Below are 57,671 nucleotides of genomic sequence, written 5' to 3' on the forward strand. Positions count from 1 at the left end.
TTATTAGCTGCCAGTGCACTGGAATCAACATAGGTCCATTCCAGGTCGTACTCATCTGCACCAGTTAGCGCTGGCCAGCTAACGGTCAGTTCATCGGTAGAATCAGTATTTGCAGTGGCAGTAGCAGAAATCGACTGTACAGCATCGTCCGTACAATTTAATGCATACGTCACCTGTACATCCATCTCATTGTCCAACAGCAATGAATTTATCACTTTATCATTATCATTGGAAATATTCAGACTCAGTAACTTCAAGGTCACCTGGTGTGTATTGTTAAACACAAAACTACTGCGGCTCGTATAGGCAACATTCTTAGAATAATTAATGTGGAGTGATTGGTCTACCGAATCCATCACACTGTCCGGGCGTTTATAAATAACCCGTACATTAGCTACGGCACTAAACGTATCAGGCAATACCCTGCCTGAATATTCATTGATATGGAAAACGATAATATTCTTAGCGGCATACGGTGTTTTCAATTTAGTATTCCCTGAGAAAAACGCCGAGTCTTTCACTTCAATACTCGCATTAGCCAATAATTCACCCTTACTACCATCCAGGCTTTTTTTCAGGACGGTGATCCTTTGGGCATGACTACTTAGCGCCACAAAAAGGCATAGGGATAAAGTCAGCCATTTATAAAATTCTTTCATAATCATTTCAGGTTAGGGATACCCAATAATATTTTGTAATCTCCTGCAACCAACATAGCGAGTGTGAATATTAATAAGAGACGTTTCATTTATTTAATATCTTTTAATAATCATTCAACAACGCACTTCTTGACTCTGTGATAGTCATCACCCCTCTCTCCGTCTCCTTCTTCAAACGGATCAAACTACCATCATCATCATACTCATAAAACGCCGCATAGTTATTCTCATCCAGTTCCGCCATCAGTCGAAGCGTTTCTGCATCGTATACATAAGATTTCATGTTCGCATTGTATGGATGAATGCGCAGGTCATCGAAGTAGACGGTATTACTACCCGTATTCTGCATGTTCACGGTCAGTGCAGTTGCATCGGTTGCCACATCCACCACTACTTCATAGCGTTCCCAGCCTTCGATAATGTTGCCGGAAGGTGTTGCCACTGTACTAATATTACCAGTGGCACGACCCACTACTATGCTTACCTGGTTACCGGTATAAGATGTACCATCACACTGCCCGGATTCTTTTACCCATACACTTACCACCATACGTTTGCCGGCTATCGGAGAGAATGAAGGGAGTAACGCATCCGATCCAGCTACGATTCTCTTCAAAACGGTACTACCATCGGTACTACAGGTATTCGCCGTTGTAGTATACCCTAATTCGAATGTATTATCGTCAGCAGCAGCGACCGTAGCTGTAATGCCCGCACTACTTCCTGCATTCACACGGAGACTGTAACGACCAGTATGTGCTTCGGTCGTATCAAACGCATTCTTGTAAGCAGAGAAATCAAAATTCCTTGGTACCGCACACACACTATCGCAGGTACTGCCTATATAGTCATAATCTTCAAACCCTTCATAACCGATCTCACGGAAACGGGCATTCTGTACCACTGCTGTTGCCAATGCATCCTGGTAACCATATATTGCGGCATTATACCTGCCTAAAGGATCTTTGTTCTCCATCTCTGCGCCTTTTCGGTTAAACAAGGTGCTCTCACTATTCCATACCCACCTGGACACAGCGGTATCCTGTGCCTGCCAGGTACTATCTGTCGTCATCTTCCAGAAACCAGCATAATTCAGGAATGTACCATCGGTACGAATATGGGTACTGTCTGTCGGGTCTGATTCTTTTCTGGCCCCATAGTAGGCAAAAGACCTGTAGGGTTGCCAGTTGCCGGTCAGACCATAAGTATATGGGTTCACACTGGTATCTGTGATGGCACTGTAACAAAAACCGGATGAAACATCCGTACAAGTATAGCAGCTGTCAATATACAATTGGGCAACTATACCCGTATCTGTTGCAAATGTCCATGTGATATCCAGGTAAGGGCGTTTTGTTGCATCAGCATTTCTTTGTGAACAAAATGTAGCATACAAGGTATATTCATCTGTAAATTGAGTAGGGAGGGTCTTCATGTTCTTCAGCAGAATGCCTTTGTCCAATAAGCGTTTTGAATTTTTCAAACCACTGGCCAGGTCAAAGCTGAAGTTCTGAAAATGATCATCCGCAACCACTACATCACCAGAGGTAGTTCCTCCAAGGACCTGGATGAGTACAGGATCGGTCTTGTACGTCCAGGGATCAGAAGAAAAGCACAGCGTACCTACAGACTGGTACCCCGTTTCTGACCTGAGCACATGAGCGTTTGTATATGTAGCAGGATAAAATCCCGCAGGATCAGCAAACAGGTTTAAGGTAGCTGAAAGAATAATCGCATCATCCGGAATATTTACAGCACTGTCAATTGCCATCACGGTCGTCAGCTGGTATGTACCCGTATTGTTTGACGAAAATCCTACCCGCATGTTGGTCGCTGCTGTATCCATTCCATACCTTGTAAAGCTGGTCACCGCAGGGAAGATATCACTGGTTGCAGATACCATATAGGCATTCACGGAACGGGTCACCATGTACTTTTTATGTATCGGCTTTCCATAGTTGAAAGATACTTTACCAGAGTTATCACAGTCCGTGCTGGCCAGTTTTGTGAAATTCACAGTGCCATTGTTGACCGCAGTCAATATGACAGCACAATCTCCTAACCGCGCCTTGTACTGACTGCCGGAAGTAGCTGTAGTAAGGGCATAGAAATAGTTATTAATATTACTCGTCAGGATCGAACAGCCTGAATAAGACACCGAATAACCGGCAGCATTTGCATCGTTTATCAGCGTGGATAGCAGGATATGATCTGACTCTTTAATGTAAAGCCGGTTGGATGCGATCAGGTAATCGAACAAGGGCTTCAGGCAGGTACAGGCGCAGGTGCCTGTTGCCCCCTGGCCGGAGCTCCTAAGACCTGTTATAACTATTATGAGTGTCAGAAAAAAATATTTCCGCATATATAAGATTATTGTAAATACAGTAAAATGGTGATCGTACTTCCGGTGACGGTCCATGTTTGTGTGCCGGAATAAACATTCTTAGCAGTACCATTTACAGAAGCATAACCCGCCGACATTGCGGCGATGGTAACGACAAATGTAGTTGCAGTAGTACTGTACGTTTTTGAAGCACCATTTGCGATCAGCAGGTCAGTTCCATCATAACTACCACTCGTAATTGTTGTCCCGGAAGATGTCTTTACAGTAATAGTACCATGGGCCGTATTGGCAGTGTGTCCTGATGGAGACGGATTAATAGTGACAGTGACGGTTTGCGCTGTACATGTTCCGTTCGTATTGGCATAGGTCTGGCCATTTGCTAATGTATCCGCTGCTGCTTTTGCATTTGCATCGGCATAGCTCACCGTAGAGGTATATTTACCCGCAGCCACGCTATAAGTAACTGAACTGCCTATATATCCCGTTCCACAATTGTTCCTCGTATAGGTGCGGCTCATCGCATCGTTCGTATAGGTACAGGTGCCATTCGTATTTGCATAGGTCTGGGCGTTGGCTGTCAGATCCGCACTTGCCAGGCTATCTGCACTCGCCTGGCTGACTGTACTGCTATACTTGCTGGCGGCTACGGTGTAGGTCACGGAAGAACCCGTTCCATTAGTACCACAGTTGTTCCGTGTCTTGGTAGACGATACGGCAGTATTATAGAAGGTACAGGTACCATTTGTATTGGCATAGGTCTGGCCATTGGCTGTCAGATCGGCATTCGCCAAACTATCTGCTTTCGCCTGGCTTACTGTACTACTATATTTACCAGCCGCTACACTATAGGTCACGGAAGAACCGGTTCCGCCGGTTGCACAGTTGTTACGGGTTTTTGTAACGCTAACCGCTGTGTTATAGAAGGTACAGGTACCATTTGTATTCGCATAGGTCTGGGCATTGGCTGTCAGATCAGCATTCGCCAAACTATCCGCTTTCGCCTGGCTTACTGTACTACTATACTTACCAGCCGCTACTGTGTAGGTTACGGAAGAACCGGTTCCACCTGTCGCACAGTTGTTACGGGTTTTCGTAACGCTTACCGCTGTGTTATAGAAGGTACAGGTACCATTTGTATTAGCATAATTTTGTGCATTCACGGTTAGATCCGCATTTGCCAAACTATCTGCATTCGCCTGACTTACTGTACTGCTGTATTTACCAGCCGCTACTGTGTAGGTCACGGAAGAACCTGTACCGCCGGTTGCACAGTTGTTTTTAGTTTTTGTAATGCTTACCGCTGTATTATAGAAGGTACAGGTACCATTTGTATTGGCATAGGTCTGGCCATTGGCTGTCAGATCGGCATTCGCCAAACTATCTGCTTTCGCCTGACTCACTGTACTGCTCCATTTACCTGCTGCTACCGTGTAGGTCACGGAAGACCCCGTGCCGCCTGTTGCACAGTTATTCCTGTTTTTAGTAACGCTCACCAGTGTATTATAGAAGGTACAGGTACCATTTGCATTGGCATTCGCCTGTCCCAGTGATGCCAGTCTGATTTTCGCCAGTGAATCGGCAGCTGTCTGACTAACTGATGAAGAATCTGTACCCGCTGCAAGGGAATAACTCACTGATCCTCCTGTACCACCCGAAGCACAGTTGTTCTTTGTATAGCTACCACTCTGTGCAACGCTATAATAATAACAGGTGGAATTATTTGCCTGCGATTGCGCCTCAGAAAGTGCCCATGCATAAGCGGTTGAATCAGCTGCAGCCTGGCTTACATAAGAATGAGAAAACCCTGCTCCTACTGTATAAGAAGCAGTAGCACCCTTGGACCCCGCAGCACAATTGTTCTTACTTGTTGTAGCCGTTTGTGCCGTACTTGTATAATAAGCGATACATACGCCATGTGCATTGGCGTACAACTGTCCGCTATCGATCATTAGTTTTTGCGCCATAGAGTCTGCTGCGGCCTGGCTCACAGTTGACGAGAATTTATTGGCAGGCACCACATAAGAAACGGCATACTTGCCTATATATCCGCTGGAACAATTATTAACAATGTAAGACCTGCTCAGCAGACGGTTACCATAAGTCGCCTGTATCACCCCGCAATTCGCAGCATCCCCCCCTGCGTACTTTGCATAAGCTTCAGGAACACAAGTAGTCACTGTACCGGACTTTCTGCTATCAGGTACTTTCCAGGATGATTTATATTGTACTGCAGCGGCAGCAATTACTTTTGACGTACTATCAATCACCAGCTTGTAACCAGCACTGGTTCGTACAAGCGGGTTTTTCAATAATGATACACTACTGATCGATGCACCTATATTCTTTCTCCCAGACTTCACCACCTTCAGGGTAATATCATTCCCTGAAAAAGGTTGTCCATTCTCATCTACAAAATAGATATCAGGATTCCCTCCACTCTGCTCATTCGCATCCACTGTATACATCAGCCCTGTAGCAGGGAAGGTGGCCACATGAGGCGCACAATCTTCCCCGCCTGTTTTAGGTTTACTGTAGATCAAAACCTTATCACCCCCTGCAAAGTAATCTGTTACTTTAGCTGTTGCAGGCAACCCACTTGTAATACGGCCCTGCCTGATATAGATATTTTTCAGTATCACCCCGGTATTCTTATAGGCCCCACTCATACCATCGTAGGCCCAACCGGCCGGCATGGTGAAATTATATATAGGATCGTTGAACTCATTTTGTGTGCTGGTCAGGAGTATATTACCCGTTTCACTGTCGTACAGCAGATTGCGGGTACTGATCTTACTATCCTTATCCGTTACCACCACACTATCCAATATACCATGACGGTAGATCACTTTGGATACTGCCGCTGAATGATACATGGTCTCTTCTTTATTATACACACTCAACCCTACTGGTATAAACATGATCGGAGGCCAGGGGAAGGTGAACATGTCTCCATTCACCTGCACAGTTAAAGCGGTAGATACAGAGCGTTCTTCGCGCATATCCGTCATCAGCTCAATATCTTTACCAATTACGGCAGTTGTGTCAATCACCCCTTTAGAGGTAATGGCCATCACTGTATTATTAAGATGCTTAGTCGTTGCCTGCTGATCATCTACCCGGTAATAATTAGTGGTAGAGGCAACGGGAGTAGTTGTATTTGTTTCACTATAAGAAGCCTGTGATTTCAATCGACCATTCATATCATTCAACTCCACTTTGAAACCCTGACTGACTGCGATGTAATGTTTTGCATTAATGCGCAGCAGATTGCTCAATGCCGGTTTGTAACGTTTCTTGTTATCTGCCAACAGGGTCATATCAGTTAATGTAGGAAAGTCATAACTGGTATAATAACAGTTTTCTCCATAACCATTAGCAGAGCGTATTTTATTTGCATGAATGGTTCTCACACGCACTTTACTATAACCTACACTTGGCGAAGGGAAGAAGGATTCCCCCAATGGCAGCTCTGTATAACCATTTACAATAGGTGCCAGTGCTGCAACCTGCTGGTTATACTCCAATGGCGTTCTCCATGGGTTTTCATCAGCACCAATCATTGGCTCGTAGGTAGCCACCCCACTGCTGATGGTATCGGTTTTACCATTGATATCTTTGATAGTGGTATAAAGATATTCCTGACCGTATACAGATTCTTTCTGTTTGGTCATCTCATTCCAGTTGTCAAATATCCTGATGCGTTTTACACGAATACCACCACCATACTTTTTATAGTAAGGGTTATTGAGGCGAATATAACTGCGGCTCAGGTCTACTGACCTCGCCCAGTTCTTGATCCTGGCAGCATTGTCGAATGTAGCTAACATCTGCACGATATTACTTGCCTGACTGGCCAGTATCTTAATCACATCCACAGCCGATACATCATCCCCTGTCTCAGAACCCGGATATGCCTTGGATGGAAGGTTCATTCTCAGGTAAGAGAAGGCAGCCTTTGTCAACGGGCTATAGACACTGTTAGCCATGTCTATTTCACCATTTGTGCTGATAGCCTTCACACGGATATAGATGGTTTTACCTCCGTTAAAAAAACCATATTTGCTTTGATCCAGCGTTGCATAGACTGGTACATATTCACTGCCGCTGCCGTATTTATCAGCAGGCATCTTCACATACAGGCGGAAATAGACTTTTTCCATTCCTTCCAGGTAACGGGTATACACTTCTGCGTTGTTGCTTACCGCTTTGGGAACATTGATTGATACATACTGATTATCATACAGGCCATTGTAGAGATTACTTTGCAAATCGTCCGCTGAGTTTGGTGCACCTAAAGAGAACCCAGCAATGGTATACATCTGAGCAGCTCTCTTATTCTGTACATAGGCATAATCATCACTTTCATAATCCACTTTTATACGCCCTCCTGCGGGCAGCTGGATAGAATCCAGTGTCCATGCAGCAGCGTTTTGTGCAGCCAGTGTACTATCCTGCAATGAATACGGATAATCATTGTTATTGACCTTGGCTGGATTTTGACTAGATGATTTGTAACTACCCCAGCGATCTACATCATTACTGTTATAACCCGGATTCAAGCCATTATAATAAAATACATAAGGATGACGCTTCCCTTTCTGGTTATTATTATAAGTGAACCAGATTTTCTTCAGGGTCAGTTTACCTTCGGCGTTGATCCTACCGTTGGCTCCTTTACATAGATCATAGCTGTATTCAAAGTGAACCGTTTTAACAGGCTTTGGATTTGCCTTCATCAGTTCAGACTTTGTATACAAATTGATCTCTTCCAGCTTACGGCCATAATTACCTTTCTGTCTTTCACCATTCTCATCGATGGCAGGCAGGTCATCACGACTGGCCAGTTTAAAGATGGCCACCATGTTCTTTGACTCAATAGAATGCAGGTACCACAGCTCCTTTTGACCATACACATAGCTCCCCTTGTCATCGCGGTTATCCGTACGCTGACCCTGGTGCAGGGATGCCTGGTTCGGGACAGCAGGTGCCGGTGAACGCCAATTGTATGGGTTATTGATTCCCGCTATCTTGGTGTAGTTAAATTTGATTGCATCACCTTTATCATCTGCTGTAATACCATTGCCTGTTAAATCCTGGTAATCGGGAGACAACAGGGCGGTCAACAGAAAGGTATGTGCATAGGCTGGCATAAGTTCACTGGAATAATAATGGTCATTACCATTACTATTCCCTGTTGAGTTCTCAGAACCTGGTGTATATTTTACAAGACCACTGTCTACATTCCCTTTAGAAGCATCTACAGAGAAGGTGGCTTCTTTTTGTTGCAGGTTATAGACAGGCAGGCCATAGATGTATCGTTTACCATCGGCATTGGTCACGTCAATTTCAGAAATGTGGTTTTTCTGCCGGAAGGAATTTACGCGTTTCTCTATGGAAATACTATCCACCATCAATGTATCTTTTGTTGATGTCAGATAAAGGTTTTCTGTCGGCACACGGATACGATCCTGGGAAGGGTATTTCCATTCCAGCGTAGCACGCATACCTCCTTTATTATTATTGTAATCCATTCTTATCTTATAGTACTGACCTGCTACCAGGTTTACTTTGGCCGAGTCGGTAGTAGCCACTATTCCAAAGCGGTCTACAAGACTGGTATCATTCAGGAATAAACGGACACCATCGTCATGGTCTAAATAAAAAGTGTAATCGCCGGTAACAGGCGCTTTGATACGACCTGTCCATCTTGCTGACCATCTTGTATTTAGTGGTGTAACTGTAGCTGGACGGTCGTAGTTAAAGACCGTCTGGTTGGGCATATATATAACAGTGTCTACTTTCTCGTAAAGCTGCTTTTCAAAATTTCTATGGATATAATATTGTCCCCGTAATCCGACACCATCTCCATCTACATCATCTGAAATAACAGCAGGACAAGGGGTAAGACTATAAAAATTCTCTGAATAGTTCTCAATAAATCGAGGAAAACCTGCCACACTGGCTTCATCAGCTGTGAGGTAAGAGATGACCTGGTTTCTTTTCTCACGCCTTGTTCTCATCGAACTAAGGGTATCCATTGCCTCATCAGCTACCCATTTTTTATTTTGGTACCTGCTCAGGTATTTGGTCGCCTGCAGGGTTGAGCTACTGATACTGGATTGATTTAATTTTACAGTCACCACATCATCGCCACCCAGCTTTGTATAATACTCCTTATCATTCACCGTCATCTCAGCAGGGTTCCTGAAGTATGAGCCTTCGTAGGTACCCAGAGAGCTGGTAAATGGAGTTTGGGAATAAAACGTATTATCTTTCAGCCAGGCACCATTTTCAGTATAAGCATAGGTAAGACCTATTGTAGCACCGGCATGCACCAGCCCACCGGCAGAGAGGTCAGCTCCTGCTGTACCTGATACAAATTTAGTTTTGTTATAGTGATCAAATACATGACCGATATCGCTCCGGTAAGCCCTGAAACTACCTCCTGTGCCTTCACCTGACATCGCGAACACATCGTAGGTATAAGATGGAATACCGATATTAGGTACGGCGGGTTTCTCACGGTAAGGAATATCTTTTTCCCTGTTATAATCCATCAATACACTCGTATTATTACCGGCACCCTGGTAGTTCAGATAGCCATAAGCCGGTAGTGATCTACGCTGATCGGCTTCCTTTATTTCCTGTTTTGCATAGTAACCTTCAAACGCAAGCGTAGAAGAGCTTACCATGGCATCGGATCCTACTTTCAAGGTAAATGTAAGGTTGGTATTTGTATATGGAAGGGTGACTGCAGGGGAATAAGAAGGATAGGCAAAGGACATGATTGTACGACTTGCACCTGGGGAGCTACCCCATTGATTGGTGGTAGTGGTCATTGTCTTACCGTCACTTCCGGTTTGATTTTTTGTTGAACTACGGGTCATGTTTGTACCCAATCCCAAGGTCAGTGCTTTCATGCCACTTCTGGAATTAAATCCTGTGCTAAGGCCAACACTGCCACCCATGGTTCCGGTTTCCTTCGTTCTTTCCCAGTTCTTTCTATAATCAAGGCTGGTACCGACGGTAAATCCGTCTGTAGAGCTATTGGTGAGAGACAACCCTGCAGTCAATTTACCCATGGAGGCAGCACCTACATTGATACTAGGACTAAGACCAGTTTCTACACCCCAGCCTTTGTAGTTATTAAAATTAATGCCGACACTCGCCGTAAGGGATAAAGAGAGACTCGCTGAATCGCTACCGGTGAGCTTATTCAACGGAAGGCCCAACAGCTCTTCTGACAATGCTACAGAAACACCTGTACTAACATTAGGTTTCATAGCAGAAACCTGTTGAATCGTATCTGTGCCATTGAAATCATCAGGTAAGCCTCTCAGGTTTCTTGTGATGGAACCCGGGTTCAGGTTCCAGCCAAGACCTACCCAGCTTGCATCCTGGTCCATGCCTACCCCACTGTTATAACCCAATGCCAGCGGATAACCACCTACATCCAGCAATGGAATTGAATAAGAGAAGTCGCCGGAGAACAGGTCGACCATGTTATCATTGTTCACAGAGTGGAAGTCCTGACTTTCGGGTTGTGTAGGCCCACCGATAAATGCTTTGGATGTGGAAGTAAAGCCAGCTGGGATGCTTTTCCAAGTCGGTAGTACCGTTCTATTGTCCCTTACAGGCAATGGGACTGTTGTTGTTGTTACGCTTACAGGAATTACCACAGGAGCGCCGAATGCATAATTCGGCAGCACCGTTTCAAGATACATCACAACAAGCATCAGAGAAGCAATCAAACGCTTGCTTCCTGCGACATGTTTTAATATCATTTACGCTTTATTTATTGTTGTAGATAAATTTTGCATTCCAGTATTCCTTCCTGTTGTTTTGCAGTCGGAATAGATAATATTGGTCATTGGTAAGTCCTTTCAGTACGACCTTTAACTGGTTCTGGCCACGGGTTAACGATAATTTTCCCGACTGTATCACACCTCCACCTGCACCAAGCGACAGGATTTCGTAATTCACGGTCGTATCGCCGGCATCATTACTATACCCTACCTGTAAGGGACCCGAGCAGGTGAACTGCGTAGCATCCAGCTCTTTTTTTAGCAGGATGTATGCGGCCGTTTCATTCACCATTTTTTCAGCCGCTGCACCTTTGATCCTGAACGTCCAGGTTTCAGTTTGTGCTGCGAATGTGCTCCCATTTTTAGCGGTGACCGTCCACGCATATTTCTTTGCAGTATCCAGTGCTAGGGCAGAGACAGGGTAGTTCACAAACAGGTTCTTATTATGTACAGATTTATACACAGGGATATTCTGCTGAATGGCTTCTGCGGTTGACTGACCATTTCTCAATTCTACGATCACAAAATCATAATTCAAATCACTAAAAATAGAAAGTGGTGCCGGGGGTATCCAGCTAAACTGAGGTAGGTTACCGTCTACAATACTTTGATCTTCAGGGCTGTTCAGCAAGGGAGGACTCACGGGTTCTACAGCGAAAGCCAAACAGTCTTCGGCCAGCAGTGACAATGCGTCACCTGACAACAAAAACACACTATAACAGGCAATGTAATTACCGGCTGTAAGCAAACCATTTTGCGTTCTGTCTGCCGCAGTAGAAAGGTATTCATAGGTAACAGGTGTTACATCACCGGCTTGAATTTGCCTTACACCTTTATTTAAGGTGATCGTTCTGGAAAACCCTGTCAGAATGGGTTGATTGGTTGCTACATCTTTCATTCTCATTTCTATCTTTACGAGGATAGGTGAAGACGATGTACTTACCAACAGCATGTTCCAGAGCTGGGCCATCTGTAATACTCCTGTAGGCGGCAATTGAACCGTCATGCTTACCTGTGCAACAGCGCTAAGAGATAGCAATATTAGTGCTATCAGGGATAACCATCTCATTTAGAATTTTTTGGTATAGGTATAGCATCTCATTCCATGTGGTAGGTATTGCTTCCTGAATGGGTTATAGAAGAATATCTATTTGGTGGATAGGGATATTTATATGTATGTTTTGTCCCTTAAACAATTATACATGACACAGCACCTCCAGTTAGGGAGAATAATATCAATTATCTTACTAACAATCGGGTAAAATCGTACTTCTGTAGGTATTCTTTAAATACTACAATAAGGGTTAATAATTTGCTTGGTTTTGTTTTAAAAATTATTGTCCTTAATCGGCAACGTATACAGTCGGTTAAATGGTATAGGCATAATACGGTGGGTCGGTATAGGCAACAACGTACTTGTCAGGGCAAAAATATATAATAAAACGTGATTTCCAAATGTAAGTACAAAATATTCTCTCAATGATTAAAAAATGTCTGCGTCTCAATCTTTGACCCAGCCTTTTTTTATTATCGCACCTCCTTCAGATTCACCTGGCCTTTGCCTCCATCCTTTCTGATGACCACTTTCATTCCTTATTTCTGTCGTTGCATCCTGAAGCTACATTGGCTTATATTTAAACACTTGAAGATAATTCAGCTCTACCTTGGTCCATTAAATATCCTTGTACCAGCATAATAATTGCATGAAAATGTGTGAGTATATCCAAAACTGTAAGCAGGATATACTCCCCCCGGCATCACACTGTCCTTCAGTTGCATATAGGCTTTGTTGATATCCAACACTGTAAAAGTACAGCCGTCTTTATTAAATACTACTATTTAAACATTGTGTACCGCCTGACAAAATCCATTTCATCACTTTCTGTACTGACCACGACATTCAAAACTATTACCGGATTATGGTCGTCATAAATATTCATTAACCTTTTATCAGAATCCAATATAACGGCATCTCCTTCTTTAATAGATGGCGGAACGTATCCATAAAACTCCGCAAATGCTCCTTTTATTTTATACGGAAATAATCGCTGGCTTGAAGTATCGGCAAATTCTTTTGTATTTGTATCCTGTAGTATAATGCCAATGATACCAAAGGCGTGGTAATTTGATACTTTATATGAAACTACCCTTCCGGAAAATCGCACATGATTTGTCAACAATTGATCCAGCCTATCATGTTCTTTTGACATCATCCTAAACCAGGTAATACCTACTATAGCTGCAATCGATAAAAATATTATCCTAAACTTTGTTACCATAACAGTTACTTTCCCGTTAATCCAAACGCCTGTATTTATCGGGCCTAACCTTCCAAAGGTGGCTCATTAAAGCTTTGAATATTTCTTATTCAGTTTCTTCTTCCAATACCTTTCTATCCGCTGTACATCTCCCGGTGCTATACTATACTTTTTATCCACCACATCATATCGCCATTTTAATCTATTGTACGTATAGTTTATCCCAACCACCGAATCATGCCTATACACATATTCTCCGCCTATAACACCACTCTCCGGCTCAAAAGTCTTTGATAAGATCATATGTATTGCCACAGTCTTACTCTCATTTGAGATTTGGGACAACAGCGCCCTTACTATCTTTTTCTCACCGGCTGGTACCAGCCTTTCAGCATCCCTGCATAAAACAAGTGCAGTCACGTAGTTCGTTTTTAAATACAGCGATTCCCAGCTCAGGGTTTTAATGTAATAATCAACAGAATCCCGGGGAATTTTTTGTGCAAAAGCAATATTTGCCTTGCACATCAACATTGTAATTATTATAACCAGGATCTTTTTCATATAACTTATGAAACAGTAGTGATAGCTTTATTATTTCCCGTTACATTAGTAACGTTTCCATTAGTAAAGGTTACCGTGGCCGTTTGCTGACTGGTACCCGACCATTGTCTCCTACCAGCACCAGAGTACGGGAGTTTACATTTACTCATTGGGGCTAATTCTCAATATTATCATAAAAGTATTAAACGAACACAACACCAGCAGTAACACTTAGGTAGTACATGGGCTGATCCTGGTATCCAAAAACATTTCAAACAAAAAATCTGAAACGCTGAACAAAGTCAGCATATCTCCCCTGCCTAATATTGTCAAAAAAAGATGGAACTGGGCCGGGAACCACAAGGACCTGATCTACTTCATAAAGAAGCATTATATCTTTAATATACCACTTGAAAAATTTATCTCCCTCACCGGCACAAGTCTGACCACTTCTCACAAAGAGTTTTAAAAAAACGCCCCCGGCAACCGCTCACAAGAAAACCCCGGCAACCAGCGCTTCACCAGCTCAGTGAAAAAAATCGAAAACCAGCGGACATCTACCTTGAATCAGGCTTTGATGCCCCCTCTCATTTCCCCTTTACCTTCAAAAAGCAGTATGGATACTCACCAAAAAAAATTGTTCAACAATCTTAAATCATTTAAATTAAAGTAACCTTAACTTTGAATTAACAACAAATTCCAGAAAGCGCACTATCATTACACCCTGTTTTCAAAAGGTAGTGCCAATGAGAAATTGAGTATTTGAAAAAAATCACCTTTGCGTTCTGATTGTGGTATTTCCAAATGGGGATTACTCTGCTGTGTATCGTTTTGTAGCATACCCGCTTTACGCATTTTTTACAGCCTGATAAAAATCAATTCTGCCCATGGGGGCCAGGACTTACTATGTCTTTTAACATCAAGCATAATAGCAGATTGCAATGAACAATCATTTACTTTTAATGCTAGCCGTATGGCTTTCGGCCGCAAGCCCTGTCATGGCAGCTACGGGCACCCACAGTATCTATGAACAGGCCACCCGACAAACGCCTGTAAAGGGGATCGTAGTTGGAGCAGACGGCACTCCTCTACCCGGTGTATCTATTAAATCTGTGGCTTCCAACAAAGGCACAACAACCAATGATCGTGGAGAATTCACTATCGATGCCGCTCCCGGTGAGCAACTCGTGTTCACCTTTATCGGCTACACACAACAGACTATTGCTGCTACCAGCGGCACTATGAAAGTAACTTTGACCAGCAGCAACAGTCAGCTGGGCGAAGTGGTAGTAGTAGGTTATGGTAGTCAGACGAAAGCTGACGTAACTGGTGCTGTAACCCAGTTGAAAGCTGATAATATCAGGCAGGGTGCTCCTATCTCTGTAGACAATATGCTGCAGGGTAAAGTATCCGGTGTACGCATCGCACAATCCAGCGGCGAGCCCGGTGCAGGTGTGGATGTATTTATCCGTGGTGTGGGTTCTATCCGCAGCGGTAGTACACCCCTCTTCGTGGTAGACGGTGTTCCCCTGAGTAATGATAACGTGAGTGCAGGTGGCCCTGACTTCGGTCTGGGTTCTTCTGAACCCAAGAACCCGCTGAACTTCCTGAACACCAGCGATATCGAAACCATGACCATCCTGAAAGACGCTTCTGCCGCCGCTATCTACGGTGCCAGAGGTTCTAACGGGGTTGTCCTGATCACTACCAAGCATGGTAGCAAAGGTGCACCTACCCTTACTTACGACATGTATGTAGGCAACTCCCAACTGATCAAAAAACTGGATGTTCTGAATGCGGCTGAATACCGCAAAGCACTGGTAGATCCGGCTTATGATCACAAAGGTAACACCGATTGGCAGGATGTCATTTTCCGTAATGGCTTCCTTCAGAATCATAACGTATCTTTTGGTAAAACTACCAACACAGGCAGCTACCTCGCTTCCCTGTCACGTATGAACCAGGATGGTATCGTTGAAAAAAGCAGCTTCAAGAGAACCACTGCAAGACTGAATGCAGAAGAGTCTTTCCTGGATGACAAACGTCTGACTGTAAAGATGAACCTGACTGCAAGTGATATCAATGAAACCGGTATTCCTAACGGTAACACCGCAGGTTCAGATGGTCAGCTCATCATTCACGCACTGATGGCTAATCCTACCCGTTCCCTGCGCGACTCCACAGGAGCATATACCAACTTCAACATGAACGCGCACTACAACCCGGCATACCTGCTGAGCATCTGGGATGACCACACCAATACCTTCCGTGTACTGGGTAACATCGAAGCTGCTTTCAGAATCCTGCCAGGTTTGAACTACCGCTTTAACTATGGTGTAGATAAATCTACTTCTGAACGTAATACCACTATATACCCTAACTATACCGACAGGCAACCAAGTGGTGCTTATCAGCAAAACAACCTGAAATCACTGACCACCCTGATTGAGCACTACCTGACTTATAACAAGTCATTCAACAAACACAACCTGGAATTGCTGGGTGGTTTCTCTTACCAGAAATTCTCTTTCTCCGGTACGACTTATGGTCTGCAGGGCATCGCTGCACAGGGTGTAGGTGTGGCACCTGAATACAATCCTGGTTACTCAGGTACCTCTACCACCCCCAGTGGTTATGCACAGGAGAATGAATTGCAGTCAGGCTTCGGTCGTATCAACTATAACTACGACAGCCGTTATATGCTCACAGCCTCTTTACGTGCAGATGGTTCTACCCGTTTTGGTAACAACAACAAATACGGTTACTTCCCGTCATTCGCATTAGGATGGACCATCTCCCAGGAAGGTTTCATGAAAGACATCAGCCAGGTACAGGATCTGAAACTCCGCGCCAGCTGGGGTCAGACAGGTAACCAGGAAGTAACGAACAAGATCACACAGGCGAGTTATTCCCTCTCTTCTGCATCCGGTTACTACCTGTACAGCGACCTGAACCTCGTAAATGGGGTGACCGTAAACCGTACTGCCAACCCGGATCTGAAATGGGAAATGGTGGAACAACTGAACGTGGGCCTGGACTTCACCCTCTTCAAAGGTAAACTCTACGGTTCATTGGAATATTATAACAAGACTACGAAAGATCCGATCCTGAACATTCCTTCAGGCCCGCTCTCCCCTACTACTACTGTATGGAAAAACGTAGATGCCAGTATCGTAAACAAAGGTTTTGAATTCAACCTGGGTACTCCCCTGGTACGAACCAAAGATTTCAGCTGGACGATGGATGTAAATGGTTCTACCCTGAGCAACACCATCAAGGATCTGCCTGTATCCGAGCTCTACTCCGGTAGCATCTCCGGTCCTGGCCTGTCTGGTGTAAATGCCAACATCTATAAGAACGGTTATGAAGCTGGCTCCTTCTATATGCTGAAACACCTGGGTTATGACAAAGATGGTAAAGACATTTTCGAAGACAGGAATAAGGATGGTGTGATCAACTCTGACGACAGGGAAATCTTCCAGGGGGCACTGCCTAACTTCAACTTTGGTCTGAACAGTAACCTGCGTTACAAGGCGTTTGACCTGGGCTTCAACTTCATTGGTCAGACCGGTGGTTTGTTAGTCAACAATACTGCCCTGGATCTAAACATCAACAGCCTTGCTTCTGACCGAAACGTACTGAGAAAGTTCTATGATGCTGGTGCAAGTACAACCAATGCAGTGCAGCTGTCCAGCCTGTACCTGGAGAAATCCGACTTTGTTCGCCTGGCAAACCTTCGCCTGGGATACACCCTCACTATTCCTCACCAGGATTGGCTGAAATCAATCAACCTCTATGTAAGTGCACAGAACCTGTGGACCATCAGCGGTTATTCCGGTTACGATCCTTTGGTGAATACAACGAAGACCGTAGGTGGCAATCAGTCTTTAGGTATCGATTATACTACTTATCCTGCTGCCAAAACATACCTGTTAGGTACAACTGTTAAATTCTAAGAAACATGAGAAAGAAATCTTTATATACATATTTAGGTATTGCACTTACTGTAGCCATGGTAAGCTGTACTGACCTGAAAGAAAAAGTGATCGATGAGGTATTGGGCTCGAACAACTCCAATCCTGAGAATGCAATAGCGGCTGCTTATGGCCAGCTGGGTAGTGCGACCTTTGTAGACCATAACAACGTATGGGGTTTACAGGAATATCCCACGAACGAAGCCCTGCTGCCTACCCGTGGTAGTGACTGGGGCGATGGTGGTATCTATCGTGCTATTCACGAGTTCACCTGGGGACCAGACAACTCGCTCGTAGCAAATGGCTGGAATAACCTGAACAGTGGGATTACCAAGTCGCTGACCGCGGTAACCAGTGCTTACCAGGCAAATGGTAATGCTAATCAGAAATTGTTCCTCGCTGAAGCAAGAGGCTTGCTGGCTTTCTATACTTTCCATACCCTGGATCTGTATGGACAGGCTCCTTACAGAAACCCATATGTCAACAATGCGCCTCTGGAAGTAAAAAGTGCAGATACAGCGATCGATGGTCTGATCAGAGAAGTAGAAGCCATCATTCCTGACCTCGCTAACCTGAAAGAACAAAATACACATAATGGCCGTTTCACCAAACAGGCTGCTTATGCACTGCTGGCTGATATGTACATGAACCGTGCTGTATTTAAGAACCGTTATGGTTCCAGCTTTAACTTCACTGAAGCAGCCCTGGATGGTAATGGTACTGATATGGACAAGGTGATCTATTATACCACGCAATTGATCGATAATACACAGTTCTACCTGGAAACAAACTACTTCAGGAACTTTGATATCGACAACAATGGCAGACCGGAGCTGATCTTCGTGGTTTCGCAGGATATCAATACATCCCGTAGCAGCAGTAACAGCATCGCCTATATGCCGATGGAAAGAAATCAGAAACCTTCTGCCAACAACAGGGGTACGAATGCAACATGTACCACTCCTTCGTTCTATGCAACCTGGGATGGCAATCATGATGACCCTCGTTTCTCCCGTAAGTACCAGTATAGCGATGGTACCTGGTTCAAGAATGATGGTACTGATGTGAGTGTGCCTGCTACGAGCATTGTGGCTAACAGTTCGCTGCCATGGTTCCACTTTAACCGTGGTTTCCTGGCAGGTCAGCAGTATGGACCGATCCTGGCCTCCGGCGGTCTGAAAATGACCAGCGATAACAGGATTGCGGTAGAGAAACTGTATTGTGAAAAGAATACATCACTGCCGGTGGATTTTACACCTGAGCTGAACTTTGACAATCCTGCACAGTCTGTATTTACACAGGCACAGATCAACCGTGGGGTGCGCATCTTCAAGTTTGAGTTTGACCCTGAGAAGGATAACGGCTCCAGCAATGTAGATATGCCATTGTATCGCCTGGGTGGTATGTATTGTATGCGTGCAGAGGCTTATTTCCGTAGTGGTCAGACTACTTTGGCGCTGGCGGATATCAATAAGCTGCGTACGACAAGAACACGCGAAGAATATTATAACAGCACGCCAGGTACCGCGATTGCATCCCTGACTGCCGACATCCTGTACAATGAAATTGCTTTTGAAATGTACTGGGAGCAGTGGAGGAGAAAAGAGGCGATCCGCTTTGGAAAGTTTGAAGATGCGGATCCGGGATCTGCGAAGCCGGCATCTCAGCCTTTCAGAAGAGTGTATCCTATACCTCAGTCTGCAATGGATGCAAGTGATGCATTTACCCAAAACCAGGGTTATTAATTTACTGGTTTAGTCGTTCATAAAATGGCCCACCAAATATGGTGGGCTTTTTTTTAAGAATTATTTTGTGAAACCGATTGGTTTCATATATATTTGCAACCATATGGTTTCATAAACACATAAGCTCATGAGAAGAGACATATTCCAGGCCATTGCAGACCCGACCAGGAGAGCGATTATAGGACTATTGGCTATGCAGGCAATGACACCAAATGGTATTGCGGAGCACTTTCAGACTACACGTCAGGCAGTGTCGAAGCACCTGCGGGTATTGACAGAATGCGAGGTAGTAAAACAGGAGTACCAGGGCCGGGAGATTTACTATCACCTTGAAATCGAAAGAATGAAAGAAATTGACAAATGGCTCGAACAGTTCCGCAAGCTATGGGAGACGCGTTTTGAGCAACTAGATAACCTATTAGCAAACCTCAAAAAAAATAAAAAATGAACAAGGCAATCCTCTTTAACTTCGATGTAGATAAGGCTAACAAGAAGATCAAGGTTGAAAGGTCCTTCAACGCGCCCCTGGACCTGGTTTGGGCCGCATGGACTGAAGCCGATATCCTGGACCAGTGGTGGGCCCCAAAACCTTATCATGTAGAGACAAAATCGATGGATTTCAGGGAAGGTGGCAGATGGTTTTATGCCATGGTAAGCCCTGAAAATGAAAAGCACTGGTGTATCTTTGATTATGAGACCATCCAGGTAGAAAAAATGTTTGCCGGTAAGGATGCTTTTTGTGATGAAAACGGCGTGATCAATACTTCTTTCCCTAGTACAAACTGGACGAACAATTTCAATGCAACGGATGCAGATGCTACTACCGTAACCTGTGAGCTGCAATTCAAAGCATTGGAAGACCTGGAGACCCTGGTGAAGATGGGCTTCAAAGAAGGCTTTACTGCCGGATTACAGAACCTGGATGCGTATATCAGTGCACAGTTTTACCTGCGTAAACAAAAGAAACCGGACAACCGTGCAAGGGTATCTTACTATGTGAATTTCCCGGGTAATACAGAAGAGGCTTTTAACTTTTATAAATCTGTTTTCAGGACTGAATTCGTAAATGGTATACAGCGTTTGGGAGAGGCCCCTGGCCAGGAAGGATTGAGTGAAGCTGTTAAGAAAATGGTGCTGCATGTGGAATTGCCGTTGCTGGGCGGGCACATTTTGATGGGTACCGATGCCCCGAAAGAAATGGGATTTACCCTGACACAGGGAAATAATATGCATATCAATGTGGAGCCTTCCACAAGAGAAGAGGCGGAGAGAATATTCAATGAATTGTCCGCCGGCGGAGAGGTAACCATGCCTTTGCAGGATATGTTCTTCGGGGCTTACTATGGTAGCTTTACGGACAAATATGGCATCAACTGGATGATAAATCACCAAAATATATGAAGAAAATAATCCTTAACATTCTGTCTGTACTGTTCGGGCTTTTGCTCCTCAATGGCGGTTTCGCCAAGTTTTTCCACTATATGCCTGAACCAAAAGATTTACCTCCTGCTTTGATGGCTGACAATGCAGCCTTTATGGAGATTGCCTGGCTGATGCCCCTGGTAGCGGTAGCTGAAATCCTGGGTGGGATCCTGATTATCATTCCTAAGACAAGGGCTTTGGGTGCAGTTGTTATTTTCCCGGTGATGGTAGGAGTAGCTCTTACTCATGCTACCGTGGCACCGAGTGGCTTGCCGATGGTATTTGTAATCTGGGCGATTTTGTTGTGGATCATTTTTGAGAACAGGAAGAAGTATTTGCCAATGATCAGTTAGAATATGCGCAGGTTGTATCGGAAGTAATCTGAAGCGATTGAGGAAATTACTTTTGATAGAACCGCCGTATCTTTACACCATGTTAGTGAACTATAAGGAACGGAAACTTACTTCAATTCCCGAAGAAATACTTGGCAACAAGCTTATCACAAACCTGAACCTGGAAGACAATCAAATCACTTACCTGCCTGTCTGGTTCACTTCCCTGACAGGGTTAAAGGTGCTATACCTGAGCAATAACCAGATCAGCGATATTTCCTTGTTGGCCAAAATGCCCTCTCTTGAGCTCATTTATATGAATCATAATAAGATCAGGAAACTGCCTGAAGATATCGGTAACCTGAAGCAGCTACGACGATTGTACCTGGGGCATAATCAACTGGAATACCTGCCTGACAGCTTTTATGAACTGACAGAGTTAAGGATGCTGATCCTGAAAGCGAATAAATTGACTTCACTCGATGATAAGATCGGTCAACTAAAGCACCTGGTCAACCTGGATGCAGGTAAAAATCAGCTCAGTGAATTACCGGCCGGTATTGGGCAGTGCAGAGAGTTAAAACAACTTAAGGTCAACAGAAACAAGCTGGCTTCTTTGCCCTGGCAAATGAAAGACCTGGATGCGCTGGAAGATCTGAATGTAGCGAGGAATCAGCTGACAACTATTGGGAGTTTGCCGGCCACTATAAAGGTACTACATATTGAAGGTAATCCTGTGCAGCATGCAGATGTGCGGGTAGATAAACTAACATTTGACCAAACACAGGCAGATCAGGTGGCAAGACTGGGAGGAACACATGAGCAGGTATCCCTGGAAGGAAGGATAATAAGTCCTGCTATGTTAGAAGCAATTGCAAGACGGAATGAATGGAATGAAAGACATGGGCTGAAAAAAGAAAAGTATCCGGAAGAAGACGATGAAGATTAATTATTAGTATTTAAATACAACACCTGTTGCTTATAAGCATGAGGTTGTATCAAAAGTAATATTCCCAGGATTAAATTTGGGTACCTGGCGAAGAGAATTTTAGTTTATGTAATTCTCAATGCCTTCAGCTTACTTTTGATACAACCTCATTTTTTTTAATCTAAAATGATATTACATTCCTCGCTGATGGCTTCATATTTTTCACACCAGGTAAGCCAGTGATCCAGTTCCGGGTCCATGGATGGCGCATCCTCTTCCCCTCTGAACAGGGCGGCGGTTCCACCTTTTAGTTCTATCTGGTATTTCAGGTCATCGATCCATTCCTGCCAATACTTTACATCTCCCCTTTCGTTGTATACATAGTCCCACAACTTAGACTGATGCACCCGCGCTGCATGTAAGACAGGAATTTCGGCTTTCTTTAATTCTTCTGCGATTTTTTTCAGTTCCGCTTCTTCTTCCTCATCTGCATCTGTGAAGAATTTAGGAAATACACCAAATGGATGCATGAGTTCATTCAATATGTCCAGGTCTTTGAGGTGCATACCTGCTATAATAAAGGAACCTACACCTACATCCAGTCTTAACAGCGCACCTTCCAGTTCATGCAGCATGCCATTCAGTCCGCACATAAATGACTTGTCTATCGGATCATTTATAAAACGTTCATGCAGCTGAATATTTACGCCCCAATAATAATTCAGCACATCATTCAGTTCATCGGCTCTTTGTGACAATGGAACAGAACGGGTGATTTCCTGGGCTAAGCCGACCAGGATTAATCCATCCAGCAAAGCGGCTCCTGTGAGCCAATAGGGACTGTCTGCCAGTCCACGATGCTGACTTTCATCAGGATACTTTGAAAAGATGTAAGCATATGGATACTCCGCTGCATACAATACCCGGTTAAATACAGTGATGGCCATTCCCTGGAAGATGGTTTCATCAGGTGTGTTCCTGAACATCCAGATCAGTTTCCAGAGCTTGTCTTTATCAATTGTTTTGACCAGCTTATTATTCCAGGTAAGTTTCCTGGTTACATAACCTTCGGCAATAGTAAATACTTTCAGTACTTCTTCCTGCATTTCAGCAGGCGCTGGTACCCATCTTTCATTTTCATCTTCTATTAAAGCTCCTACGGTATTATCTGCTGTGATGTAGTAGAAGAAGTTCTTTTCATCGTCCGTATGAATGGCGGTGATAGAACCCGGTACCTGTTCGCCGTCTTCATCAGTCTCTCCTCCCCTGTTCAGGGCAATATGCCAGCCATCTTCATTGATGGTGACACGGGTTTGATCGGGTCCGAATAAGGGAACAGCCAGCAGTTTCGTAAAATCTTCGACGTTGATGGTAGTCCTTTGTACAATTGGTTTGAGCAAAGGAATGCCTTCTTTGACGGTGGTATAATAAAGGAACCAGTCTTCCCGGTCAAAGAGCTCATCGATCAGCTTTTCTTTGATGATTTCTTTATCGTCGTCATCATTAAAATCAAGAACTTTTACGCGGGCGAAGTCTTCGAACTGAAAACGGTAATCGTCTGCAATAACTACTGGTGCCCATACGTAGGACCTGCCGGTAAATTCACCATGGTTATAGATGCCCATCAGCAGTTCCTGTACGGCCACATAACCTGTTACGTAAATAAGTTGTCCGCCTACGATGACATTCTTTGCCTTCAGGTTGCCCAATACAATCAGGGAACAGGCACCGTCTGTATTTTCATTGAGGATGTTGCCTTTCACAATGAGGTCGCCTGCAACTACGATACCGAAGTAGGCAGGGTCATCGAGATCCAGTTCTTCTAAAACTGTGGTGCCGTTGTAGAAGAGGAATTTCAGTTCATCGCGTTCGGGCATTTTTTCAGCCAGGGCCATCGGGTAGTCTTCATACCTGGCAGGTAAGTGCTGTACCAATGGCTTGATGGTATCGAAGCCGACTACCTGCGGGGCAGGATTGTTCCCGGCAGAGATGTGCTGTAAGGATGGTTTGAACACGGGCCTACCTTCCTGTAAAAGCTTCAGGAAGCGGACATCGCCGGCGAAGAGGTAGTTATCTTCATCCAGTAACTGTGCGGCGATTTCCGGCAGGAGAATGCTCTTCCAGTTGGTGTAATCGGCTGCCGGGATCTGCCATCCACGGCAAAAGGTGGCCGCATTGATGTTTCCTTTGATGCTGGCACCATGATCGTCAATGATCAGCAATTCCGCGTTCAGATCTCCTTCAATCCGGATGTTGCCATGGTTGTAGTAAGCGACCATCACATCCGCAACATTTACATGTCCGCTGACAAGAATTTCCGCACAGCCTGCCGCGAGGCGTGTACAGGTCAGGGAGCCACTTACCAGGAGGAAGCAACTGTAAGTATCCAGTTCAAAATCGATAATGGGGGCGTTTACGACCAGGTTGCCGTTTACGATAATACCTGCTATGTTTTGTTCAGCATACAGGTCATGCAAATCCAGGAATTCATTTAGTTCAGTGTCGCCTTCATAGATCCTGATCTGCAAGGTATCCAGGTATTCATCGAACAAATCGTAATCGGTCGCCAGGGCATCTAACAAATCGGTTTCCAGGGCGCGCCTGAGTGGCAAGGTTTTGAAGCTCACAATAATGGTTTTTATAGGCTGTGAAAATAAATGTTTTAAATTTATGTCATGAGATGTTTTTTGCTCCTTTTATTATTGCAGGCCAGTGCCTGTAGTAGTCATGAATCCTTCCCTACCGGGAAAGTAGTGGATACCGTAGCCTGTAAGGCTGATCCCTCGCAGACGTATGCTGTGTACGTACCCTCCAATAACAATGGGGCGGTCATTTATTGTTTTGATGCACATGGTGCGGGCGTGCTGCCGCTGAACAATTATAAAGCGCTGGCAGACAAGTATGGTTACATCCTGGTGGGCAGCAATAATTCTAAGAACGGGAATGACTGGAGCACTACAGAAAACATCTGGCAGGCATTGGTCAAAGATACGCGGGAGCAATTGCCGATCGATACCAGTCATGTGTATACGCTGGGATTTTCAGGCGGTGCAAAGGTAGCAGGGTATGTGGCATTGAACCACCCGGGTATTAAAGCGGTGATTGTCAATGGAGCAGGCTTACCGGATGGTACGCCTCCGGCTGATTTCCCGTTTTCCTATACCACGCTCGCGGGCGAAGGGGACCTGAACCTGACAGACCTCCTGGCTTATGACCAGGCACTGAATAAAACCGCGACTAAACACCACCTCATTGCTTACAACGGGAAACATGAATGGGCACCGGCTACGGCAATGGATATTGCATTTGGAGGTTTAAAAGCGGATGAAGGTGCAGCACCTACTGACCTGATGCCGAAGACCAGGACCAGGATGGAAATGGCGGTACAGGCGAACCAGTTCCTGAAAGCAGAACGGGAATGCAGGTTATGGCTCAGTTATATGCCGAACGATGCTTTCTTTAAAAACCAACTGGAGATCATCCTGGGCAATCCTGCTTATAAGACACAGTCACAGGAGCAGATGGCACTATTGGTCAAAGAACAGAAGACGAAGGAAGCATATAGCGCTAACCTGGGTACGAAAGATTCGGCTTACTGGCCGGGGGTGATCAGGGAATTAAATGCGGGTGCGAAACTGACCACCTTAGAAGGTCCTATGAACCAGCGTTTATTAGCTTATCTTTCTTTAATGTTCTTTTCAGTGAGCAATCACTACCTGGCAAGTCATGCCGATGCTGTAGCCAGGCATTTTGTAGATCTTTATGAACTGGCGGATCCTGCTAATAGTGAAGCATATTATATGTCCGCGATCCTGTATGCGCGTGCAGGCGATACAGGGAATGCAATGAAAGAGATGAAAAATGCAAAGAAAAATGGATTTAAGGACCAGGATCGGTTTAAGCAACAAGCTGAATTTCAGTCTTTCAAAGATTCATTGAAGTTTTAGTTTGGATGGTATAAAAAAATTCGTATACCTTTGCCTCCGCAAAACATAAAATGACAAAAGTACAAAACATAGCACCGATGATGATTGCACGCGTATACTGGCAGTATCCGCTGAACGGGGCTTGTTGTACTTATCAATAAAGGATTACCTTATTCCGTATAATACAAGCCCCGCAAGCAATTGCGGGGCTTTTCATTTTTAATCCCAACCTTAACAAACCAATGAGAAAATTAGCAAGTATCCAAAGGATCAAAAAATTGGAGCCTATAGAAGGTGCCGATGCCATAGAGAAAGCCTATGTGCTTGGCTGGCAGTTAGTCGTAAAGAAAGATGAGTTTCAACCCGGAGATCTCTGCATTTATTGCGAGATTGATAGTTTAATGCCCCCTAAACCCGAATTTGAATTCTTACGTCCCAGAGGCATGCGTATTAAGACGGCAAGATTGAGAGGCCAGATCTCTCAGGGGATTGCTTTCCCACTCTCCTTCCTGCCTGCAGGATTTGAGGTGGCCGAAGGTGCTGATTGTACAGATGCTTTGGGAATTACCAAATATGAACCACCTATGCCTGCGTGCCTGAACGGGGTAGCAAAGGGTACCTTTCCCGGCTTTATTCCCAAAACAGATGAGACCAGGGTACAGGTATTACAGGATGTGCTTGACAAGTACCTTGGCGAGACCTGCTACATTACGGAGAAGCTGGATGGCAGCTCTACTACTTACTTCCTGAACAACGGTGAGTTTGGGGTGTGCAGCCGAAACCTGGAGCTGCTGGAAGATGCGGAAAACAGTATGTGGAAAGTAGCCAGGGAACTGGATATAGAGAATAAGTTAAGATCGCTGAATGGCAACTTTGCCTTGCAGGGAGAGCTGATTGGCGAAGGGATCCAGGGCAATAAAATGAAACTGAAGGGACAGCATATCCGCTTCTTCAATGTATTCGATATTGATCATTCGGCTTACCTGGATTTTGACCGGTTTACGGCAATGATGAATTTCCTGGAGCTGCCTACAGTTCCAGTATTGTCCACCGGCTATGTGTTGGAGAATGATATAGAAGAACTGGTGAGGAAAGCTACGATTAAGAGTACAATTCATAAGGATGCATGGGCAGAGGGTATAGTGATCCGGCCTGTGAAAGAACGGATAGAACTGTACAACAATCACTTTGTGCATAACAGGGTGACGTTTAAGGCAATCAATCCTGAGTTCTTATTGAAATATGGAGAATAATTCTTTCCATAGTCTATAGTTTTTTACTCCGGCGGATGAATCTCTGCCGGAGTTTTAGATGTATATTCTCATAACTGCAATGTGGATGATGGCTGTCAGATCTACAATAATACGATCAGCAATACCACGGCATGTGCGATTAGTGTGCGGCATCCTGCACCGGTGACGAATTCTGTCCAGTGGGGAAATACATTTGCGGGGAATGGAACGAATGGAATGGATCGTATTTATAGTAGTAAGAGCCTGCTTACTCCTGTAGATCTGGCCCATACTGATGGGCCAATAATTTCCATACAATATTTTCCCTGACATAGGTGGCGAATTGGATAAAAGTAGTATCTCCACAATTGGTACCCTTCAGTACGATGCCATTGTAAAGCATTGCCAGGGGAGTTCCGTCAGTGCATTGTTCATTTTTATATCTCTCACGGATAGCGGTGCTATCTTTCATCACGAGATCTGCCCTGTTAATCAGTTCCTCCCATTGTTTATTATTGAGGATGAAGCTATAAGCTGGGGAAGCAGGCACACTGTCTTTAGGATTTGTGGCATTTAAATTTGAACCCCTGGCTACTGTGACTACAGGTAAACCTGCAATTGAAATAGGTTCATCCCGTCTCACAAAGTATATTATACCCCCTGCATGATCCCCTTTTTTGTGAAGATGAATGATAAAGGTGGTATCGAACCAGCCCTGGCTCGTGAAGAACAGGTGACTGCTATCTGCGTAGTCTTTGCCGGATGTAAAGAAGAATTGCTCTAAATCTCTGAGCTGTCCAGGATTGGGTTCCTGGGGCTGTGCTTGCTTACAGGCAAAACAGAGCATGGCGACAAACAGGTATAGGGAATTTTTCATCATGAGCTAAGATCAAAAGGTTTCTGTTATTTATGTTGTAAGGACAGGTAATCAGCTAAAACGCCCCACTTTAGATCATAAGCAGAATAACTTAATTGCTTTATATTCATCTGCTCCAAAATATAATCAGTAATAATGGCCGCTATCACAATCATGTCTACGCGCAGGGAGATCAGGCCTTTCATATTGGCTCGTTCACTGTGCGTAGTATTGATTAAGTGTTGCGAGAGTGCCTTGTATCGATCTATATCAAGACTTGCAGCTGCCACATCGCTTACTTCATTTCCATCATTTAATAAAGCAGCAAAAGATTCAAAGGCACCTGCAGACCCTACTAACAAAGAGGGTTGATACTGTGCACAGGCAGCTTTTAAATCAGGCAGTGTATGATCCAGATGAGCTATGATTGACTGATGCGCTGCCTCACTGAGCGGATCTGAATGGAAATAGGCCTGCATCAGGCGGGCAGCTCCTATATTATAGCTTTTCTTCCAGAGGGCCCCTTGTGAATTACAAATGATAAATTCGGTACTTCCGCCACCAATATCCATTACAAGCGTTGTTTGCCTGATTAGGCCTGTAGCCATCACACCACTAAAGATATAGCCGGCTTCTGTCTCACCGCTTATTACTTCTATATTGATCCCGATTTCCGCAGCTTTGCTTACAAACTCCTGTCCATTTTCCGCACTGCGTACGGCAGACGTAGCCACCGCTTTGATTGCATCAACATTATAAGAATCAATAACTGCTTTAAATGCTGCAAGTGTACGGATACCTCTTTCCATCGCCTCCGGAATGATGATATGCTGATTGATCCTTCCCTGCCCTAACAATACAGGTACGGTGCTTTTATACAGGATTTTATCTACGCCCTCCCCTATCAGCAAATGAAATGTATTCGTACCGAGGTCTATTACTGCAAGTCTCATATCGTACACTTTAAATATTGCAAAAGATATAAAAATTCTCTTTAAATTAGGCAGAAGACACATACGCTGTTATGAAACCAATTTCCGTTTTTGTTTGCTCAATGCTCTTTTGCATTCAATCCTTTGCCCAACAAATCAGCGTCAGTTTTCCTGATAGCCTGCTTTCCACCCCATTTTCCGGCAGCATCCTTTTTTACTTATCCAAAACCGCGAAGGAACCCAGGCTGGCTTCGTCCCTGCTGGACAACGCGCCCTGTATAAGAATGGATGTAGAAAATGTACATCCCGGAGAAACCGTGTTGTTGAAATCAGGGTTCACTTATCCGGTACCTATGCATGACCTGGAACAGGGCGATTATATTATCCAGGTAGTATGGGACCGTAATCTGGGCGGCCAGTTTATAGGGCAGTCACCCGGCAATTTATATAGCGCTCCGCAAAGGATAACAATCCGGCGGGAGAGTACGCAATTTGTGAAGATTGTAGCTGATAAGATAATTCCTGCATATTCTTTCAGGGAAACGGAATATATGAAGGAGTTCAAAGTACCTTCTGCATTGCTGGGCGGGTTTCATCATACACCTTATTCGCTGAATGCAGCGGTCCGCTTGCCGAAGGAGTATTATACCGATCCTAAACGGCGGTTTCCTGTCAAGTTTGTAGTATTTGGCTACACCGGCAATTACCATTATTTTTCGGGCTATCCGAATCCCATGGAGCCTATAGATACCATTCCCTGTATTGGTGTGTACCTGGATGGAAATTGTCCATCAGGTCATAGTGTATATGCAAACAGTGATAACAATGGTCCATGGTCCGATGCACTGATCAAAGAATTTATTCCACAGCTGGAGAAACAGTATCGCTGCAATGGCGCGCGTTTCCTGTATGGACATAGTAGTGGCGGATGGACAGTATTATGGTTGCAGACGCAGTACCCGGATCAATTTACGGCCTGCTGGTCCAGTTCTCCTGACCCGGTAGATTTTCACAGCTTCATGAAGATCGACATGTATGCACATGAGAACATGTTTTATGATAAAGATAGTACCCTGCGTCCACTAGGTACCATCGCCGGACAAGTGCCCTGGATCTACATGCGCAATGCATACCAGATGGAAGATGTCATTAACAGGGGAGAACAGATGCATTCATTTGATGCCGTGTTTGGACCGAAGGGAGCAGATGGTATTCCGCTGCGGATAGTAGATACAAAGACCGGGGAAATAGATAAGACGGTGTTTAATCACTGGAAGCAATATGATATTACAGCTTATCTGCTGCAGCACTGGGAAGAGATTGGAGGAAAATTGAATGGTAAAATAAGGATTACGGTGGGGAACCAGGATAATTTCCTGCTGAACTATCCTGTCAGGTTAATGGAGGAGAAGATGAAAAAGCTGCATGCGGATCTTGAATTTGCATATTATCCCGGGGATCATTTCACGGTACAGACGCAGCAATGGCTGAGAGAGGGAAATACTTTTTTAGAGCGCAGGTATATAGAATGGCTACAGCATAAAAAATAATAAATCATTTATGAAAGAGGGAATTCCCTAAGGGGAATGAAATCTATTTCAGAAGAGGTTGTATCAAAAGTAAAGTTCCCGGAATTTAATTCGGGGTCCTGACGGAGAGAATTTTTGTTTATGTACTTCTCAATGCCTTCAGATTACTTTTGATACAACCTCTTTATTTATAAGGTACTCATATCAATTACAAAACGATAAAGTACATCTCCTTTCTCCAGGCGCTCAAGAGCGGTATGGATATCCTGTATTTTAATCACTTCCACATCGGCAACGATGTTATGTTCAGCGCAGAAGTCCAGCATTTCCTGGGTTTGTGCCAGGCCACCTGCACCCGAACCAGTGACCACCTTATTACCTGCAACAAGACTGAGTGAAGGAATAGACCAGGGTTTTGAAGGTATACCTACATTGATATAAACGCCGTTGGTCTTCAGTGCGGCGAGGTAAGGATTGATATCATGATCGGCAGCTACCGTGTCGATAATGAAATGGAAGGAGCGCTGTACTGATTTGAATTGTTCTTCATCCGTAGTTACGACGAAATGATGTGCGCCGAGTTTTGATGCGGCTGCCCTTTTTCTTTCTGAGGTACTGAGTACGGTTACTTCGGCACCAAATGCCACGGCAAATTTCACGGCCATATGACCCAGGCCTCCCAGGCCCACTACGGCCACTTTATGTCCCTTGCCTATATTCCAGTTGCGTATAGGAGAGTAAGTGGTGATACCTGCACATAGGAGCGGTGCTACGCCTGCCAGCGGCAATGTATCTGCAATATGGTGAACGAATTCTTCCCGCACCACGATGAGATTGGAGTAACCGCCGTAAGCAGGGGTACCATCTTTTTGCAGGTTATTGTATGTCTGCACAGGGCTCACCTGGCAGAACTGCTCCTGGTCATTGCGGCAGTCTTCACATTCCATGCATGCATCTACCATCACACCTACTCCACCAAGATCTCCGACTTTAAGTTTAGTCACATGTTCACCTGCTTCAATCACCCTGCCTACGATTTCGTGACCCGGTACCATGGGAAAGATGCCGGGGAACCAGTCGTTCCTGATGCAGTGAAGGTCTGTATGGCAAACACCACAATATAATATTTCGATCAGTACGTCGTGAGGTGTCAGGGCTCTTCTTTCGAATGTCCAGGGGGAGAGTTCAGTGCCGGCTTGTAAGGCGGCATATCCTTTGGCTGCAATCATCTTGTAGTTTTTAGATCAAAGTTAAAGGGAGCTGGCAGGGGAGCATTTAAGTATTCAAAGGGAAAATTATAGTTTTCAAAGTGGGCCTGGCTAAGCAGGGTATTTTGGAACTACTGAAGCTCCTGACATAGGGCTGTCACATCCCCCCAATAGCTTTGTGCTATAAACCTAAAAGTTAAATGATCACTCAATTCGCACACTTAAACCCAATGTTCGGCATTACCGGCGCCAGCTATCACCTGGCAGGCCTCCTCCTTGTAAATATGATCTTAATCACCTTGAAATGATGGAAGCAGTAACCTTTTGTCCGGCCAACAGGCAGGAATGGCGGCAATGGCTGCAGGAGCACCATGCCAGTGCCCGGTCAGTATGGCTGGTGTATTATAAAAAGCAGGCGAACCGCCCTACGCTCAGCTGGAGTGAAGCTGTAGATGAAGCCCTTTGTTTTGGGTGGATTGACAGCACAGCCCGTACTATTGATGAAGAAAAGTTCATGCAGTTCTTCACAAAGCGGAAGGCAGGGAGTGTCTGGTCAAAGATCAACAAAGAAAAAATAAAGCGACTTACGGCAGCCGGATTAATGACTCCTGCCGGCCGTAAATGCGTGGCCCTGGCCCGGAAAAATGGTAGCTGGTCCATCCTGGACGAGGCCGAAGCCCTTATCATCCCCAAAGACCTGGAGCAAGCTTTTACATCCAGGCGTGGTTCAAAGGCTCATTTCAGGAGTTTAAGCCGGTCAGTGCAAAAAACCTACCTCCAAAAACTTGTACTGGCTAAACGACCGGAAACGCGCTTAAAAAGGATCCAGGAAATAGTTAATCTGGGTGAGTAAACGAAATCGTTTGCTCACCTTTTTATATTTATTCTCAGAAATTATTAAATACTAATAAATTAACATACATTTACCCCAAAACTTTAGAGAAAATTGTCCTTTACCTATTACCTACTGCAACTGATTGTCTACGGCCTGGCGCTTTTGCCTTTTCGGGTATTGTATCTGCTGGCTGACGTAATGTATGTGCTGCTTTATCATGTCCTTTCCTACCGGAAAAAGGTTGTCATGAGTAATCTTCGTGCTTCGTTCCCCGAAAAGTCGGAACAGGAGCTGAAGAAGATCTGCAAAGATTTCTACCACTATCTCTGCGACATGTTCCTCGAAACATTCAAAACCCTTACCATCAGCAAAGAAGCCATGGTGAAAAGGTGTGCTTTTACGCCTGAGACCATTGCCCTCTTTAACCAGCTGGCGGAGGAAGGTAAGAGTGTGATATTGGTAATGGGGCACAAGGGCAACTGGGAATGGGCGGGTAATTCGTTCAGCATTTTGCTCAAGCAACAGTTGTATGTGATCTATCATCCGCTGTCCAACAAGAATATGGATGCGCTGATGTATAAGATGCGGACCCGTTTTGGCACTAAGTTGTATGCCATGCAGGATACATTCCGCGAGATGGTAAAAAACAGGAAAGAAATAAACGCCACTGCATTCATAGCCGATCAGTCACCACAACCCGCTACCGCACACTGGACAACATTTCTGAACCAGGATACGCCCGTCTTTAAAGGAACTGAAAAGATTGCGCAGAAAATGAACTACCCGATTGTGTATGTGGCGGTGAACAAGGTGAAGAGAGGTTACTATTCAGTAGAGGCATCCATGCTGATTGAAGCACCCACCACGCTGGCAGAGGGCGAGATCACAGATATTCATACAAAGCAGCTGGAGCGTGATATTATAGCCCAGCCATCCACCTGGTTATGGTCACACAGGAGATGGAAACATAAACGCCAACCACAACCGCAGGAAGAAGCGGTAGCAAGCATATAATTCCGATTTACACCACAACGTTAAAATTAAACATCCTATGCGCGAAGGGAAAGACCTCATCCTGGCAACGAAACCTTATGCCAATGAAATCAGGTCCAGGAGCTGGTTCCACCTCATTACATCTTTGGGCTTGCTGATCCTCGCTTTGAGTGGCACGCTGGTATTGCCTTACTTTGTAGCAAGACTTGCTGCCAGCATTTTTGCAGGATTACTGATTGTGCGGACCTTTGTGATCTATCATGATCACCAGCACCATACCATATTACACAATTCAAAGCTGGCCGATGCTATCATGACGATTTTCGGGATTTACATCCTGGCACCTACCAGTATCTGGAAGAGATCTCATGACTATCACCATAAACATAATTCCAAATTGTTCAGCGCCAGCATTGGCTCCTACCCTATTGCCACCAGGCAGAAGTTTGAGCAGATGAGCCGTAAAGAAAGGAGGTCTTACCTCTTCACCAGGCATCCGCTGACCATCCTGGCAGGTTACCTGTCTATGTTTATGATCGGTATGTGCCTGCAATCATTTTTGAGTAGTCCGAAGAAGCACCTGGATAGTTTACTGGCGCTGGTACTTCATTTCTGCGGTAGTGCTGCCATCGTGTATTTCCTGGGCTGGCAGGCATGGGCCCTGTTTATCCTGATTCCATTTTCCATTTCCTGCTGTATGGGGGCTTACCTGTTTTATGCCCAGCATAATTTCCCGGGAGTGACGTTCAATGATAATGAGGATTGGTGCTACCATGAAGCGGCACTATTGTCATCCAGTTTTATGGTGATGTCACCATTTATGAACTGGGTAACCGCGAATATCGGTTATCATCATATTCACCATCTGAATGCGCGGATTCCATTTTACCGTTTGCCGCAGGTGATGGCTGACATTCCGGAGCTGCAGGATGCTAAAACAACCAGTCTGCGGATCAGGGAGATTATTGCCTGCTTAAGGCTGAAAGTATGGGATCCTCAGCTGAAGCGGATGATCACCCTGCGCGAAGCGGCGGAGCTGAAAGCGCCGGCTTATAAGGTAGCCAGTCCGCAACCTTTAGGTTTTTCTTAACATTTATATTTATGGAAAAAGGATTTTCTGCGAATCATGGTAGAAAATCCTTTTCCATGAGTCCAAAGTACCTTATCCCCGTAAGCACCTTTTTCTGTGCTTTGCTATTAATGGGCGCTGTGAGAAAGCGTTCCGCTGCTGTTGCCCCACCTTCGGATATAGATTCTCCCTACACGCTTGCTGATTCCCCCTACTCAACTGCTGATTCCCCCCGTTCCCAGGCTAAAATCCAGGTTGTTTTTGCACTGGATGCTACAGGTAGCATGTCAGGTTTAATTGGCGCTGCCAAGGAAAAGATCTGGTCTATTGCCGGCAGCCTGGCACAGGCCGATCCTGCACCGGCGATTGAGATAGGCCTGATCTTTTACAGGGACAGGGGCGACCAGTTTATAACAAGAAGAGTCGCATTATCCGGCGATATGGATGATGTGTATGAGCAGCTGATGCAGATGACGGCAGATGGCGGAGGGGATAGTCCGGAAAGTGTGAACCAGGCCCTGAATGAGGCAATCACGAAGTTTAAATGGGATACTGCAGGCAGTACCTATAAGACGGTGTTTTTAGTGGGAGATTGTCCACCCCATATGGACTACAGGGATGATGTGAAGTACCCGGTGAGTTGTAAGCTGGCCACACAGAAAGATATTGTGCTGAATACGATCCTGATGGGAGATAATTATAATGCGAAAAAGATATGGAGAGATATTGCCCAGTGTAACCAGGGAAGCTTCACGCAGGTGAATATGGATGCAAATGATATACAGGTAAATACTCCGTATGATGACCAGATAGCGCAATTATCCGACAGGCTGGACGACAGCAGGATCTATTATGGAAATGCGGAGGAAAAGACCGCTTATTCAGCGAAGGTGTCTAAGAGTAAATATATCAGTTCAAATGTGTCTTCGAATGTAAAGGCTCAACGTGCGGAATATAATACAACAAAGGCAGGAAAAGGAGCTTATTATGGTAAGAAGGAATTGCTGGAGAATTATAAAGATAAGTCGGTATCTGTAGAGGCAATAAAAACGGAGGAACTGCCGGATGAAATGAAGACCATGACGGTAGCGGAGAGAGAAGGGTATTTAAAGAAGAAGGTGGCGGAAAGAGATAGCTTAAATAAGGAACTGGCAAAGTATGTGAAGCTGAGGCAGGAGTATATAGAGAAAGATCTGAAGACAAGGAACGCTGCGGATGTGGACAGTTCATTTACTAATAAAATATATAAGAGTATTCAGAAGCAGACAGAAAAGAAAAAGATCTATCTGAAAGCTGATGCAAAGTATTAAGAACAGATTTAGGATTTGTATTTTAATTTTAGGTTTTGAAACACCCCGGGGTATCTACTCCGGGGTTATTTTTTTGTGAAAAAAAGAAGATTTCTTTTGTCAGAATGGAAAGAGTCGTTTTATTTGAACAAACTTGTCCTATTATTAGTTATTAATAAATGCCCCTATATAGATTTAAACTATTAAATTATAGAATATATTAATTTCGTTTATATCTCTAAAGTCCTAATTTTAGCATCCCGATTACATAAACAGGTACGCATTCATTTAATACCATAAACTAAAAACAATGGGAAAAGAATCAAACGACATCAGCAAATGTCCTTTCCACAATGGCAGTATGAAAAACACAGTTGCTGGTGGCGGCACCAGAAATCGCGACTGGTGGCCCGATCAACTCAAACTCAACATTCTCCGTCAGCACTCGCCTTTATCTAACCCTCTTGGCGACGAATTTAACTATGCCGAAGCCTTTAAAAGCCTCGATCTCGAAGCTGTAAAAAAAGACCTTCATGCCCTCATGACTGATTCTCAGGAATGGTGGCCGGCTGACTTTGGCCATTATGGTCCTTTATTTATCCGTATGGCATGGCATAGTGCAGGTACTTACCGTGTGACTGACGGACGTGGTGGTGCTGGTTCGGGTCAGCAACGTTTTGCGCCGCTCAACAGCTGGCCTGACAACGTGAGCCTGGACAAAGCCCGCAGGTTGCTCTGGCCTATCAAACAAAAATATGGAAACAAGATTTCGTGGGCTGACCTGATGATTCTGACCGGAAACGTTGCGCTTGAATCCATGGGCTTCAAAACCTTTGGCTTCGCAGGCGGACGCGTAGATAAATGGGAACCTGAAGAAGATGTATACTGGGGTTCTGAAACTACCTGGCTGGGCGGCGACGTGCGCTATGCACATGGCTCAGAAGGTGTGGTGGCAGAACATGGTGTACTGGTATCAGATGATAATGCGGATGGCGATATTCACTCCCGCTACCTGGACAAACCCCTGGCTGCCGTGCAGATGGGTTTGATCTATGTAAACCCTGAAGGACCGGATGGTAATCCTGATCCTGTTGCCGCTGCCAAAGATATCCGTGATACCTTTGGTCGTATGGCAATGAATGATGAAGAAACTGTTGCCCTCATTGCAGGCGGACACAGCTTTGGTAAGACCCACGGTGCAGCTCCGGCTACGCACGTAGGTAAGGAACCTGAAGCCGCCGGCATCGAAGCACAGGGCCTGGGTTGGAGCAACAGCTATGGCTCCGGTAAAGGTGCAGATACGATTACCAGCGGGCTCGAAGTAATATGGACAAAAACACCTACCCAATGGAGCAATAACTTCTTCGAAAACCTCTTCGGCTTTGAATGGGAACTGACCAAGAGCCCTGCAGGTGCACACCAATGGGTAGCTAAAGATGCTGATACTATTATTCCGGATGCATATGATCAGGGCAAAAAACACCGTCCGACTATGCTCACTACCGACCTTTCTTTAAGGTTCGACCCGGCATATGAAAAGATCTCAAGGAACTTCCTGGAAAACCCGGATGCCTTTGCAGATGCTTTTGCAAGAGCATGGTTCAAACTTACTCACCGTGATATGGGACCTAAAGTACTGTATCTCGGACCTGATGCACCACAGGAAGATTTGCTCTGGCAGGATCCGATTCCGGCTGTAGATCATGAGCTGGTGAATGATGCGGACATTGCTGCACTGAAAGAAAAAATCCTGGCTTCCGGTCTCAGCGTCTCTGAACTGGTGTCTACTGCATGGGCTTCCGCTTCCACCTTCCGTGGTTCTGATAAGCGTGGTGGTGCCAATGGTGCACGCATCCGTCTTGCGCCACAGAGATACTGGAAAGTAAACAACCCTACCCAGTTACAAAAGGTATTGGATACATTGACTGCTATCCAGAAAGAATCAGCTAAGAAAATATCCATTGCTGACCTGATCGTACTGGCAGGGAGTGCCGCGATTGAGAAAGCGGCGAAGGATGCCGGTCACGACATCACCGTACCATTCACACCTGGTCGTATGGATGCTTCGCAGGAGCAGACAGATGTAGAGTCTGTAGGCTACCTGGAACCTATAGCGGATGGTTTCCGTAACTACCGCAAGTATAAATCATCCGTGTCTACAGAATCATTGCTGATTGATAAAGCACACCTGCTTACACTTACAGCTCCTGAGCTGACAGCGCTGATGGGTGGTCTGCGTGTCATCAATATCAATTATGATGGATCTGGTGATGGTGTATTCACTACTACGCCGGGCAAACTGACCAATGACTTCTTTGTGAACCTGCTGGATATGAATACTGCATGGAAAGCAGTATCTGCAGACCAGGAATTATTTCAAGGTACGGACCGTGCCACCGGCAATGTGAAGTGGACCGCCACCCGTGCTGACCTGGTATTTGGATCCAATGCAGAGCTGAGGGCGATTGCTGAAGTGTATGGTAGTGCAGATGGTAAAGATAAGTTTGTGCAGGACTTTGTGAAAGTGTGGACGAAGGTGATGAACCTGGATAGATTCGATGTAAAATAAAAGAAACAGAGGTTGTATCAAAAGTAAAATCCCCGGATTAAATCGGCTACCTGGGAAAGAGAATTTTCGTTTTTTAATTCTCAATACCCTCAAATTACTTTTGATGCAACCTCTTTTTTATTTGAAATAGGTTTTCATCCCCTTTGGTGAATTCCCTCTTTCATGAATATTTTTATTTGCTATAAGGCATCATCTCCTGTACATTGAGCGTAGCCGGATATACCAGTGCGGGCTGTGTAACCGTATTTAAACGTGTCATCTGCTCCGCATTCAGCTCCAACGCAGCAGCCCCTATACACTCATTCAACTGCTCCAGTGTCCTCGCTCCTATGATTGGAAATACCCCTTTGGCTTTTGCCCAGGCAATCGCTACCTGTCCCGTTGTGGCATCCAATTCAGCGGCAATGACATTCATTACATCCAGGACTTCATTCTCCGTACCAATTCCCACACTTCCCATCATCGTAATACGCCCCGTTTCCCCCTTCCTGTATTTCCCCGTCAGTAATCCCCCTGCCATTGGAGAATAGCCCATGATAGCCAGTCCCAGTTCATTGGCCATAGGAAAATATTCCTGTTCAGTAGCACGCTGCAACAGGTTGTATTCTATTTGTACAGCCGTCAGCGAAGTCTTCATAGCCACAGCCGTACTGCGCCAGGGAGAGAAATTAGATAAGCCGGTATACAGCACTTTGCCGCTTTTCACCAGGTCTTCCAGTCCTCCCGCTATTTCAGCAGCCGGGGTAAACTGGTCATCAAAATGTGCCAGGTACAAATCGATATAATCCGTCTTTAAGCGGCGTAAGCTCCCTTCTACTGCCGCTCTCATCGCCTTTCGATGATTACCGGTGTTGGCAGGTGCAGGTCCGGCAGGATTGCCCCTTGCATATTTAGTAGCGATGATATAATTACTCCTCTTGCCCGTGATGAAATCTCCAATCATAGTCTCCGCTTCTCCTAACTGGTACATATCGGATGTATCAATGAAGTTGCCGCCCTGGTCGGTGTATGCATGGAAGATTTTACGTGCTTCGTCCTTTGCTGCGCCATACCCTTTTGCAGTACCGAAGTTGCCGGTACCCAATGCCATTTCGCTGGCAAACAGACCAGTTTGTTTGCCTAATAATTTGTATTTCATTTTACGAAACTAGCTACATTTGTCTATTCATTGATCAATACTAAGGTCTACCTTACTATATGGAAAATCAACAATGTACGCCACTCCTATCGGCAGTAGATGACGCGCTGTATGTGATAGGCGGTAAGTGGAAACTAAGGGTGATTACAGCCTTGCTGGATAATCCATCCCGCTTTAATGAAATACAAAGACTGGTGCAGGGAATTTCTGCGACGGTGCTTTCTACTGAATTGAAGGCACTGGAGTTGAATGGATTTGTACAAAAAGTGGAAGATACTTATCGACTCACGGATTATAGTCATACGCTGTATGATGTAGTGATGGCACTGGGCAAGTGGGGTAAGTTGCATGCCCAGGCCATCCGGGTAAAATAGGTGTAATTACTTCAGTTAATAACTGATAATAATTACCACTGCATCTGTTGTTCATGATTGGACTGTAACATGGCCAATTATGCATTGAACTGTAACATGGCCCTTCATGTATTGAATAGTACCATCGCCCATTATGTATTGAACAGTACCATCGCCCATTATGCATTGGACCTTAACATCGCCCATCATGCACAGCTGACTAGTTTTCCACCCTGCAATTGAGCAATCCTGTTCCTGTATCTGTTGATATGATGAAATTGTCAAAGGTCGTATTAGCCGCATGTACCCGCAGGCCAGCCTTACCACTGATGAAAGGATTCGGGTCCGTGTATTCAATGACGGGAGTAAGCATATCATTCAGGTAGATCTTTATATCCGCACCATTGATCACTGCCCTGAGTTTGTAAGTTTGTCCGGCCGTCAGCGCCTGACTTTTGTAAGCAAGTGTCGTCCAGTTAAAGTTTTCCTTTCCAAACACAATTCCACCCGCCTCTATACCTGCATAATATCCCTGCTGGTAGTCAGAACTGGTAGCAGTAGACTGCCCAAACTGCTCCGCAGCAGGGTTGCGGGAACGGAAGATCAAACCACCATTACCGGCAGAAGGACATGTCAGGTCTGCTTCTACAGAATAATCCGTCCAGCCTGTATTGCCCATGGTTCTTTTTCCAAATCCATTGATGCCGGCTTTGGCGGAAGCTACTGCCCATGGACCGTTGTCATAGTTCCATAATGCGGAGAAACTACCTGCATCGAAATTGTCAGCACCACTGGGAGTGATCGTGCTACCTGTTTCGAATTTCAATGTAGCAAAATCAAATTCACCTTCTACGGTTTCCAGGCGAATGGTATGATTGCCGGCGGGAAGGGCCAGGTTCTTTAAGACAGCTGTACGCCATGCCGTCCAGGCACCCGTAGCAGGAATGGCTATGACCCCTGATACATCGGCACCATCACAGTATACGCGCAGTTTGCAGGAGGTGTAAGTAGTGGCATATCTCAGACCCAGGTGATAGGGTCCCGTTGCCTGAACGTTTACATTGTAATTGTACCATTCGCCGGTTTGGTTCCAGCCTATATTCTCTCCGCCTTCTTCACAATCACGAATGTCCACATTGTCTGAACGATATTTGCCTCCGGTATTACCAGCAGAAAGGTCGTGGTAGCCAACTCCTTCCCCACCCTCATTGTAATGCACGGCAGGGAGCGTACCGGGAACAGGTTTATAAAAACTGAAGACACCACTGCCATTCACCTTATTGCTAAAAGCTGTATAGCCAAAATCGGCATGATCGCTATAGGTGGTGACACCAATTTTACCGCCACTGGTAATGTTTGCAGTACGCGTAGATTTCAGCATACCATCTACATAAATCCTGAAAGTAGTGCCTTCTTTTTCTATCCTGATCACATGCCATTTCTGGTAATCATACCCTGGAGGCAGGGCGATGGCATTTACACCGATGGAGGTACCATTTACCTTGATATCTGTTTCCAGTGTGTTGTCATAACTACTGAGCAATGCAGTGCCGTAAGTGTTTTCATCGATGTAGGAAAACACTGCGCCGAAGCGGGCGGCATTGGACCCCCTCCCCATTTCTTTCATATTGAATTCTGCCGTGTAATTTGCTGCACTGGCAGTGGTATTGATTTGCTTATACCAGGTAGTGGTCGTCTTCGTATCCTGCCACATTAATTCCTGGTTGTAGATGCCCCAGGTGCCACCATTGATATTGGTCCAGGTGCCACCGATGTCCGTCCGGTCAAAGCGGTCATAAAAGGTAGGCAATGCAGGTGAGGGTTGTACCCAGTTTGTAGGGCCGTACACCTGGATCCTATCACCATTAAAGCCCATTGGGTCGATATTCAGCTTCCGGTTAGGGCCTACGATACTACTTTGACCAAGCAGGTTATGATAGGTGATGTACCAGCTGTCGAGGTCAGGACCGATAAAGGAACTGCTATGCCCCAGGCCAAAGAAAGTGCCTTCGGTATTGAGCAGGATGGGATTGTTGGCCGCCGCGGTGTAGCTACCTAAAGGAGTGCCTGCAGTAGCATAGTTCACCCGGTAGCCCTTACTGAATACATGGTTGCCGGTGTAAGTGAGGTAGTATACCCCATTGCGTTTGAACAAGGTAGAGCCTTCGGTCCAGCCATTGAGATTGGCTCCACTAAGCGTTGTAGCAGATCCGAGCACGAGAGGACTGCTCATCGCAGCCCCTTGTATGCCACTGCCACCGGCGTTCGTGAAATACATAGCGGCATTGTCATCAATGAAGACCGAACCATCGATAGAATGCCCCAGGTTGCCGGTCTGCAAAGAGAAAGGGCCTGTAGGACTATCGGCGGACAATACATAATGCCCATTACCTGCCGGTGAGGTATACATGTAAAAAGTGCCGTTCCAGTAGATGACTTCAGGCGCATAGGCACCTTTGGAAATCGTGACGGATGCAGGCACCGCCAGCCCTTCGTAGGTCCAGGTGGCCAGGTCCCAGCTGCTCCAGCATTTTACACCACTCTGATCATCGCGGGTACTACAGTACAGGTAGAACTTACCCCTGAATTTAAAAATGTAAGGATCTCCGATACCATATTCTCCCCATTCGTCAGAAAGGGTGCGTGGATTAGTAAGCTGGCAAAATGTTTGAAAGGAACAACACAGGAAAAAAATCAATAAAGGGATTTTGAGGGAATTGATCATAAAATATAGGATTTATACTAATTTATGGAATTTCAATCACCCTGCATCTTTATTATTCTAAACGGAAATTCATGAGAAAAACCTTGCTTATCACAACCCTGCTTTATTGCAGCCATTCACTTGTTGCCCAGGACTTTACCGCTATTTACAATGCAGATTCTTCCCTAACCGGTTTTAAGAACGCCCAATCAGGAGTCGTTCTCGCCCCACAATTTGTACAGGTAGGCGGCAATAAATTCCAGGATGTCGTTGCTGTTATGACAGAGGAGAAAGCGGGTAACTGGCATGGTTACTATTTGTTCCGTTCAATGAAAAAAGCAGGAACAGATAGCTTGTATATGTTTGACAATGCTTTTGATTGTGAGAATGAGGGCTTCATCCGGTTTACAGACCATAAAACTGATAAGACAGGGGTCTTAAACCGTGAAGGAAAGGTGGTAGTGCCGGCGAAGTATAATTATGTTTCCATGGTTACAAATGGCGTTTTAGTGGCGTTGCAGGGCGCGAAAAAGGAACCTGACGGGGAGCATTATTTTTATAGCGGAGGAAAGGTTTCGCTGATAGATACCAGCAATCAGGTATTGGTAGAAGAATTTAAAGAGGTACCGCACCTGAACATGTATTCCCTGCAAATAACTGACCAACCGGCTACAGATACAACGCGGGTAAGTTATAAGGGTGTGAACGGGCTATACTATACGATACAGGTGTTTAATAAAGAGTTTAGTCAGTGGCTGCGCAGGGATCTGCTGCCGGGGCTGACAAAGGAAAAAATGATAACGCATTCATTTCCGGAAATCTCTTATTGGGACGAAGCAAAGGGATGGGTGTTTGAGGATAGGGAGAAGTTTGTAGAGAAGCATTGGGATTATATACAGGCTATGTTCAGGCAAGTAGAGGATTTTACTTTCATGACGGAAGGGCTTAACCCTTATATTTTTGAGGGGCCTCGTTATAATCAGTATATAAACAATTGTTTCCAGGCGAAAGAGTGGCGATATCCGCTGATCAGTGTTTTTATCGGGAACAGTAATGAAAAGGGTAGCCTGGATTTTTTAAGAACGGATGAGGGGTATAGGCTGATTGGGCTGGGCTTTGAGAAATAATAATTTTAGTTATATTAGTACCCTCACCCATATTAGAGAGTATGAAACACCTGTTATTGGTGCTAACTGTATTGTTAACCAGTTCAACCCGGGCCCAGCAAATATTTAATGGAGATTTTGAAAATGGTACCAGCGGATGGACCTTAAATTATGATGTATCAGCCGTCAAAGACTTTATTCCCATACAGGATAGTATTGTGGTACATGGCGGCAGGTATGCAATGCAGCTTGCATGCAAAACTCCTAACAACAATTTCAACAGCTTCAATTTCACAATTCCTGATTTGTATAAAGGGAATAAGATCACCCTGCGGGGTTATATTAAAACAGACCATGTAGATAAAGGCTCTGCTGGGTTGTATATGGAACTCTATGAAGCGAAGGACAGGATCTTTGCAAGTGATTATATGCCGGAAGCCCATATAACAGGGACTAAGGACTGGACGCAGGTGACGATCAGTTTGCCTTATGATGCGAATAGGGTGAATACCATAACCCTTGGCTGCTACCTCGTGGATACAGGTAAAATCTGGATAGATGACCTGGAAGTGCTGGTGGATGATCTGCCGCTGAGCAAGGCGCAGACAGCTACAAGACAGCCTCTTAAGATGCTTTCAGATACCTTATTCAGACATGGTTCCGGCATCCGGGATATGCAGCTCACTCCACAGCAGTTGACCAATTTATCCTATGCCGGGCAGTTCTGGGCCTTTTTGAAATACCACCATCCTGCTATTGCAAGGGGCGACTTTAACTGGGATGCTGAATTATTCCGCTTATTGCCGGGTGTATTAGCAGCGAAAAATAACAAAGCCCTCAGTGCTTCGCTTGAGGCATTCCTCGATAAATTGCCGACACCTGACAGCTGTAAGACCTGCAAAGCAATCGCGGCAAAAAAATATCTATACCGCCCGGATTATGGGACCCTGCTGAATGGGAAAGTCTTAGGTACTACCCTGACAAAAAAACTGGAATACATCCGGGACAACCGTAACATACAGCCGAATTATTATGTCACACTAGGACCGGAAAGTAATCCCGATTTTAGCCATGAAAATGGGTATGCGGACATGCCTTTTCCGGATGCCGGCTACAGGCTGCTTTCCTTATTCAGGTATTGGGGCATTATCAACTATTTCTATCCTTACCGGGATATAATCGGGGAAGACTGGACACTGGTACTGGGCAGTTCATTGCCTGATTTTGTACATGCAAAAAATGAAATGGAATATTCCCTGGCAGTTTTAAAAATAATAGGTAGGATCCACGATACGCACGCAAATATCTATGATGGCAATAGCGCCATTGATTCATTCAGGGGCAGGTATGCAGCGCCATTTAAAGCCATTTTTGCAGAAGGCAAACTGCTGATTACTGATTTGCATACGGATACGCTGGATGTAAAAGAAAAATTGGCCCTGGGTGATATTATTGAGAAAATAGATGATGTACCAGTGGATACATTAATAAAAAAATACCTGCCCTATTCTCCTGCTTCGAATTATGATGTAGTACTGCGCAACCTGCCCGGAATGCACCTTTTAAGAAGTAACAAAACCAGGATCAAGCTCACCATAAACAGGCATGGGCAGCGATTTGATTATGCTGTTCCAATGGTAGATCTCAATAAAGGCAGAAGGAATACGAAACAGGAGCAATACAAGCCGTATACAGTGCTCGACAATAATATTGGACTTGTATACCCGGGAAAATATAGCAATGAGATGCTGCCTGACATCAGGAAGGCATTTTGGGGGGTGAAAGGGATGATTATAGATATGCGTTGCTATCCGTCGGATTTCATGCCCTATACATTTGGGAATTATATCAAGGAAGAGAAAAGCCCGTTTGCAAAGTTCTCAATGGGCACAGTAGAATATCCGGGGGCTTTCCGGTATTTCCCGGATGATGAAGAAAACGGCGGATTAAAGGATAGCCTGTTTAAGGGGCCGGTAGTTGTGATCGTTAACTCATCTACACAAAGTCAGGCGGAGTATACCACCATGGCATTCCAAAGTTCAGCCAATGTAAAGGTCTTAGGTAGTACTACGGCCGGGGCAGATGGTGATGTTTCTTATATTGATCTGCCGGGAGGCATACATACTTTGATAACCGGATTAGGGGTATTTTATCCTGATAATAAACCGACACAGCGTGTGGGAGTATGCATAGATTATCCTTTATATCCCTCGATAAAAGGCTTACGTGAAGGGAGGGATGAGTTGATGGAAAAGGCAATAGAGATGATTGAAAAAAGAAAAACCAGATAATTGCTTATTTAAAGACCATTCACCGATCACTGATCATACGCATCTCCATAATTTTCAAAACTATCTTCCAGCCAGAACCACCTACCGCCTCTGGCGGCATATAGCCGTTCTAACAACTCTGTAAAACTTTTAGCCACCACGACCTGCTCTCCCGGCAATCCATGCCTGTCCCAGAAACTATCGTAGCAACGCCCCTGCCTGTCTACCCCAATGTCGATCGTGATATACTGGGTATTTCCATCCTCAGCAATGATATACCAGTAATGGCTGACATCATCAGGTGCTTCCTCTCCTACTATTACCGGGTTGGCCCGCTGGAAGCCGGGTAACCCGACTATGCGGATGGAATAGTCAGTAGCCGGGAAGAACCGGATAGCACTATAATGTTCCAGGTAATACTTCAGATCATCTGGTAATGGAAAGTCCAGTTTGATAGGCTGCTGCAGGCGTGACACGATACAATCCGGGTCATGCTCAATCTGTGTAATTATATCCAGGTAGTGACCGTACAACATCATCTTCAGAATTTGCGGGCTTATGAAAAATAGTATGCGTAATCACCTGCATGCAGGCCCTTGTCTAAATCGAGGTCAGTAGTGATAACGAAACCTATTTCCACGAAAAAATGGCTAAAATACGATATTCCGGCCACCAGGGAGCCTATTTATGCTGGAATAGATCTTTTGCCGTAATTTTGCCCCCTGCCTTGTTTGGCGGCAAAGCAGGTAAATTTGAAGATTGTACCAGGTCAGTCTGCCGGACGAGGCAATGGACACTACCCAAATTATTAAAGAAAAATGAAAACTGGATTTTCGGGAGTATTGCAGGAAAACCTGCTATTCTGGAACATGTGGAATATAGCGTATGCATACGACCTGCTGGAGAAAAACCACGAAGGTTATGAAGCGCATTTTGAACTGCTGCAGGAGATGTGGGAGTACTGCTGGGCGGCAGTAGCAGAGAGGCGTGTAGACAAGGATGCGTTTAATGAGGTATTTGGCAGGACTTACCCGGCGGAATTTAATGATGAAGGAGAGTTTATCAACCCAAGGAATATACTGCATGAGACGTATGATGATATGCGGGAGGATGTATTAAGTGAGTTTTGCATTACCCTGCTGGTCATTGCGTTTAGCAATATTTATGATGGGGTGATGTCGGGCAGGAGATATGGTGCCCGCGCGGGAGAGTTGCCGATAGAAGTGATACATGGGATTGTGGCTTCTAATGGACCGGAATATGAGTTTTTGTCATTGCCGATTGTACAGAATGAACTGGCCGCACAGGCAAGCTTGCTGCGGGACCTGGGTCAGCCGCAGCAATATACCATTCAGGACAGGCATAAATACAGGGATCTGGCGGCTATGCAGTCGATGCGTTTTATTGAGCAGGGATGATATGCGTTTTATTAAGCAGGGATAATCAGTTGCCCATTTTCATAGAACACTTCCAATGGGAATTTAGCAGCGGGAATATTGGTAGGGAACCAGTTCCTGTTTACCTCAGCAAAAATTAATAATCCATTGTCATCTCCTATTGCTGCAAATTTCTCCATCGGGGGCTGTTTGGCAAAATATTCCAATCCTAATTTTGAAGTATAGTCAGGAACATTGTCTACAGCGATGCCTATCTCACTGATGCATTCTATAGCGGCAATGGTGAAAGGAGAATCACTGCTATTGGGTAAGTCATGGCGGGCGATCAGTTCCAACAGGTTGCCATTATTATCTGTGAAGTATACAGCGTTTGCATTCCAGAGTTTAAATTCGGCAATATTACTTTCGTCGGTTACAGGCAGCAGAGGAGCTTTATCACTGAGCCAGCTGATGGCTTCGGGTAACTGGTTTTGCGGGATGTTGAAGGCGAAATGGTAGATGGGAGAAGGGATGATGTTGTTTGCTGTAAAAGTGAGGATGCTGCTGCCGGCATGCAGGCTGATGCTGGTAGCTGTTTGATGAGATGTTTTGAAACCGAGAGTCTGGGTGTAAAAAAGAATGGTCTGGGAGAGGTTGTTTGTGAGGAGTTTTATTTCTTTTATCTTCATGATTAGTAAACTTTGAAATTATTATAAGTTAACATCTAAACTTTTACCGCCAACTTTTTTGACAGAAAATTCTGCTTAAGCAGGAAGCTCCTGCCGTCGTATGTCAACAAGCCCAAATTGATATAATCAGCTGGTTTTGTAATTCCCAGGTTCTTATATGCTGCTTAAAAAACTGCTTGTCTAACTTTTGCAAAGTTACTCTATCCGGATATAAAAACACACAATACAGTTTCATTGCCAACTGATATGGTTAAATCAGGTTCATATATCTTTCGGGGAAGAATTGTCTTGTTGAAATTGTTGCTTAAAATTCCATAATGCCATCACTAATAAGATGAAGAAACCAGTAATGAATAAGCACGCACTCTTCCATATTTCTTTCACTTTAATTGAAACGCTTTCCAGGAATAGATGCATGTAAAAGCAGATTCCATAGTTTACCAGTCGCTTTCCGTTTAACATAGAAAGCCCAATATATCGCCAACAACAAAAAAGCCGCTTCAATCTTTCGATTAAAGCGGCTTTTAAAATTTCCTGTGATCCCGTTGGGACTCGAACCCAAGACCCATACATTAAAAGTGTATTGCTCTACCAACTGAGCTACGGAATCTGACCACGTTTTCTCTCAAACGGAGCGCGAAGATAAGAAAATATTTATTTCCACCAAATAAGTTTTATTATTTTTGATTTTACGCGACTCTTTTTTATGTTAGCCATCCTCATTACCACTACTCAATCCATTGATAAATGAATAACTGGAATACCGACACCTGCAAAGCTAATAACATCTCCATACACTATACCAGAACCGGTGGTAACAAAGCACCTGTCATCCTCCTTCATGGACTAATGACCAATGGTCTATGCTGGACAAACCTCGCCTATGCACTTGAAAAAGACTACGATGTAATTATGCCTGATGCAAGAGGACATGGCCTTTCCGATGTACCTGATGCAGGATATAGCTATTACGATCACGCCAGTGATGTCATCGGTTTAATACAGGCATTACAACTGAATAAGCCAGTGCTGATTGGTCATTCTATGGGAGGAATGACCAGCGCTGTTTTAGCAGACCGTTCCCCTGAATTGTTCAGAGGCATGGTGCTAGCAGATCCCCCCTTCATCTCTGTAAAAATGCAACGGGAAGTAAGAGATAGTGAGGTGGCTGATCAACATAGAAGAGTACTGCAATTATCACTCGAAGAAATTATAGCTGAAGGCAAGGCAAGGCATCCTCATCGCTCAGCGGCATCTATTGAGCGCTTTGCCAGGGCCAGGTTGCAGACCAGTATGGCCGCCTTTGATGTGCTCACACCACCGTATCCGGATTATAAACAACTAAAGATAAAGATACCGGCGCTACTTGTATTCGGGGATAAAGGTGTAGTGTCAGCTGCGATGGCAGCAGAGCTGCAGGGCCTTCACCCCGGGCTAAAACTGAACAGATCGCACATGCAGGGCATAGCCTTCATATGGATCAACCGGAACGTTTTGCAGCTATCATTCAATCATTCTTGCATTCATTACCATGAAAAAAATCTTAATCGGTACTTCCTGTACATTGCCGGCATTGGTGAGGTTATTAATTCTTTTTGTTCTTTACCCTCATAACTTGTTTGCCAGAAGAGTTTTTCACAGGAGTTGCGCTGCTACTCCAAGCAGGAATTAAAAAGCAATTACTTTTGGTGCCCACTCTTTAACCTGTCCATAATTAACAATGAAAAGCTTTTTACCCCTGCCCTCATACATTCCTCGTCTACTTTAAATCCAGGCGCATGATTCAAGGCAGCTGTTGATCCGCCCAGGAAGAAATAAACACCTTGTACCTTTTGCTGGAAATAAGCGAAATCATCATTAAAATAAGGCACCTGCCCATAATCAGTATGGATCCCTTCCATGGTACTGAGTGCATAATTCGTCAATCTGGCATCATTTACTACAGTAGGGTTTTCCTGTATGAATGACATGGAAAGCAGCTGGTCTCCCACGATGCTCTTAATCCGGGGAATGATTTTTTGCAGATTGGTTTTATCTGTTTCATATAAATACGTTTCCATAAACAGGGTATCCTTCTCTGTGTAAGTATGGAAATTCCTGTCAACGATCCCATAGTCCTTAAAAATAGAATGAGGGTTCATCAGACCGATAGCAGGATCACTGACCAGCTGAATTTCCCAGGGTTTGCTACCCGGCTGTGCCCGTGACAATGACTGGTAGAGCGATGTAGTCAGCTCTTTTGAAAGCACTCCTTTCAATTTTATTCTCACCCTTTTTTGATATGCAAACATCTCATCAGGCTTTACCAGGATCTCCCCTACCGGTAAGGCGGTGACGTGCAGGGCATAGATTTCATCAGGTTTTATTTTGGTGAATACACCCTGATCAACCATGCCTTTTGCGCCTTTGAAGGTTTCCTCTTCCGGCTGGAAAATAAAATAGACAGTACCTGCTAATGTAGCTTTATGTTTAGCCAGGACTTCTGCAATGCCTAATGCAATAGCCATATGAACGTCATGCCCACAGCCATGCTGTATCCCTTTCACTGAAGATGCTAAGTCGTCCGGGAAATCATTCGGCAGGGCATCCATTTCTGCCCGCCAGGCGATCTTTTTGCCGGGTTTGTTTCCTGTTAAGATACCTATTACGCTGTAGCCATAGGTGTCGCTCACTACTTCAAGACCCAGGTGTAGCAGGTGTTGTTTTATATAAGCAGCGGTATGGATTTCATTGCCAGCCAGTTCAGGGTTTGCGTGGAGGTCGCGTCTTATTTTAACCAGTTTATCATAAATACTATCAGTTTGCAAGCTGATTAATTCATGCGTGGTGATTGGCGACCAGCCCAGCAGGGCGATGAGTAGCAGGAACATTTTCATGGATTAAATGTAGGGCATACCAGTTCCTGAAATTTATAAATGTGATGAAATAGGTACAGCGGGTGACAAAACTAACCATGAGGATGCTTACTTCCACCAATCAGTCTCCTTATCTCCCCCTGTCATATCCATAAAATCTTCCCAGCCATTCTTTTTATACTTCTCATTGATAACCACATCTCCTACCCCGCTATCCAGTTCTTCGCTATCCGGCATTCTATAATCCCCCCAATTACACTTTTTACTTTTACCGGTCCTGTAACTCGTCCAGGTGGCCCTGCACTGGTTGTTATCAAAATGATCGGCGATTGCCCACAATGCATCATATTGAAACTTCCCTTTCTGATCCAGGGTAAAGCCGCTGAGCAACTGCCCTTTTATCACCCCACTCCCAGCCTGTGTACTATCTTCATAAAACAATACATCGCAGGTAAGCAAGCCCTCCCTGTAACCCGGAAAATCCTTTGAACGCTGAATACTTGCTTTCCTGACAGTAATGGTACCTGTAAAATTACAGATATTGTTCTTCACCTTCGTTTTACCGTAAACGATATACCGGTAAGGATCCTCCTTACTCTTTGTCACCGTGATATAATGAATAAAAAACCGCTGGTAATTGTCTCCTATATACCCAATCGGTTCGGGAAAAGGGAGGATATCTCCATTCCCCTCTTCCTGGATCTTATCTGCACGCCATAATGGCGTTAAGTCATAATCCTTAATCGCAGCAGTAAAATCCGTAAATGACAGCACTAAGCTAAGGATGAGTTTATTAATCATCATCATCTGAAGATATTGCGTCAATCACATCCTGAATCATTTTATTGGACTCAGTTAAAACCTTCTTATCAATCTGCGATGTCAGGTTTGTATGCTTCAATGTAGCTTGTCCGGCCTTGAGTTCCAGGTGTGCCAGCACATCCTGGCCACCCCAGAAATAATCGTAGATGATAGCCACTCCTTCATCACCGGGTTCCATATACAGCGCGGCACTCTTCAGGACTGCCAGCATGGGCAGGATCTCATAAAAGTTCTCACTAAAGAATCCACTCACAAAGTAATACACACCTTCTTCCCACTTCTCCTGGCTGATGGTTTCTTTGGTGTTCACACAGGATTCAATGACTGCACCATTCGTTTTTTGAAATGCCATAGGAATTTCTTTCAGCGGAGATTTCGAGTACATATCCCGGCTATCCCACCACGATGTCCAGTCTTCATCCGGAACAGGAGGTGTAAGGGCTGCGGTTAAAAAACGATCGAGATTCTCTTTTTTAATTTTAAGTTTTACGAATAAAGACCTGAGTTCTGACATAAGACTTTAATTTGTAGGGGCTTTAATAATATTAGATGATTGTACCCTGGTTCAATATATAAAAAAGATTCAATACTATCGTACATGTGGTTACAAACTCCTTACATCCGGTTAGTCGCCACGCTGCTTCCTGCCCGACCTTTGTAGCACAAAAACGTACATCATGAGTATAGAAAAGAACAAAGCCATCATTGCACAATTTGACACTGCCTGTATAGAACAAAATAACAAAGCAGTCCTGGATGAAATGGTATCTGACAAGGTGATTAACCATGCCACGCCGGCAGGCAGACCTAATGGAAAAGAGAGCTTTCACCACTTCCTGGATGCCCTCCATGCAGGGTTATCAGATATCAGGGTGAGCATATTACGCCAGGTGGCAGAAAATGACCTGGTAGTAACCCATAAATCCATCAGCGGTACACATAGTGGTACCCTGTTTGGTGCTCCCCCAACAGGCAAGGAGCTGAGTTTTGAGGCAATCGAGATCATCCGGCTGGAAGATGGTAAATATGCGGAACACTGGGTACAGAGTAATATGGCTGCTGCTTTAGGGGCAATGCAGGGACATTAATATGCGGCACGCTTAATACAGAGCAAGATGGCAACGGCTTTGGTTGCCATGCAGGGACATTAAAATCTGTAACTTTAACATATGAAAAACGCATCCCCCTTCCGCGTACAATCCATTAGTGAACTGCATCGGCTCAGAAAGTTTCCTCCGCCTATGCATCCCTCGATCAGTGTACTGGAATTGACAGCAGTCAATGAGGAATTCCTGGAAGTATCCAAATCGATGGTATTTGATTTCTATGTGATTGCGCTCAAGCGAAATTTCAACCTGAATCTCAAATATGGGCAACACCGCTATGATTTCGATGAGGGGGTACTCTATTTTATGTCCCCCGGACAAGTGTTCGGTATGGGTGAGGATGCGGCTGGTGATGGTAATGAAGTAAGGGGCTGGATGCTGCTGGTCCACCCCGACTTTCTCTGGAATACCTCACTGGCAAAAGGAATTAAGAAATATGAATACTTCGGCTATTCAGTCAATGAAGCATTGTTTTTATCAGACAAAGAAGAAGCGATTATAGTGGGCATCCTGCAAAATATTCAGCAGGAGTACCAGGGCAATATGGATAAGTTTAGCCAGCAGATCATTATCAACCACCTGGAGGCGTTGCTGAACTATGCTGACCGCTTTTATAACAGGCAGTTCCTGACACGTAAAATTGCCAACCACCAGGTAGCAGCACGCCTGGATGAACTGCTGAATGAAGCCTTTTCAAATACTGATTTAATGAGCACCGGTATCCCTACCGTGCAGCAGATTGCCGATAAACTACACCTCTCCAGGAATTACCTCAGTTCGCTGCTCATGATAGCAACCGGACGGAATACCCAACAGCATATCCAGGATAAACTAATTGCAGTGGCCAAGGAACGAATCTCCACCACTACCCTTTCTGTGAGTGAGATCGCTTATGAGTTGGGTTTTGAACACCCGCAGTCCTTTAGCCGGATCTTTAAGGCCAAAACCGGCATGTCCCCCCTGGCTTTCAGGGAGTCTTTTCACTGAAAAATTCAATATACTTAGTTTGAAGCTATAGTGTAGCCTCTATACTATAAGTGTGCTAATTCGATACCAAAAGGGCACCAAAAGGTCACTTGTATATCGATTCGATATTGAGGTGACCTTATAGTGACCTTATGGAGTGCTTATAGAGACAGCTTAGCCTTATTACCAGATCGGAAAAAGAATAGAAAAAGATTAGGGCAAGACTGAAAAAAAATTGGGAATATCCAAAAACCCATCGTAATATTGCGATATGGGTTTAACGAAGTCAGACTTATTTACCAAAGAGCAGAATGATTTAGCAAATATGGCCAAAGCCATCGCGCATCCCGCCAGAATTGCCATCCTCCAGTACCTGGTAAAGAAAAACGCCTGCGTCACCGGCGACCTGGTGGAAGAACTCGGCCTTGCCCAGGCAACAACCTCCCAGCACCTGAAAGAGCTTAAAAACGCAGGGATTATCCAGGGTACGGTAGAAGGTGCCAGCGTATGCTATTGCATCGATCCTAAGGTCTGGAAACAATATAAAAACGTATTTCATACTTTCTTCGGTGAGGTGAAAATTGAAGACAGCTCCTGCTGCTGATTTTTTTGCCCTCATTTATCGCAATATTGCAATTATACGATAATTAAAAACTAATATGCAAACTGATGAACAACTCAAAGAATTAGTAAAGCAGAAGTACAGCGACATCGCCATCCAGGATAAGGCGCTCAACCAGGCCTCCTGTTGTGGCTCCGGTACCTGCTCCACAGAAGTATACAATATCATGAGTGACGACTATAGCACACTCGAAGGCTATAACCCGGATGCCGACCTTGGATTAGGATGCGGACTGCCCACACAGTTTGCAAAGATCCAGCCGGGAAATACAGTGATTGATCTTGGTTCCGGTGCAGGAAACGACTGTTTTATTGCACGTAAAGAAGTAGGAGAAACAGGAAAAGTAATCGGTATCGACTTCACGCCGGCCATGATAGAACGCGCCAGGGAGAATGCTGATAAACTGGGATTCAATAATGTGGAGTTCCGCCAGGGAGATATCGAGCACATGCCGGTAGGCGGTGCTGTGGCAGATGTAGTAGTGAGCAATTGTGTATTAAACCTGGTGCCCAATAAAGATGGGGTGATCAGGGAAATCTTCCGGGTGCTGAAACCAGGCGGGCACTTTAGCATTTCTGATATTGTACTGGAAGGACAGCTGCCTGATAAACTGCGGGAAGCAGCTGAAATGTACGCAGGATGTGTGTCTGGTGCAATTCAGAAACAACAGTACCTGCAGCTGATTACTGACAACGGATTTGAGGATATGAGTGTGCAGAAGGAAAAGGCGATCCATATTCCGGATGATATTCTGGCGACTTATTTATCTGCTGATGAAATAGCGGCTTTCCGCGCCGGTAAGAGTGGTATTTACAGTATTACGGTATTTGCCAGGAAACCATGTTGTGCACCGGGCTGTTGTTCATAAATTTAATTGTAGATGCAAAATTGTATTCCTGCCCAACGAAAAAAACTGGGTTTCCTGGACCGATACCTGACACTGTGGATCTTCCTGGCAATGGCAACCGGCCTGGGTATCGGTTATTTTATTCCTTCCAGCGCAGACTTTATTAATTCTTATTCTAATGGTACTACAAATATACCGCTGGCCATCGGACTGATTTTGATGATGTACCCCCCACTGGCAAAAGTACGCTATGAAGAAATGGGCCAGGTATTTCGCAATACCAGGATCCTGGGAGTTTCTTTATTACTTAACTGGGTGATCGGTCCATTACTGATGTTTGGATTGGCAGTGCTTTTTCTGGCTGATCAGCCGGCATATATGACAGGCCTCATCCTGATCGGCCTGGCAAGGTGCATTGCCATGGTGATTGTATGGAATGAACTGGCTGCTGGTAACAGGGAATATGCTGCAGGCCTCGTAGCGCTTAACAGCATCTTCCAGATCCTGCTGTATAGCGTGTACGCCTATATTTTCCTGACATGGTTGCCGGGATTATTAGGTATGAAAGGAACCACCGTAGCTGTTACTATCAGTGAAATCGCACGCAGCGTAGGCATCTACCTGGGAATACCATTTGCCGCAGGCATAATAAGCAGGTATGGTTTGATACGATGGAAGGGCGAACAATGGTATAAGGACCAATACGTTCCCGTCATCTCCCCTCTTACCCTCATCTCCTTGCTCTTTACCATCGTATTGATGTTTAGCCTGAAAGGACAGATGATTGTAAAAATTCCCCTGGATGTAGTGAGGATTGCCATACCACTGGCAGTTTACTTCCTGGTAATGTTCATGGTGAGTTTTGCCCTGGGGCGTTCAATGGGAGCTGATTATAGCAAAAACGCATCTATTGCATTTACTGCAGCTGGTAATAATTTTGAACTGGCTATTGCAGTAGCCATTGGCGTATTCGGCATTAATTCCGGGCAGGCTTTTGTAGGTGTAATCGGTCCGCTGGTGGAAGTACCTGCACTGATTGCCCTGGTGAAAGTTGCATTCTGGCTAAAGAAAAAATATTATTAATTATGAAAAAAAGAGGTATTGATAGTTAAAACTAATAAATACCTCTTTTTTCAGGAAGGCAAAGACTATGACCACACAAATTTTACCCGCTATCAGGCAGTACCTTGATCAGGTAGAAAAAGATTTTGATACTATTCCCCCTGTTCGCAAAGCCGCACTGCAAAAAATTGCCGATGGCATCATCAGCCTATTGCACAGCAAAGAACACGCTGCTCTTATCTATGTATGCACACACAACTCACGCAGAAGCCATCTGGGACAAGTCTGGGCAATGGCGGCAGCTGCTTACTACAACATCAATGGTATAAGCAGTTATTCCGGAGGTACTGAAATCACTGCCTTTAATCCCAATGCAATTAAAGCATTGCAGGAAGCCGGATTTCAAATCAGCACATCAGCTGCTTCTACAAACCCTCATTACAATATTACTTATGCAACACATGCACCGGCGCTGATAGCTTTTTCTAAAAAGTATATGGACCCGCCAAATCCCGGCACTGATTTCATTGCTGTAATGACCTGTTCTCATGCAGATGACAACTGTCCCTTTGTACCTGGTGCCTACCTGAAAGTAGCAACGCCCTATGAAGATCCCAAAGAAGGTGATGGCAAGCCGGAGCAAGACCAGGTATACCGGGAAAGATGCAGGGAAATTGCAACGGAGGTTTTATATACTTTTTACCTGGCACATCAGCTTCAGAATTCCTCCAGAATTTAATCAGAAATTTACAAATAACTACCTGCAACAATCCTGATTGTCAGCTATTACATGCTCACAAACGGGGTTGTTTTTGCATAACAAAAAAAACCTTAAAATAACCTTAAAATCAATCCTTTAACAAGCTTTTCACGACTAATATTTTTACTTCGTATTGTCATTTGATAAGGAAGCACAATGGCACCAATTTTATGAAAGTACTGTTACTTGCATTGTCATGCCTATGGACATTTGCCTCACCAATCTGGGAAACAGATTATGAAAAAGCCAGGAAGGAAGCTGTAGAAAAGCACCATATGATTTTACTGAACTTTTCCGGTTCCGACTGGTGCGGGCCATGCATACGGCTCAAAAATGAAATTTTTGAAAATGATGCCTTTCTAACATTTGCCGATCAACAATTAGTATTACTAAATGCAGACTTCCCCCGGTCCAGGAAAAATCAGTTGAGCAAGGAACAGCAAAAAATGAACGATGCCCTCGCCGATAAATACAACCCGGAAGGACATTTTCCATATACACTGTTGCTGGATGAAAACGGGAAGGTTATTAAGACCTGGGAAGGTTTTCC

Annotated in this window: 44 protein-coding genes and 1 tRNA gene (2 of these 45 cut by a window edge); 27 read left to right on the top strand and 18 right to left on the bottom strand. The window is 44.7% G+C overall.

What is annotated here, in order from left to right; genetic code table 11:
• The 6 genes from DXN04_RS21975 to DXN04_RS22000 form a co-directional block, all read right to left on the bottom strand.
• Positions 1-659 carry the start of an RHS repeat domain-containing protein gene (locus DXN04_RS21975; RefSeq protein ID WP_147320026.1) on the bottom strand. Its footprint begins 7,768 nt before the window's first position, so 659 of the gene's 8,427 nt are visible here — the first part of the coding sequence; its start codon is at positions 657-659; the stop codon falls past the left edge of the window.
• 103 nt (positions 660-762) lie between these two features.
• Positions 763-3,021 (bottom strand): hypothetical protein, encoded by a 2,259-nt coding sequence (locus DXN04_RS21980; RefSeq protein ID WP_116855558.1) that lies wholly within the window; start codon positions 3,019-3,021, stop codon positions 763-765.
• A gap of 8 nt (positions 3,022-3,029) precedes the next feature.
• Positions 3,030-10,787 (bottom strand): DUF5977 domain-containing protein, encoded by a 7,758-nt coding sequence (locus DXN04_RS21985; RefSeq protein WP_116855559.1) that lies wholly within the window; start codon positions 10,785-10,787, stop codon positions 3,030-3,032.
• A gap of 7 nt (positions 10,788-10,794) precedes the next feature.
• On the bottom strand, positions 10,795-11,877 hold the full coding sequence (locus tag DXN04_RS21990; protein WP_147320027.1) for a hypothetical protein: 1,083 nt from the start codon (positions 11,875-11,877) through the stop codon (positions 10,795-10,797).
• 766 nt (positions 11,878-12,643) lie between these two features.
• Positions 12,644-13,087, bottom strand: a complete 444-nt coding sequence (locus DXN04_RS21995) for a hypothetical protein (RefSeq protein ID WP_116855561.1) — start codon at positions 13,085-13,087, stop codon at positions 12,644-12,646.
• Positions 13,088-13,153: 66 nt separating this feature from the next.
• Positions 13,154-13,627, bottom strand: coding sequence for a hypothetical protein (locus DXN04_RS22000; RefSeq protein WP_147320028.1), 474 nt, complete (start codon positions 13,625-13,627; stop codon positions 13,154-13,156).
• A gap of 396 nt (positions 13,628-14,023) precedes the next feature.
• Here DXN04_RS22000 and DXN04_RS35855 point away from each other — a divergent pair, with 396 nt between their 5' ends.
• The 7 genes from DXN04_RS35855 to DXN04_RS22035 all read left to right on the top strand — a co-directional run bounded on the left by DXN04_RS35855 (position 14,024) and on the right by DXN04_RS22035 (position 22,028).
• Complete coding sequence (locus DXN04_RS35855) at positions 14,024-14,260, top strand: helix-turn-helix domain-containing protein (RefSeq protein ID WP_394337845.1); 237 nt, start codon at positions 14,024-14,026, stop codon at positions 14,258-14,260.
• 287 nt (positions 14,261-14,547) lie between these two features.
• Positions 14,548-17,562 (top strand): SusC/RagA family TonB-linked outer membrane protein, encoded by a 3,015-nt coding sequence (locus tag DXN04_RS22010; protein WP_116855564.1) that lies wholly within the window; start codon positions 14,548-14,550, stop codon positions 17,560-17,562.
• Between the two features lie 5 nt (positions 17,563-17,567).
• Complete coding sequence (locus tag DXN04_RS22015) at positions 17,568-19,325, top strand: RagB/SusD family nutrient uptake outer membrane protein (RefSeq protein WP_116855565.1); 1,758 nt, start codon at positions 17,568-17,570, stop codon at positions 19,323-19,325.
• 127 nt (positions 19,326-19,452) lie between these two features.
• Complete coding sequence (locus tag DXN04_RS22020) at positions 19,453-19,773, top strand: ArsR/SmtB family transcription factor (RefSeq protein WP_116855566.1); 321 nt, start codon at positions 19,453-19,455, stop codon at positions 19,771-19,773.
• A complete protein-coding gene (locus DXN04_RS22025; RefSeq protein WP_116855567.1) occupies positions 19,770-20,726 on the top strand; it encodes an SRPBCC domain-containing protein in 957 nt (318 codons plus the stop codon). Before DXN04_RS22020 ends, DXN04_RS22025 begins: the two co-directional genes overlap by 4 nt.
• Positions 20,723-21,100: a DoxX family membrane protein gene (locus DXN04_RS22030; protein ID WP_116855568.1), complete on the top strand. Its 378-nt coding sequence runs from the start codon at positions 20,723-20,725 to the stop codon at positions 21,098-21,100. The genes DXN04_RS22025 and DXN04_RS22030 overlap by 4 nt, the downstream gene beginning before the upstream one ends.
• Positions 21,101-21,179: 79 nt before the next feature.
• Positions 21,180-22,028: a leucine-rich repeat domain-containing protein gene (locus tag DXN04_RS22035; RefSeq protein ID WP_116855569.1), complete on the top strand. Its 849-nt coding sequence runs from the start codon at positions 21,180-21,182 to the stop codon at positions 22,026-22,028.
• A 155-nt stretch (positions 22,029-22,183) separates the two neighbouring features.
• Here the strand turns inward: DXN04_RS22035 and DXN04_RS22040 are convergent, their stop codons facing one another.
• On the bottom strand, positions 22,184-24,634 hold the full coding sequence (locus DXN04_RS22040; RefSeq protein WP_116855570.1) for a hypothetical protein: 2,451 nt from the start codon (positions 24,632-24,634) through the stop codon (positions 22,184-22,186).
• Between the two features lie 48 nt (positions 24,635-24,682).
• Here DXN04_RS22040 and DXN04_RS22045 point away from each other — a divergent pair, with 48 nt between their 5' ends.
• A complete protein-coding gene (locus DXN04_RS22045; protein ID WP_147320029.1) occupies positions 24,683-25,954 on the top strand; it encodes a hypothetical protein in 1,272 nt (423 codons plus the stop codon).
• Positions 25,955-26,175: 221 nt separating this feature from the next.
• Entirely contained in the window at positions 26,176-27,186 is a 1,011-nt protein-coding gene (locus tag DXN04_RS22050) for an RNA ligase (ATP) (protein WP_116855572.1), read from the top strand.
• 247 nt (positions 27,187-27,433) lie between these two features.
• Here DXN04_RS22050 and DXN04_RS22055 read toward each other — a convergent pair whose 3' ends face one another.
• The gene (locus tag DXN04_RS22055) at positions 27,434-28,045 is read right to left on the bottom strand and encodes a hypothetical protein (RefSeq protein ID WP_116855573.1); all 612 of its coding nucleotides are present in this window, start codon (positions 28,043-28,045) and stop codon (positions 27,434-27,436) included.
• Between the two features lie 23 nt (positions 28,046-28,068).
• A complete protein-coding gene (locus tag DXN04_RS22060) occupies positions 28,069-28,974 on the bottom strand; it encodes a Ppx/GppA phosphatase family protein (protein WP_116855574.1) in 906 nt (301 codons plus the stop codon).
• 71 nt (positions 28,975-29,045) lie between these two features.
• Here DXN04_RS22060 and DXN04_RS22065 point away from each other — a divergent pair, with 71 nt between their 5' ends.
• The gene (locus DXN04_RS22065) at positions 29,046-30,503 is read left to right on the top strand and encodes an alpha/beta hydrolase-fold protein (RefSeq protein WP_116855575.1); all 1,458 of its coding nucleotides are present in this window, start codon (positions 29,046-29,048) and stop codon (positions 30,501-30,503) included.
• Positions 30,504-30,670: 167 nt separating this feature from the next.
• Here the strand turns inward: DXN04_RS22065 and DXN04_RS22070 are convergent, their stop codons facing one another.
• Positions 30,671-31,711, bottom strand: a complete 1,041-nt coding sequence (locus DXN04_RS22070) for an NAD(P)-dependent alcohol dehydrogenase (protein ID WP_116855576.1) — start codon at positions 31,709-31,711, stop codon at positions 30,671-30,673.
• Positions 31,712-31,994: 283 nt separating this feature from the next.
• On the opposite strand from DXN04_RS22070, the gene DXN04_RS22075 reads away from it, so the two are divergent.
• From DXN04_RS22075 to katG, 5 genes are all read left to right on the top strand, one after another.
• The gene (locus DXN04_RS22075) at positions 31,995-32,543 is read left to right on the top strand and encodes a YdeI/OmpD-associated family protein (RefSeq protein WP_116855577.1); all 549 of its coding nucleotides are present in this window, start codon (positions 31,995-31,997) and stop codon (positions 32,541-32,543) included.
• 93 nt (positions 32,544-32,636) lie between these two features.
• On the top strand, positions 32,637-33,539 hold the full coding sequence (locus DXN04_RS22080; protein ID WP_116855578.1) for a lysophospholipid acyltransferase family protein: 903 nt from the start codon (positions 32,637-32,639) through the stop codon (positions 33,537-33,539).
• A 37-nt stretch (positions 33,540-33,576) separates the two neighbouring features.
• The gene (locus DXN04_RS22085) at positions 33,577-34,608 is read left to right on the top strand and encodes a fatty acid desaturase family protein (RefSeq protein ID WP_116855579.1); all 1,032 of its coding nucleotides are present in this window, start codon (positions 33,577-33,579) and stop codon (positions 34,606-34,608) included.
• A gap of 56 nt (positions 34,609-34,664) precedes the next feature.
• Positions 34,665-35,897, top strand: a complete 1,233-nt coding sequence (locus tag DXN04_RS22090) for a vWA domain-containing protein (protein WP_147320030.1) — start codon at positions 34,665-34,667, stop codon at positions 35,895-35,897.
• Between the two features lie 289 nt (positions 35,898-36,186).
• Positions 36,187-38,445: a catalase/peroxidase HPI gene (gene katG, locus DXN04_RS22095; RefSeq protein WP_116855581.1), complete on the top strand. Its 2,259-nt coding sequence runs from the start codon at positions 36,187-36,189 to the stop codon at positions 38,443-38,445.
• Positions 38,446-38,617: 172 nt separating this feature from the next.
• Here katG and DXN04_RS22100 read toward each other — a convergent pair whose 3' ends face one another.
• Entirely contained in the window at positions 38,618-39,583 is a 966-nt protein-coding gene (locus tag DXN04_RS22100; RefSeq protein ID WP_116855582.1) for an aldo/keto reductase, read from the bottom strand.
• A gap of 59 nt (positions 39,584-39,642) precedes the next feature.
• Here DXN04_RS22100 and DXN04_RS22105 point away from each other — a divergent pair, with 59 nt between their 5' ends.
• Positions 39,643-39,957, top strand: a complete 315-nt coding sequence (locus tag DXN04_RS22105) for a winged helix-turn-helix transcriptional regulator (protein WP_116855583.1) — start codon at positions 39,643-39,645, stop codon at positions 39,955-39,957.
• Positions 39,958-40,156: 199 nt separating this feature from the next.
• On the opposite strand, the gene DXN04_RS22110 is transcribed toward DXN04_RS22105, so the two are convergent.
• A complete protein-coding gene (locus DXN04_RS22110; RefSeq protein ID WP_116855584.1) occupies positions 40,157-42,661 on the bottom strand; it encodes a family 43 glycosylhydrolase in 2,505 nt (834 codons plus the stop codon).
• A 71-nt stretch (positions 42,662-42,732) separates the two neighbouring features.
• On the opposite strand from DXN04_RS22110, the gene DXN04_RS22115 reads away from it, so the two are divergent.
• Together DXN04_RS22115 and DXN04_RS22120 are read left to right on the top strand one after the other, a co-directional pair.
• A complete protein-coding gene (locus DXN04_RS22115; RefSeq protein WP_116855585.1) occupies positions 42,733-43,767 on the top strand; it encodes a WG repeat-containing protein in 1,035 nt (344 codons plus the stop codon).
• A 41-nt stretch (positions 43,768-43,808) separates the two neighbouring features.
• The gene (locus DXN04_RS22120) at positions 43,809-46,037 is read left to right on the top strand and encodes a S41 family peptidase (RefSeq protein WP_116855586.1); all 2,229 of its coding nucleotides are present in this window, start codon (positions 43,809-43,811) and stop codon (positions 46,035-46,037) included.
• A 26-nt stretch (positions 46,038-46,063) separates the two neighbouring features.
• Here the strand turns inward: DXN04_RS22120 and DXN04_RS22125 are convergent, their stop codons facing one another.
• Positions 46,064-46,555 carry an SMI1/KNR4 family protein gene (locus tag DXN04_RS22125; protein ID WP_199415107.1) on the bottom strand — a complete coding sequence of 164 codons (492 nt, stop codon included), beginning with the start codon at positions 46,553-46,555 and terminating at the stop codon, positions 46,064-46,066.
• A gap of 279 nt (positions 46,556-46,834) precedes the next feature.
• On the opposite strand from DXN04_RS22125, the gene DXN04_RS22130 reads away from it, so the two are divergent.
• The gene (locus tag DXN04_RS22130; protein ID WP_116855587.1) at positions 46,835-47,434 is read left to right on the top strand and encodes a hypothetical protein; all 600 of its coding nucleotides are present in this window, start codon (positions 46,835-46,837) and stop codon (positions 47,432-47,434) included.
• Positions 47,435-47,445: 11 nt separating this feature from the next.
• Here the strand turns inward: DXN04_RS22130 and DXN04_RS22135 are convergent, their stop codons facing one another.
• Both DXN04_RS22135 and DXN04_RS22145 read right to left on the bottom strand, forming a co-directional pair.
• Positions 47,446-48,081, bottom strand: a complete 636-nt coding sequence (locus DXN04_RS22135) for a VOC family protein (RefSeq protein WP_116855588.1) — start codon at positions 48,079-48,081, stop codon at positions 47,446-47,448.
• 537 nt (positions 48,082-48,618) lie between these two features.
• Positions 48,619-48,691 (bottom strand) — tRNA-Lys (locus DXN04_RS22145).
• Between the two features lie 137 nt (positions 48,692-48,828).
• Here DXN04_RS22145 and DXN04_RS22150 point away from each other — a divergent pair.
• The gene (locus DXN04_RS22150) at positions 48,829-49,695 is read left to right on the top strand and encodes an alpha/beta fold hydrolase (protein WP_199415108.1); all 867 of its coding nucleotides are present in this window, start codon (positions 48,829-48,831) and stop codon (positions 49,693-49,695) included.
• Positions 49,696-49,760: 65 nt separating this feature from the next.
• Here DXN04_RS22150 and DXN04_RS22155 read toward each other — a convergent pair whose 3' ends face one another.
• The 3 genes from DXN04_RS22155 to DXN04_RS22165 all read right to left on the bottom strand — a co-directional run bounded on the left by DXN04_RS22155 (position 49,761) and on the right by DXN04_RS22165 (position 52,272).
• Positions 49,761-50,951: a M20 metallopeptidase family protein gene (locus DXN04_RS22155; RefSeq protein ID WP_199415109.1), complete on the bottom strand. Its 1,191-nt coding sequence runs from the start codon at positions 50,949-50,951 to the stop codon at positions 49,761-49,763.
• A gap of 93 nt (positions 50,952-51,044) precedes the next feature.
• A complete protein-coding gene (locus tag DXN04_RS22160) occupies positions 51,045-51,743 on the bottom strand; it encodes a hypothetical protein (RefSeq protein WP_147320031.1) in 699 nt (232 codons plus the stop codon).
• Complete coding sequence (locus DXN04_RS22165) at positions 51,730-52,272, bottom strand: hypothetical protein (RefSeq protein ID WP_116855592.1); 543 nt, start codon at positions 52,270-52,272, stop codon at positions 51,730-51,732. The genes DXN04_RS22160 and DXN04_RS22165 overlap by 14 nt, the downstream gene beginning before the upstream one ends.
• 163 nt (positions 52,273-52,435) lie before the next feature.
• Between DXN04_RS22165 and DXN04_RS22170 the strand changes: the two genes are divergently transcribed.
• From DXN04_RS22170 to DXN04_RS22200, 7 genes are all read left to right on the top strand, one after another.
• Complete coding sequence (locus DXN04_RS22170; RefSeq protein WP_116855593.1) at positions 52,436-52,846, top strand: ester cyclase; 411 nt, start codon at positions 52,436-52,438, stop codon at positions 52,844-52,846.
• An 81-nt stretch (positions 52,847-52,927) separates the two neighbouring features.
• On the top strand, positions 52,928-53,851 hold the full coding sequence (locus DXN04_RS22175; RefSeq protein WP_116855594.1) for a helix-turn-helix domain-containing protein: 924 nt from the start codon (positions 52,928-52,930) through the stop codon (positions 53,849-53,851).
• A 250-nt stretch (positions 53,852-54,101) separates the two neighbouring features.
• Positions 54,102-54,434 (top strand): ArsR/SmtB family transcription factor, encoded by a 333-nt coding sequence (locus tag DXN04_RS22180; protein WP_116855595.1) that lies wholly within the window; start codon positions 54,102-54,104, stop codon positions 54,432-54,434.
• 55 nt (positions 54,435-54,489) lie between these two features.
• Positions 54,490-55,320 (top strand): arsenite methyltransferase, encoded by an 831-nt coding sequence (locus tag DXN04_RS22185; RefSeq protein WP_116855596.1) that lies wholly within the window; start codon positions 54,490-54,492, stop codon positions 55,318-55,320.
• A 12-nt stretch (positions 55,321-55,332) separates the two neighbouring features.
• On the top strand, positions 55,333-56,382 hold the full coding sequence (gene arsB / locus DXN04_RS22190) for an ACR3 family arsenite efflux transporter (RefSeq protein WP_116855597.1): 1,050 nt from the start codon (positions 55,333-55,335) through the stop codon (positions 56,380-56,382).
• 67 nt (positions 56,383-56,449) lie between these two features.
• Positions 56,450-57,100, top strand: coding sequence for an arsenate-mycothiol transferase ArsC (locus DXN04_RS22195; RefSeq protein ID WP_199415110.1), 651 nt, complete (start codon positions 56,450-56,452; stop codon positions 57,098-57,100).
• Positions 57,101-57,291: 191 nt separating this feature from the next.
• On the top strand, positions 57,292-57,671 hold the 5' portion of the coding sequence (locus tag DXN04_RS22200; RefSeq protein ID WP_116855598.1) for a thioredoxin family protein. Its footprint extends 64 nt past the window's final position; 380 of the gene's 444 nt are visible here — the first part of the coding sequence; its start codon is at positions 57,292-57,294; the stop codon falls past the right edge of the window.

Source organism: Chitinophaga silvisoli (genome assembly GCF_003412465.1).
Lineage (GTDB): Bacteria > Bacteroidota > Bacteroidia > Chitinophagales > Chitinophagaceae > Chitinophaga > Chitinophaga silvisoli.

Excerpts from the sequence above, each read along its gene's own strand:
- DXN04_RS21980 (WP_116855558.1), bottom strand. The coding sequence starts at position 3,021 with ATGCGGAAATATTTTTTTCTGACACTCATAATAGTTATAACAGGTCTT.
- DXN04_RS21985 (WP_116855559.1), bottom strand. The coding sequence starts at position 10,787 with ATGATATTAAAACATGTCGCAGGAAGCAAGCGTTTGATTGCTTCTCTG.
- DXN04_RS21990 (WP_147320027.1), bottom strand. The coding sequence starts at position 11,877 with ATGAGATGGTTATCCCTGATAGCACTAATATTGCTATCTCTTAGCGCT.
- DXN04_RS21995 (WP_116855561.1), bottom strand. The coding sequence starts at position 13,087 with ATGGTAACAAAGTTTAGGATAATATTTTTATCGATTGCAGCTATAGTA.
- DXN04_RS22000 (WP_147320028.1), bottom strand. The coding sequence starts at position 13,627 with ATGAAAAAGATCCTGGTTATAATAATTACAATGTTGATGTGCAAGGCA.
- DXN04_RS22010 (WP_116855564.1), top strand. The coding sequence starts at position 14,548 with ATGAACAATCATTTACTTTTAATGCTAGCCGTATGGCTTTCGGCCGCA.
- DXN04_RS22015 (WP_116855565.1), top strand. The coding sequence starts at position 17,568 with ATGAGAAAGAAATCTTTATATACATATTTAGGTATTGCACTTACTGTA.
- DXN04_RS22020 (WP_116855566.1), top strand. The coding sequence starts at position 19,453 with ATGAGAAGAGACATATTCCAGGCCATTGCAGACCCGACCAGGAGAGCG.
- DXN04_RS22025 (WP_116855567.1), top strand. The coding sequence starts at position 19,770 with ATGAACAAGGCAATCCTCTTTAACTTCGATGTAGATAAGGCTAACAAG.
- DXN04_RS22030 (WP_116855568.1), top strand. The coding sequence starts at position 20,723 with ATGAAGAAAATAATCCTTAACATTCTGTCTGTACTGTTCGGGCTTTTG.
- DXN04_RS22035 (WP_116855569.1), top strand. The coding sequence starts at position 21,180 with ATGTTAGTGAACTATAAGGAACGGAAACTTACTTCAATTCCCGAAGAA.
- DXN04_RS22045 (WP_147320029.1), top strand. The coding sequence starts at position 24,683 with ATGAGATGTTTTTTGCTCCTTTTATTATTGCAGGCCAGTGCCTGTAGT.
- DXN04_RS22050 (WP_116855572.1), top strand. The coding sequence starts at position 26,176 with ATGAGAAAATTAGCAAGTATCCAAAGGATCAAAAAATTGGAGCCTATA.
- DXN04_RS22055 (WP_116855573.1), bottom strand. The coding sequence starts at position 28,045 with ATGATGAAAAATTCCCTATACCTGTTTGTCGCCATGCTCTGTTTTGCC.
- DXN04_RS22060 (WP_116855574.1), bottom strand. The coding sequence starts at position 28,974 with ATGAGACTTGCAGTAATAGACCTCGGTACGAATACATTTCATTTGCTG.
- DXN04_RS22065 (WP_116855575.1), top strand. The coding sequence starts at position 29,046 with ATGAAACCAATTTCCGTTTTTGTTTGCTCAATGCTCTTTTGCATTCAA.
- DXN04_RS22070 (WP_116855576.1), bottom strand. The coding sequence starts at position 31,711 with ATGATTGCAGCCAAAGGATATGCCGCCTTACAAGCCGGCACTGAACTC.
- DXN04_RS22075 (WP_116855577.1), top strand. The coding sequence starts at position 31,995 with ATGATGGAAGCAGTAACCTTTTGTCCGGCCAACAGGCAGGAATGGCGG.
- DXN04_RS22085 (WP_116855579.1), top strand. The coding sequence starts at position 33,577 with ATGCGCGAAGGGAAAGACCTCATCCTGGCAACGAAACCTTATGCCAAT.
- DXN04_RS22090 (WP_147320030.1), top strand. The coding sequence starts at position 34,665 with ATGAGTCCAAAGTACCTTATCCCCGTAAGCACCTTTTTCTGTGCTTTG.
- katG (WP_116855581.1), top strand. The coding sequence starts at position 36,187 with ATGGGAAAAGAATCAAACGACATCAGCAAATGTCCTTTCCACAATGGC.
- DXN04_RS22100 (WP_116855582.1), bottom strand. The coding sequence starts at position 39,583 with ATGAAATACAAATTATTAGGCAAACAAACTGGTCTGTTTGCCAGCGAA.
- DXN04_RS22105 (WP_116855583.1), top strand. The coding sequence starts at position 39,643 with ATGGAAAATCAACAATGTACGCCACTCCTATCGGCAGTAGATGACGCG.
- DXN04_RS22110 (WP_116855584.1), bottom strand. The coding sequence starts at position 42,661 with ATGATCAATTCCCTCAAAATCCCTTTATTGATTTTTTTCCTGTGTTGT.
- DXN04_RS22115 (WP_116855585.1), top strand. The coding sequence starts at position 42,733 with ATGAGAAAAACCTTGCTTATCACAACCCTGCTTTATTGCAGCCATTCA.
- DXN04_RS22120 (WP_116855586.1), top strand. The coding sequence starts at position 43,809 with ATGAAACACCTGTTATTGGTGCTAACTGTATTGTTAACCAGTTCAACC.
- DXN04_RS22125 (WP_199415107.1), bottom strand. The coding sequence starts at position 46,555 with ATGATGTTGTACGGTCACTACCTGGATATAATTACACAGATTGAGCAT.
- DXN04_RS22130 (WP_116855587.1), top strand. The coding sequence starts at position 46,835 with ATGAAAACTGGATTTTCGGGAGTATTGCAGGAAAACCTGCTATTCTGG.
- DXN04_RS22135 (WP_116855588.1), bottom strand. The coding sequence starts at position 48,081 with ATGAAGATAAAAGAAATAAAACTCCTCACAAACAACCTCTCCCAGACC.
- DXN04_RS22150 (WP_199415108.1), top strand. The coding sequence starts at position 48,829 with ATGAATAACTGGAATACCGACACCTGCAAAGCTAATAACATCTCCATA.
- DXN04_RS22155 (WP_199415109.1), bottom strand. The coding sequence starts at position 50,951 with ATGTTCCTGCTACTCATCGCCCTGCTGGGCTGGTCGCCAATCACCACG.
- DXN04_RS22160 (WP_147320031.1), bottom strand. The coding sequence starts at position 51,743 with ATGATGATGATTAATAAACTCATCCTTAGCTTAGTGCTGTCATTTACG.
- DXN04_RS22165 (WP_116855592.1), bottom strand. The coding sequence starts at position 52,272 with ATGTCAGAACTCAGGTCTTTATTCGTAAAACTTAAAATTAAAAAAGAG.
- DXN04_RS22170 (WP_116855593.1), top strand. The coding sequence starts at position 52,436 with ATGAGTATAGAAAAGAACAAAGCCATCATTGCACAATTTGACACTGCC.
- DXN04_RS22175 (WP_116855594.1), top strand. The coding sequence starts at position 52,928 with ATGAAAAACGCATCCCCCTTCCGCGTACAATCCATTAGTGAACTGCAT.
- DXN04_RS22180 (WP_116855595.1), top strand. The coding sequence starts at position 54,102 with ATGGGTTTAACGAAGTCAGACTTATTTACCAAAGAGCAGAATGATTTA.
- DXN04_RS22185 (WP_116855596.1), top strand. The coding sequence starts at position 54,490 with ATGCAAACTGATGAACAACTCAAAGAATTAGTAAAGCAGAAGTACAGC.
- arsB (WP_116855597.1), top strand. The coding sequence starts at position 55,333 with ATGCAAAATTGTATTCCTGCCCAACGAAAAAAACTGGGTTTCCTGGAC.
- DXN04_RS22195 (WP_199415110.1), top strand. The coding sequence starts at position 56,450 with ATGACCACACAAATTTTACCCGCTATCAGGCAGTACCTTGATCAGGTA.